57 protein-coding genes, 1 pseudogene and 1 riboswitch (1 of these 59 running past the window's edge) are annotated in these 49,059 nt (G+C 38.8%); of the genes and pseudogenes, 40 read left to right on the plus strand and 18 right to left on the minus strand.

Annotated features, from left to right (window positions below; genetic code table 11):
- Positions 1-656: the start of a Trk system potassium transporter TrkA gene (trkA, locus tag IYQ91_RS06190; protein ID WP_195673368.1), read on the minus strand. It extends 694 nt beyond the left edge of the window; only the first 656 of its 1,350 coding nucleotides appear in the window; it begins with the start codon at positions 654-656; its stop codon lies off the left edge, out of view.
- A 362-nt stretch (positions 657-1,018) separates the two neighbouring features.
- Between trkA and IYQ91_RS06195 the strand changes: the two genes are divergently transcribed.
- The 8 genes from IYQ91_RS06195 to IYQ91_RS06230 all read left to right on the plus strand — a co-directional run bounded on the left by IYQ91_RS06195 (position 1,019) and on the right by IYQ91_RS06230 (position 7,386).
- On the plus strand, positions 1,019-1,531 hold the full coding sequence (locus IYQ91_RS06195) for a tRNA (cytidine(34)-2'-O)-methyltransferase (protein ID WP_195673369.1): 513 nt from the start codon (positions 1,019-1,021) through the stop codon (positions 1,529-1,531).
- Between the two features lie 68 nt (positions 1,532-1,599).
- Positions 1,600-1,824: riboswitch (FMN riboswitch) on the plus strand.
- Positions 1,825-1,972: 148 nt separating this feature from the next.
- The gene (locus IYQ91_RS06200; RefSeq protein WP_003023663.1) at positions 1,973-2,536 is read left to right on the plus strand and encodes an ECF transporter S component; all 564 of its coding nucleotides are present in this window, start codon (positions 1,973-1,975) and stop codon (positions 2,534-2,536) included.
- A complete protein-coding gene (locus IYQ91_RS06205) occupies positions 2,526-3,176 on the plus strand; it encodes a phosphatase PAP2 family protein (RefSeq protein ID WP_106101019.1) in 651 nt (216 codons plus the stop codon). The genes IYQ91_RS06200 and IYQ91_RS06205 overlap by 11 nt, the downstream gene beginning before the upstream one ends.
- Positions 3,177-3,198: 22 nt before the next feature.
- A complete protein-coding gene (locus IYQ91_RS06210) occupies positions 3,199-3,525 on the plus strand; it encodes an MGMT family protein (RefSeq protein ID WP_106101018.1) in 327 nt (108 codons plus the stop codon).
- 41 nt (positions 3,526-3,566) lie between these two features.
- Positions 3,567-4,511: a TIGR01212 family radical SAM protein gene (locus IYQ91_RS06215; protein ID WP_106101017.1), complete on the plus strand. Its 945-nt coding sequence runs from the start codon at positions 3,567-3,569 to the stop codon at positions 4,509-4,511.
- On the plus strand, positions 4,505-5,053 hold the full coding sequence (locus IYQ91_RS06220) for a tRNA (mnm(5)s(2)U34)-methyltransferase (protein ID WP_106101016.1): 549 nt from the start codon (positions 4,505-4,507) through the stop codon (positions 5,051-5,053). Before IYQ91_RS06215 ends, IYQ91_RS06220 begins: the two co-directional genes overlap by 7 nt.
- Before the next feature lie 12 nt (positions 5,054-5,065).
- Positions 5,066-5,320 carry a hypothetical protein gene (locus tag IYQ91_RS06225; protein WP_003023671.1) on the plus strand — a complete coding sequence of 85 codons (255 nt, stop codon included), beginning with the start codon at positions 5,066-5,068 and terminating at the stop codon, positions 5,318-5,320.
- A gap of 11 nt (positions 5,321-5,331) precedes the next feature.
- On the plus strand, positions 5,332-7,386 hold the full coding sequence (locus IYQ91_RS06230) for a cation:proton antiporter (protein WP_195673370.1): 2,055 nt from the start codon (positions 5,332-5,334) through the stop codon (positions 7,384-7,386).
- Positions 7,387-7,456: 70 nt separating this feature from the next.
- Here the strand turns inward: IYQ91_RS06230 and IYQ91_RS06235 are convergent, their stop codons facing one another.
- From IYQ91_RS06235 to IYQ91_RS06245, 3 genes are all read right to left on the minus strand, one after another.
- Positions 7,457-7,756, minus strand: coding sequence for a DUF1827 family protein (locus IYQ91_RS06235; protein ID WP_003023675.1), 300 nt, complete (start codon positions 7,754-7,756; stop codon positions 7,457-7,459).
- A gap of 63 nt (positions 7,757-7,819) precedes the next feature.
- Complete coding sequence (locus IYQ91_RS06240) at positions 7,820-8,269, minus strand: NUDIX hydrolase (protein WP_003030217.1); 450 nt, start codon at positions 8,267-8,269, stop codon at positions 7,820-7,822.
- A gap of 75 nt (positions 8,270-8,344) precedes the next feature.
- On the minus strand, positions 8,345-9,469 hold the full coding sequence (locus IYQ91_RS06245) for a PTS sugar transporter subunit IIC (RefSeq protein WP_195323173.1): 1,125 nt from the start codon (positions 9,467-9,469) through the stop codon (positions 8,345-8,347).
- Between the two features lie 390 nt (positions 9,470-9,859).
- Between IYQ91_RS06245 and IYQ91_RS06250 the strand changes: the two genes are divergently transcribed.
- Positions 9,860-10,465 (plus strand): GyrI-like domain-containing protein, encoded by a 606-nt coding sequence (locus tag IYQ91_RS06250; RefSeq protein WP_195673371.1) that lies wholly within the window; start codon positions 9,860-9,862, stop codon positions 10,463-10,465.
- 43 nt (positions 10,466-10,508) lie between these two features.
- On the opposite strand, the gene IYQ91_RS06255 is transcribed toward IYQ91_RS06250, so the two are convergent.
- Positions 10,509-12,788 (minus strand): ATP-dependent Clp protease ATP-binding subunit, encoded by a 2,280-nt coding sequence (locus tag IYQ91_RS06255; protein ID WP_195673372.1) that lies wholly within the window; start codon positions 12,786-12,788, stop codon positions 10,509-10,511.
- A gap of 238 nt (positions 12,789-13,026) precedes the next feature.
- On the opposite strand from IYQ91_RS06255, the gene IYQ91_RS06260 reads away from it, so the two are divergent.
- From IYQ91_RS06260 to IYQ91_RS06280, 5 genes and pseudogenes are all read left to right on the plus strand, one after another.
- On the plus strand, positions 13,027-13,257 hold the full coding sequence (locus IYQ91_RS06260; protein WP_003023686.1) for a DUF1797 family protein: 231 nt from the start codon (positions 13,027-13,029) through the stop codon (positions 13,255-13,257).
- Between the two features lie 165 nt (positions 13,258-13,422).
- Positions 13,423-13,899, plus strand: coding sequence for a FeoA family protein (locus IYQ91_RS06265; protein ID WP_195673373.1), 477 nt, complete (start codon positions 13,423-13,425; stop codon positions 13,897-13,899).
- Positions 13,896-16,040, plus strand: coding sequence for a ferrous iron transport protein B (feoB, locus tag IYQ91_RS06270; RefSeq protein WP_195673374.1), 2,145 nt, complete (start codon positions 13,896-13,898; stop codon positions 16,038-16,040). The genes IYQ91_RS06265 and feoB overlap by 4 nt, the downstream gene beginning before the upstream one ends.
- 8 nt (positions 16,041-16,048) lie before the next feature.
- Positions 16,049-16,183 carry a FeoB-associated Cys-rich membrane protein gene (locus tag IYQ91_RS06275; RefSeq protein WP_003031275.1) on the plus strand — a complete coding sequence of 45 codons (135 nt, stop codon included), beginning with the start codon at positions 16,049-16,051 and terminating at the stop codon, positions 16,181-16,183.
- 75 nt (positions 16,184-16,258) lie between these two features.
- Positions 16,259-16,800, plus strand: a pseudogene (locus IYQ91_RS06280) (ClbS/DfsB family four-helix bundle protein).
- 524 nt (positions 16,801-17,324) lie between these two features.
- On the opposite strand, the gene IYQ91_RS06285 reads toward IYQ91_RS06280, so the two are convergent.
- From IYQ91_RS06285 to IYQ91_RS06295, 3 genes are read right to left on the minus strand one after another with little or no spacing between them, the layout of a single operon-like run.
- Complete coding sequence (locus IYQ91_RS06285; protein WP_003023697.1) at positions 17,325-18,713, minus strand: ABC transporter permease; 1,389 nt, start codon at positions 18,711-18,713, stop codon at positions 17,325-17,327.
- Positions 18,714-18,735: 22 nt separating this feature from the next.
- Complete coding sequence (locus tag IYQ91_RS06290) at positions 18,736-19,383, minus strand: ABC transporter ATP-binding protein (protein ID WP_126467450.1); 648 nt, start codon at positions 19,381-19,383, stop codon at positions 18,736-18,738.
- 11 nt (positions 19,384-19,394) lie between these two features.
- Positions 19,395-20,687 carry an ABC transporter permease gene (locus tag IYQ91_RS06295; protein WP_195673375.1) on the minus strand — a complete coding sequence of 431 codons (1,293 nt, stop codon included), beginning with the start codon at positions 20,685-20,687 and terminating at the stop codon, positions 19,395-19,397.
- Between the two features lie 267 nt (positions 20,688-20,954).
- Here IYQ91_RS06295 and IYQ91_RS06300 point away from each other — a divergent pair, with 267 nt between their 5' ends.
- The 10 genes from IYQ91_RS06300 to IYQ91_RS06345 all read left to right on the plus strand — a co-directional run bounded on the left by IYQ91_RS06300 (position 20,955) and on the right by IYQ91_RS06345 (position 30,289).
- Complete coding sequence (locus IYQ91_RS06300) at positions 20,955-21,809, plus strand: bifunctional methylenetetrahydrofolate dehydrogenase/methenyltetrahydrofolate cyclohydrolase (RefSeq protein WP_106384272.1); 855 nt, start codon at positions 20,955-20,957, stop codon at positions 21,807-21,809.
- 309 nt (positions 21,810-22,118) lie between these two features.
- Entirely contained in the window at positions 22,119-23,000 is an 882-nt protein-coding gene (locus tag IYQ91_RS06305; RefSeq protein WP_195673376.1) for an NAD(P)H-hydrate dehydratase, read from the plus strand.
- 276 nt (positions 23,001-23,276) lie between these two features.
- Positions 23,277-24,083, plus strand: coding sequence for a TraX family protein (locus IYQ91_RS06310; protein WP_195673377.1), 807 nt, complete (start codon positions 23,277-23,279; stop codon positions 24,081-24,083).
- Positions 24,084-24,210: 127 nt separating this feature from the next.
- Complete coding sequence (gene xseA / locus IYQ91_RS06315) at positions 24,211-25,551, plus strand: exodeoxyribonuclease VII large subunit (protein ID WP_195673378.1); 1,341 nt, start codon at positions 24,211-24,213, stop codon at positions 25,549-25,551.
- Positions 25,529-25,741 (plus strand): exodeoxyribonuclease VII small subunit, encoded by a 213-nt coding sequence (locus tag IYQ91_RS06320; RefSeq protein WP_003023708.1) that lies wholly within the window; start codon positions 25,529-25,531, stop codon positions 25,739-25,741. Before xseA ends, IYQ91_RS06320 begins: the two co-directional genes overlap by 23 nt.
- A complete protein-coding gene (locus IYQ91_RS06325) occupies positions 25,738-26,640 on the plus strand; it encodes a polyprenyl synthetase family protein (protein WP_195673379.1) in 903 nt (300 codons plus the stop codon). Before IYQ91_RS06320 ends, IYQ91_RS06325 begins: the two co-directional genes overlap by 4 nt.
- Entirely contained in the window at positions 26,606-27,421 is an 816-nt protein-coding gene (locus tag IYQ91_RS06330; RefSeq protein ID WP_195673380.1) for a TlyA family RNA methyltransferase, read from the plus strand. The genes IYQ91_RS06325 and IYQ91_RS06330 overlap by 35 nt, the downstream gene beginning before the upstream one ends.
- On the plus strand, positions 27,414-27,845 hold the full coding sequence (locus IYQ91_RS06335; RefSeq protein ID WP_195673381.1) for an arginine repressor: 432 nt from the start codon (positions 27,414-27,416) through the stop codon (positions 27,843-27,845). The genes IYQ91_RS06330 and IYQ91_RS06335 overlap by 8 nt, the downstream gene beginning before the upstream one ends.
- Positions 27,846-27,852: 7 nt before the next feature.
- On the plus strand, positions 27,853-29,511 hold the full coding sequence (gene recN, locus IYQ91_RS06340) for a DNA repair protein RecN (protein ID WP_195673382.1): 1,659 nt from the start codon (positions 27,853-27,855) through the stop codon (positions 29,509-29,511).
- A 46-nt stretch (positions 29,512-29,557) separates the two neighbouring features.
- A complete protein-coding gene (locus tag IYQ91_RS06345) occupies positions 29,558-30,289 on the plus strand; it encodes a metallophosphoesterase (protein ID WP_195673383.1) in 732 nt (243 codons plus the stop codon).
- Between the two features lie 62 nt (positions 30,290-30,351).
- Here IYQ91_RS06345 and IYQ91_RS06350 read toward each other — a convergent pair whose 3' ends face one another.
- The 4 genes from IYQ91_RS06350 to IYQ91_RS06365 are packed head-to-tail and all read right to left on the minus strand — an operon-like array spanning position 30,352 to position 34,011.
- The gene (locus tag IYQ91_RS06350) at positions 30,352-31,326 is read right to left on the minus strand and encodes a siderophore ABC transporter substrate-binding protein (RefSeq protein ID WP_195673384.1); all 975 of its coding nucleotides are present in this window, start codon (positions 31,324-31,326) and stop codon (positions 30,352-30,354) included.
- A gap of 22 nt (positions 31,327-31,348) precedes the next feature.
- Entirely contained in the window at positions 31,349-32,101 is a 753-nt protein-coding gene (locus IYQ91_RS06355) for an ABC transporter ATP-binding protein (protein WP_003023720.1), read from the minus strand.
- A 1-nt stretch (position 32,102) separates the two neighbouring features.
- A complete protein-coding gene (locus IYQ91_RS06360) occupies positions 32,103-33,065 on the minus strand; it encodes an iron chelate uptake ABC transporter family permease subunit (RefSeq protein WP_117644255.1) in 963 nt (320 codons plus the stop codon).
- Entirely contained in the window at positions 33,058-34,011 is a 954-nt protein-coding gene (locus IYQ91_RS06365) for an ABC transporter permease (protein ID WP_195673385.1), read from the minus strand. Before IYQ91_RS06365 ends, IYQ91_RS06360 begins: the two co-directional genes overlap by 8 nt.
- Positions 34,012-34,240: 229 nt before the next feature.
- Between IYQ91_RS06365 and IYQ91_RS06370 the strand changes: the two genes are divergently transcribed.
- The gene (locus tag IYQ91_RS06370) at positions 34,241-35,074 is read left to right on the plus strand and encodes a DegV family protein (protein ID WP_003031393.1); all 834 of its coding nucleotides are present in this window, start codon (positions 34,241-34,243) and stop codon (positions 35,072-35,074) included.
- A gap of 128 nt (positions 35,075-35,202) precedes the next feature.
- The gene (locus tag IYQ91_RS06375; protein ID WP_003023726.1) at positions 35,203-35,478 is read left to right on the plus strand and encodes an HU family DNA-binding protein; all 276 of its coding nucleotides are present in this window, start codon (positions 35,203-35,205) and stop codon (positions 35,476-35,478) included.
- Between the two features lie 87 nt (positions 35,479-35,565).
- Here the strand turns inward: IYQ91_RS06375 and IYQ91_RS06380 are convergent, their stop codons facing one another.
- The 4 genes from IYQ91_RS06380 to IYQ91_RS06395 form a co-directional block, all read right to left on the minus strand.
- Positions 35,566-36,708 (minus strand): tyrosine-type recombinase/integrase, encoded by a 1,143-nt coding sequence (locus IYQ91_RS06380; RefSeq protein WP_195673386.1) that lies wholly within the window; start codon positions 36,706-36,708, stop codon positions 35,566-35,568.
- Positions 36,709-36,826: 118 nt separating this feature from the next.
- Positions 36,827-37,774 carry an Abi family protein gene (locus IYQ91_RS06385; protein ID WP_195673387.1) on the minus strand — a complete coding sequence of 316 codons (948 nt, stop codon included), beginning with the start codon at positions 37,772-37,774 and terminating at the stop codon, positions 36,827-36,829.
- Positions 37,775-37,933: 159 nt separating this feature from the next.
- Positions 37,934-38,695 carry an XRE family transcriptional regulator gene (locus IYQ91_RS06390; RefSeq protein WP_195673388.1) on the minus strand — a complete coding sequence of 254 codons (762 nt, stop codon included), beginning with the start codon at positions 38,693-38,695 and terminating at the stop codon, positions 37,934-37,936.
- A 561-nt stretch (positions 38,696-39,256) separates the two neighbouring features.
- Entirely contained in the window at positions 39,257-40,057 is an 801-nt protein-coding gene (locus tag IYQ91_RS06395; protein WP_195673389.1) for a DUF4393 domain-containing protein, read from the minus strand.
- Between the two features lie 174 nt (positions 40,058-40,231).
- Between IYQ91_RS06395 and IYQ91_RS06400 the strand changes: the two genes are divergently transcribed.
- Positions 40,232-40,417 carry a helix-turn-helix domain-containing protein gene (locus IYQ91_RS06400; RefSeq protein ID WP_195673390.1) on the plus strand — a complete coding sequence of 62 codons (186 nt, stop codon included), beginning with the start codon at positions 40,232-40,234 and terminating at the stop codon, positions 40,415-40,417.
- Positions 40,418-40,509: 92 nt separating this feature from the next.
- On the opposite strand, the gene IYQ91_RS06405 is transcribed toward IYQ91_RS06400, so the two are convergent.
- On the minus strand, positions 40,510-41,187 hold the full coding sequence (locus IYQ91_RS06405) for a DUF4145 domain-containing protein (protein WP_144210101.1): 678 nt from the start codon (positions 41,185-41,187) through the stop codon (positions 40,510-40,512).
- A 55-nt stretch (positions 41,188-41,242) separates the two neighbouring features.
- On the opposite strand from IYQ91_RS06405, the gene IYQ91_RS06410 reads away from it, so the two are divergent.
- Positions 41,243-41,434 (plus strand): helix-turn-helix domain-containing protein, encoded by a 192-nt coding sequence (locus IYQ91_RS06410; protein WP_235499510.1) that lies wholly within the window; start codon positions 41,243-41,245, stop codon positions 41,432-41,434.
- Between the two features lie 208 nt (positions 41,435-41,642).
- Here IYQ91_RS06410 and IYQ91_RS06415 read toward each other — a convergent pair whose 3' ends face one another.
- A complete protein-coding gene (locus IYQ91_RS06415; protein WP_195673391.1) occupies positions 41,643-41,807 on the minus strand; it encodes a YjzC family protein in 165 nt (54 codons plus the stop codon).
- Between the two features lie 113 nt (positions 41,808-41,920).
- Between IYQ91_RS06415 and IYQ91_RS06420 the strand changes: the two genes are divergently transcribed.
- The 12 genes from IYQ91_RS06420 to IYQ91_RS06475 all read left to right on the plus strand — a co-directional run bounded on the left by IYQ91_RS06420 (position 41,921) and on the right by IYQ91_RS06475 (position 48,864).
- Positions 41,921-42,232, plus strand: a complete 312-nt coding sequence (locus IYQ91_RS06420) for an excisionase (protein ID WP_106382452.1) — start codon at positions 41,921-41,923, stop codon at positions 42,230-42,232.
- 2 nt (positions 42,233-42,234) lie between these two features.
- Complete coding sequence (locus IYQ91_RS06425; protein ID WP_195673392.1) at positions 42,235-42,375, plus strand: hypothetical protein; 141 nt, start codon at positions 42,235-42,237, stop codon at positions 42,373-42,375.
- Between the two features lie 16 nt (positions 42,376-42,391).
- On the plus strand, positions 42,392-42,874 hold the full coding sequence (locus IYQ91_RS06430) for a siphovirus Gp157 family protein (protein WP_195673393.1): 483 nt from the start codon (positions 42,392-42,394) through the stop codon (positions 42,872-42,874).
- Positions 42,874-43,053, plus strand: a complete 180-nt coding sequence (locus IYQ91_RS06435) for a hypothetical protein (RefSeq protein WP_195673394.1) — start codon at positions 42,874-42,876, stop codon at positions 43,051-43,053. The genes IYQ91_RS06430 and IYQ91_RS06435 overlap by 1 nt, the downstream gene beginning before the upstream one ends.
- Positions 43,050-43,514: a hypothetical protein gene (locus IYQ91_RS06440; RefSeq protein ID WP_195673395.1), complete on the plus strand. Its 465-nt coding sequence runs from the start codon at positions 43,050-43,052 to the stop codon at positions 43,512-43,514. The genes IYQ91_RS06435 and IYQ91_RS06440 overlap by 4 nt, the downstream gene beginning before the upstream one ends.
- Positions 43,483-44,658, plus strand: coding sequence for a DEAD/DEAH box helicase family protein (locus IYQ91_RS06445; protein ID WP_195673396.1), 1,176 nt, complete (start codon positions 43,483-43,485; stop codon positions 44,656-44,658). The genes IYQ91_RS06440 and IYQ91_RS06445 overlap by 32 nt, the downstream gene beginning before the upstream one ends.
- Positions 44,659-44,668: 10 nt before the next feature.
- Positions 44,669-44,884 carry a hypothetical protein gene (locus IYQ91_RS06450; protein ID WP_106079282.1) on the plus strand — a complete coding sequence of 72 codons (216 nt, stop codon included), beginning with the start codon at positions 44,669-44,671 and terminating at the stop codon, positions 44,882-44,884.
- A gap of 11 nt (positions 44,885-44,895) precedes the next feature.
- Complete coding sequence (locus IYQ91_RS06455) at positions 44,896-45,210, plus strand: hypothetical protein (RefSeq protein WP_195673397.1); 315 nt, start codon at positions 44,896-44,898, stop codon at positions 45,208-45,210.
- A gap of 11 nt (positions 45,211-45,221) precedes the next feature.
- Positions 45,222-45,914 carry an ERF family protein gene (locus IYQ91_RS06460; protein ID WP_195673398.1) on the plus strand — a complete coding sequence of 231 codons (693 nt, stop codon included), beginning with the start codon at positions 45,222-45,224 and terminating at the stop codon, positions 45,912-45,914.
- 343 nt (positions 45,915-46,257) lie between these two features.
- Positions 46,258-46,650, plus strand: a complete 393-nt coding sequence (gene ssb / locus IYQ91_RS06465; protein WP_195673399.1) for a single-stranded DNA-binding protein — start codon at positions 46,258-46,260, stop codon at positions 46,648-46,650.
- Positions 46,651-46,664: 14 nt separating this feature from the next.
- Positions 46,665-47,492 carry a bifunctional DNA primase/polymerase gene (locus IYQ91_RS06470; protein WP_195673400.1) on the plus strand — a complete coding sequence of 276 codons (828 nt, stop codon included), beginning with the start codon at positions 46,665-46,667 and terminating at the stop codon, positions 47,490-47,492.
- Positions 47,476-48,864, plus strand: coding sequence for a VapE domain-containing protein (locus IYQ91_RS06475; RefSeq protein WP_195673401.1), 1,389 nt, complete (start codon positions 47,476-47,478; stop codon positions 48,862-48,864). The genes IYQ91_RS06470 and IYQ91_RS06475 overlap by 17 nt, the downstream gene beginning before the upstream one ends.
- The last annotated feature ends 195 nt before the right edge of the window (positions 48,865-49,059 follow it).

The raw sequence follows: 49,059 nt of genomic DNA on the forward strand, positions 1-49,059 counted from the left end.
AAATTATGGAAAAGAATAACCTCAACTCGGTTTCCAGTGACATAGATAGTATCATTCTGCAAAATGGTGATTTCACCGTCTGGAATGAACAATTGGTTATCGCGTTCGATGGCACAAATCAGAACATTTCCAAATTTTTTTCGGAATTGAGATAAAGTCATCTGGCAGAGGTTGCTATTTTGTTTGACTTTGAAGGCCATTAAACTGACACGTCCATTTGAAAAATGCTCCACAGAAAGCGCGTTAGGAAATTCGATGATATTTGCAATGTACCGGGCTGCTAGTAGTTCAGGATTAACAATGAGCGAAAAACCAAGAATATTTTTTTCTTTAAAATAAGAATTTGAATACTCTGGGTTGCGAACGCGAACAATCGTTTCTTTTGCTCCCATTCTTTTAGCCAACACAGCTGATACCATATTGACTTCGTCATGCTCTGTCATGGCAATAAAAATATCGCAATGCGCTACATCAGCTTGCTCTAAAATTTTAAAATTGGCACCGTTACCAACAATGCCCATAATATCATAACGCTTGGTGATGCGATTCAGTACGGCTTCGTTTTGCTCAATGAGAATCACATCGTGTTTTTCAGCCACAAGTGAACGACAAAGTGCAGAGCCTACTTTACCGCCACCAACGACAATAATTTTCATGTTATACCTCCCAAGTATATCCCTCTATCATACCCTTTTTTTACAAAAATTTCATCGTTTTGAAGAAAGAAAAAGAGATATTTTATTCAAAAGAGTACAGTAATTGAAAATAAAAAGATAAAACTTGAAAATTCATCATAAAAATCTAGAAAATATGAAAAAATAAAGCTTTTTTTGTTGACATGTGCTAAGAAAGTGATATACTAAGAAAGTACCCTCATTGATTTACCTCAAACCTGTTGTGATGTAAGTTAATGAGCCTTAAACCACGCTGTCTGCTGAGCTTGACTCCGGGCAGTGTGGCTATTTTTTTGCTTGATAGCAATCACAGCTCACTAAGATAGATGAGAAGGCTATAACATATGACAACATTTCAAAATCACATTGTTCTTTTTGAACCACAAATTCCTCAAAATACAGGAAATATCGCACGGACTTGTGCGGCGACTAATTCGCCTCTTCATATCATTTTACCAATGGGATTTCCGATTGATGACCGTAAGATGAAACGAGCTGGCTTGGATTATTGGGATAAGCTGGACATTACTTATTATGACAATTTAGAAGAATTCATGAGTAAAATGGACGGACAATTGTATTTGATTTCTAAGTTTGCGGAGAAGGTTTATGCGGAAGAAAATTTTGCAACTGCTGGAAATCACTATTTCATGTTTGGGCGTGAGGATAAGGGCTTGCCAGAAGATTTTATGCGTGATCATTCTGAAAAAGCCCTGCGGATTCCTATGAATGATGAACATGTCAGAAGTCTGAATTTGTCAAATACAGTCTGTATGCTGGTGTATGAAGCCCTGCGGCAACAAAATTTTGCAGGTTTGGAGCTAGTACATCACTATGCACATGACAAATTAAAATAGGATTTCTTAAAAGAATGGACGACATCGGATAAAATGCTTGCTCTAGCAGGCTTTTTTTGTTATGATTAAAGGGTCTTCAGGGCAGGGTGAAATTCCCGACCGGCGGTAATTTGCAGCCGTTGACAATCTTTTGTTTTTATATAGCGTTGTAGTTTCTTTGTGTACCTTTGAAACGCCACTTCATTTAAAAACAAAATCTTTGCCAACTGGATAGCTGTTTTAAGTCCGCGAGCGTAAGCTGATGTGGTGCAATTCCACAACCGACAGTACAGTCTGGATGGGAGAAGACGAAAGGCAATGAAGAAGGTCTAAAAGTACAGCTTTTAAATTTTATTTAAGGAGATTTTCTTATACTATTTCAAAGGTTCCGTTGATTTAGAGAAATCGTTCTTCAGCAAGCCTTCCAGCTTCTCTAATTTTTATAAATTGGAGGAACCTGTTATGACACATACACGCAAAATGGCTGTTGTTGCCATTCTTTCAGCAATTTCATTTTTGCTGATGTTCTTTGATTTCCCGATTTTACCGGGGGCTAGCTTTTTAAAGCTAGATTTCAGTATTTTACCAATCTTACTGGGATTAGTGGTGCTGGATTTAGGTGGTGCTTTGAGCATTTTATTGGTTCGTTCGGTGCTCAAACTGCTGCTGAACAATCAAGGCGTCAATACTTATATTGGCTTGCCGATGAATATCATTGCGGTTGCTGTTTTCGTAATTGCTTTTGCTTTGATTTGGAAAAAAGAGCAGACAACCGTTCGTTTTCTAATCGCTTCTGTGGTGGGGACGCTCGGATTGACCTTGGCAATGCTGATTCTCAACTATGCCTATGCTATTCCACTCTATGCAACATTTGCTAATTTTGATATTTCAAAGATTCTGGGCGTGGCAAACTATCTATTTGCAATGGTCATTCCATTTAATCTATTAGAAGGTGTGGTTTTTGCAGTTGCCTTCTGGCTGATTTATCTGCTTTTGAAACCAATTTTAATCAAGTATGAAAAATAAACAAACGTTTTTAACCAAGGGCTCTTTTGCCCTTTTACTTTTTGTGATTTTAGGATATGTTGTCAAGTTTCATCCTAATTATTTAAAAGGCTTTGATTGGCCAATTCAGACAATTTTGCGTGGAGATTTGCCACATACTTTGACATTTTTCTTTTCTAGCGTAACGAGTCTGATTAATACGCCCGTTATTATGACCTGGGTCGCAGTTTTGGCTGGTTTTTTCCTTTATAAGAAATGGTGGAGTGAGGCTATTCTTTTAATTGGGAATCTTGCCTTGACGGGGCTTTTAGTTGCTTTTTTGAAAAATATCTATCAACATTCGCGTCCTGCTATTCAACATTTAGTAGAAGAAGGTGGATTTTCTTTTCCGAGTGGACATGCCTTGGCTTCTACACTAATCTTTGGTACGCTGTTGATTATCGTTAGTCAACGAATAAAATCAGTGCAGACGAAGCGTATCTTGCAAAGTTTGATGATTGTGATGATTTTTATCATTATGACGTCACGTGTGTATCTGGGAGTACATTATCCGACAGATGTGTTGGGAAGCTTTCTCTTAGGTCTAGGAATTTTGCATGTTGAATTTCCTTATTATGATAAGTTGCGTTTTCAATGGCGTTTCAAAGGAAAACAAAAATAGCATTGCTACAAGGAAAAAGATGATGCAAAAAGTGTTAAATGACAAGTTAGTACATCAAATTTTATCAGTTGTGTCCTGTATTCCCTTAGGGAGCGTAGCGACATATGGGCAAATTGCGCAGTTAATTGGGCGAGAAAGAAATGCTCGTTTGGTAGGTCGCGTCCTGTCTCAGGCTGGACTTTATGGGAAGTATCCTTGCCATCGTGTGGTTAATTCCGCAGGACGCTTAGCGCCAGCGTGGGAGGAGCAGAGACATCTCCTTTGGGCCGAAGGAGTGACTTTTAAAACGAATGGCTGTGTGGATTTAAAAAAACACCAATGGAGGCCAACGGATATTAGTAAAGTGTAAATGGAACTCCGAGCGCGAGTTCTGTTTTATTTTGTGGTACAATGAAAGTTATGAAACCTTATAATTCTTTGAATGCTTATTATCGAAAACTATTTGGAGAGAAGACCTTTAAAGTTCCGATTGATGCGGGCTTTGATTGCCCTAATCGAGACGGAACGGTAGCTCATGGTGGCTGTACTTTTTGTACAGTGTCAGGATCTGGTGATGCTATTGTAGCGCCAGAGGCTCCTATCCGTGAGCAATTTTATAAAGAAATTGCCTTCATGCATCGAAAGTGGCCTGAAGTCAAAAAATATCTAGTTTATTTTCAAAATTTCACTAATACCCACGATAAGGTGGAAGTCATTCGCGAACGCTATGAACAGGCCATCAATGAGCCAGGAGTTGTCGGTATCAATATCGGAACTAGGCCAGACTGTCTACCTGATGAAACGATTGACTATTTAGCAGAATTGTCTGAACGCATGCATGTGACGGTGGAACTAGGCTTGCAGACGACTTATGAAGCTACTTCGCAATTGATTAACCGCGCACATTCCTATGAATTATATGTTAAAACGGTTCAACGCTTGCGGAAATTTCCAAAAATCGAGATAGTTTCCCACTTAATCAATGGTTTGCCTGGTGAAAGCCATGAGATGATGATAGAAAATGTTCGCCGCTGTGTGACAGACAATGATATTCAAGGGATTAAATTACATCTTTTGCATTTAATGACCAACACACGGATGCAACGAGATTATCATGAAGGACGCTTGCAGCTACTTAGCCAAGATGAGTATGTTTCTATTGTCTGTGATCAATTAGAAATAATCCCTAAGCATATCGTCATTCATCGGATTACAGGTGATGCACCACGGGACATGTTAATTGGTCCTATGTGGAGTCTCAATAAATGGGAAGTGCTAAATGCGATTGAGCAAGAAATGAACCGTCGTGGTAGCGTGCAAGGTTGTAGGGCAAAGGAGCAGCGATTTATATGTTAAGACCATTGCAAATGGCACATGCCTTTTTAGAGGAAGTAGTGACTGATGAAGACATCGTTGTTGATGCCACTATGGGCAATGGGCACGACACGCTTTTCTTGGCACGATTGGCTAAAAAAGTGTATGCTTTTGATATTCAAGAGCAAGCCGTTGAGCAAACTACCAAGCGCTTGGCAGAAGCTAAATTGGACAATGTTGAATTGCTTCTAACAGGTCACGAAAATGTGGATCAATATGTTGTAAGTATTAAAGCAGCTATTTTTAATCTAGGCTATCTTCCGTCGGCAGATAAAACAGTGATTACGCAGCCACATACAACTATTCAGGCTTTGGAAAAATTATGTCAGCGCTTAGTAACTGGCGGTCGGATTGCAATCATGATTTATTATGGACATACAGGTGGCGATGTGGAGCGAGATGCAGTTTTAGATTTTGTCAGTCAATTGCCGCAGCAGGAATTTACTGTCGCCCTTTATAAAACAATCAACCAAATCAACCAGCCCCCCTTTTTAGTGATGATTGAGAAATTGAAAATGACCTAAGTGGAGAGAAAAATGGATAAGCAATATCTACATGAAAAATTGAACTGCTTGCGCAGTCAATATCTAGATTCAACCAATGGAGAAATCTTAGCAAAGCAAGTAAATGATGCGCAGATGAGCAAAAAAATGCTTCGGATTAAGAAAAAATTAGTCAATCTTGAAATGGAGCGCTGTCAAAAAATGATTGAGCATCGTGATTTATCGAAAATAGAGCAAAAAATCTCCGAGCAGAAGATGCTTTTTGAAAAATGCTGTAAACAAAAATAAAGGAGGAAAATGTGGACTTACTCCTTTATATTATTATCTTTTTATCTGTTCTGATTGTTTCAAATGCCACCAACAAGCTATTTCCAAGCTTGCCAACGCCACTCATACAAATTCTATTAGGGATTGGCTTGGGATTTTTCATTCCAGTTGGAACGTTTCATTTAGAGACGGAGCTGTTTCTAGCTTTAATCATTGGACCGCTACTGTTTCGAGAAGCAGAAGAAAGCGATATCACCAGTATTCTTAAGCACTGGAAGATTGTTGTTTATCTGATTTTTCCAGTTATTTTTCTATCAACTTTGAGTCTTGGTTTTTTATCGCATTGGCTATGGGTGTACCTTCCTCTTGCAGCTTGTATCGCGGTTGGAGCCGCCTTGGGTCCGACTGATTTGGTGGCTTTTGCGTCCTTATCTGAGCGCTTTACCTTTCCAAAACGTGTAGAAAATATTTTGAAAGGGGAGGGCTTGCTAAATGATGCGAGTGGTTTAGTTGCCTTTCAATTTGCCCTGACGGCTTGGACAACAGGGAAATTTTCAGCTCAAGAAGCCAGCATCTCACTTATCCTTTCAATCATTGGCGGTTTTATCGTGGGTGGTTTGACTGCTTTTTTAAATCGTCAGTTGCAAAAGCTACTGTATACGGTGCGAGCCTCAAACACAGCAGGAGAACTGTTGTTAGAATTAAGTTTACCGTTGTTGACATTCTTTTTGGCCGAAGAACTCCATGTATCAGGAATTATTGCAGTTGTCGTGGCAGGGATTTTTAAGGCTAGTCGTTTTAAAAGGATTACTTTATTAGAAGCTCAAGTTGATACCGTGACAGATACGATTTGGCAAACTGTCACATTTATGCTGAATGGATCGGTCTTTGTCATTTTAGGAATTGAGTTAGAAACGATAGCTGAACCCATTTTGAAAAGTCCTGTTTATGATAATCTCCGACTCCTTCTAACGATTCTTTTGCTGACGATTGTGCTATTTGCCATTCGTTTTGTCATGATTTATGGCTTTTATTTCTGGAGAAGTCTGCGTTTGAAAAAGAGAATGTCGAAATATTGGAGAGACATTGCTCTGTTAACTTTTTCAGGCGTAAAAGGAACAGTATCCATTGCAACTATTCTCTTGATTCCAACAGCTTTAGAGCAGGAATATCCTCTTTTGCTTTTCTTGGTGGCTGGAGTTACATTGCTTAGTTTTTTGACAGGACTGGTAGTGTTGCCTCGTTTATCAGAAAATAAGGAAGAATTATCAGACTACCTCATGCATATTGCTATTTTAAATGACGTTGTCCAAGAATTAGAAGAAGATTTGAAACATACCAAAGTCAAAGCTCCGCTTTATGCGGCTATTGATAATTATCATGGACGAATCGAAAATCTTATCTTGGAGCAAGAAGGAAGATCTGTTCAAAAAGATTTGACAGATTTACAATTGCTGATGCTGAGTATCGAAAGTGACGGTTTGGAACAGGCTTACGAAGAAAGAAAAATAAGCAACCGTGCCTATTCCATTTACCAACGTTATTTATGGAATATGGAGCAAAGAATCAACCGCAACCTTGCTTCGCGCTTCACTTATTTTTTGATTAGCTTTTTCAGAATGACTCGCTTATTGCTGCATGAGATTGTTACATTTGGCTCTACTTTCCGTAATTGGCTCAATCAAGATAGAGCAAAGCCTAGTAAGGCTGAAAGAGAAGAGATTGCCGAACTGTATCTAGCCAATACAGAAGTAATTATCGGGAGTTTAGAAAATCTGAAGGGTGTTTATAATACTGCGCTTATCAATTTCTTGCAAGATTCGCGTATTCGTGAGACAGCAATTATTGAAAGCAGTGCTTTTATTGAACGGGTTATCACGCGTATCAAACCGAATAATATCAAGGAAATGCTACGAGGCTATTATTTGGAGCGGAAGATTATTTTTGAATATGAACACGAAAAGCTGATTTCAGCTAGTTATGCAAAATTTCTCCGTCAAAATGTCAATAATTTAGAAAATTATTCTCTCAAAGAAACCGCCAATACATTACCATACGACATGATGAACTATGTCAGACAGAAATAAAACGGGAGTGGATTGAGCACTTAGTTGCGAATTCACTCTTTTTTAAACAAAAAAATAAGCCTTGACAGGCTTATTTAGTTGGGATGGATATTTCAATGAGGTTTGTTGAATAGAGTGTCTTAATTCGAGAAGCATCAATCGATTTTGTATCAATTTTTCGTTTCAAAAAAAATTCTCGAATTTTTTCAACTTCTTGTTCGCGAATGGCGCGGTGTTTATTTGAAATCAGAATTTCATAATGAAAAGGTGCTTGCGTAAAGACGACGTCTGTATTTCCAGCGGAAAAAGTCTCAACTAGTGTAGCATCTGTACTTTCTAATTGACTTTGTACAAGGCGTGCATGGCTGTTTGTCGTGTTAATAAGCTTCATCTGACTTCCTCCTATATTCTATTCCTATTATAGCACTTTTTCATAAGAAATGTGAACAATTTCTCATACTTTATGATTCTTTTTCCACATTTCAATTCCCCATTTATGACTGCCACGTTTTAATTTGGAAATAGCTTCTTCGATTGGAAACCAGACGAGCTGATTAAAATCTTCTAAAGGTGCCTGCGATTGCTCATACTGGCTTACTTCATAAATGTAAGCAGGGTTATAAAAATAGGTATCGCGGTGGCGAGAATAAAAATATTCATCTGCTTGTCCGTAATATTGACCGATTTGAGCAGTAAAACCAAGCTCTTCAATCAGTTCACGTTTTAAGGCAGTCAAGCGATCCTCATCTTGCTCAATCTCGCCTCCGGGCAAGAACCAAGCGCCGTTGGGGGCTTGCACTAAAATTATCTTTTCTTGCTTTTCATCTGGAATAACTGCATAAACGCCATAGCGATTCACATATTGAACGTCTTCTTGCTTTTCTCCAAAAGTTGCGACTGTCATATCGTTTCCACTCTTTCTTATATGCTACTAATATCATAATGCAGAAATCAAGTGCTGTCAAGGCTTTCAAGCATTTTAAGGTTCAAATTTGAAAATATCTGCTGTATATAAATTGAGTACTTTTTCAAAGAGAAGACGGAAAAGAATGGCAACGATTGTTGGGATGACAAGCCAAGCTAAGATTGCCAGTCCCATGGAAAGTCCGCCTGTAACAGAAGCGAAGAGTCCAGTCAGACCAACTAATCCAAAACCTGCTGATGCAGGCGTCCCGGTAATGGTGAAGAGGGGAACCAATAGTCCAGTTACAACAGAAGTTGCAATGATAGGAACATAAGAGATTGGATGTTCAAAGACATTGGTCATCATCATTTTCATTGAACCAAGGGCGACAGCAGCAGTTACACCAGGTTTATTGACGAAGAATGAATGAACAACAAGTACGATACAAGTTGTTCCGACCCCCATAGCAGAAGCACCGGCAGCGAGTCCATTTAGTCCAATGGCAAGACCGATTGCAACAGTTGAGATTGGAGCCACGATTAAGATAGCAAAAGTAACACAGATGAGAACACTCATTAAGTAAGGCTGAAGATCCGTAAAGTAGATGATTCCTTGCCCAATTAAGCTAGAAATCATTTTGACATAAGGAAGTGTAAATAGCCCCACAGTCGCAAGAAGCGATCCAACGATTGGCAGAAGAACGAAATTAAAGGATTCAAATTTTCCTTCTAGCCAGAGCAATACGAGAACGCTAAGGGCACAAATTAGCATGACATTGATAATGTCCCCTGTACCGGTCGTGTAGAATCCAGTAACCATTTTGTTTGCAGTTGCGGTAATTTCAGCAGGGGCTTTTTGCTTTTGAACATATCCTAATAACTCCGTTGCTCCAGCTAGTTTGCTAGAAGCACCAGAACTAACAAAAGCAATGGCTGTCAGAAGCGCAGCTTTCATTCCTTTGAAATTAAATTCCAAGGCAACCAGCGTTCCAATTACGGCAGATAAAGTGGCTTGGAAAAGAACGTTAGCCACATTCCAAGTTGCAAAGAAAGTATTATTTTTGAAAAAGTCTAAAGAGAAAATAATGGCAAAGATACAGTTAGGCAGCAAAGCTACAATAACACCGATTGCGGTTCCGTTTAGAACTTTATGCAAAAATGATTTAGGGATAAGTGATGCGGTTGTGTTTTCTTTTGTCATAAAAAACTCCTTTATTTTTGAAAAATAAAATCCGCCTTATCCCAAATGAGAATAAGGCGGAGTCATGTAAAAATGGAGATGATTATCCCATTTTAAAACGGTAGCTACGCCTTGATAAGATACTATAAATAATGATAATAATATCTATAATCAACATAACGTAACTCCTTTTTTATTTTTCTTGTTGTCTATTATAACATCTTATTCCAAAAAAACAATAGAAAAATTGAAATTTTCTGATTATTTTGAAAAAACAGAATATCTATTATAAAAAATATGGGAAAACAGAAGAAAAATCTTCAAACAAATTTTACTTTTATATAAAAGTTGACATAGGGTGACAAGTTTCTTCTGTTATACTCATGATAGAAAAATGAGAGGAGCAAACAAATGAAATATGAATGGAGAAAATTAGATAAAAAACTTTATCAAGGTCCAAAAACTCCTGTGGTCATTGAACACCCTGTGCAGTCATTTATCATGTTAAATGGTCAAGGAAATCCAAATAAAGCTGACTTTTCAGAAAGGGTTTCTGCTCTTTATTCCCTCGCTTATGCGATTAAAATGGAGTATAAAAAAACTGCTCATCATCAGGAATTTACTGATTTTACCGTTTACCCTTTGGAAGGGATTTGGCAGCAAACAGAAGCAGAGACTTTGGTAAAAGACGACTTGGTTTATACGATTATGATTGCTCAGCCAGAGTTTATTACAAATGAAATAGTTGAAACAGCTCTCGAAAAAGTAAAAGTGAAAAAGCCAAATCCGTTTTATAATGAGATTCGCTTTGAACGAATAAGCGAAGGAAGCAGCGTTGCCATGCTTCATGTAGGACCATTTGACGATGAACCACAAACCTTCGCGAAAATGGATGCTTTCTGTCAAGAAAATGGGTTAAAACGCTGCACAGCATATCATCGTGAAATTTATTTGAACAATAAAAATCGCACCGCTCCAGAGAAACTAAAGATAATTTTGAGATATAGTGTTCAGTAACTAAAAAGTCACTCCCTAGACTTCTAAGGAGTGACTTTCATGTTTAATTAGCATTGTTATCTGCTGGTTTTTGGATTTCTTTGTCGGCTTCATTTTCAGCTTTTTTAGCCGATTTGATGACAATTTTACCGTTGCTTGTCATGACAGCCTTGAGTTCTTTTTCACTTGGGTGTTCAAGGTAGTAGTCAGTAATGGCGTCTTCGATGTGATCTTGGATTGTCCGACGCAGAGGACGAGCTCCCATTTTCGGATCGTAACCCAAGTCAACTAATTTCTCCTTGACTTTATCTGTCACATCTAGGTGAATACCATTTACAGCTAAGCGATTATTCACATCTTCGAGCATCAAATCTACGATTTTTAGGAGATTTTCTTTGCTTAGAGATTGGAATTCGATGATACCGTCAAAGCGGTTCATAAATTCTGGACTGAAGAAGTTGCCCAATTCACCAAGAACAGAGTTAGTCCGTCCTTCACGCGCTGCACCAAATCCAACATTTGCTTCAACTTTTCCAGTACCGGCGTTTGAAGTCATGATGATAATTGTATCTTTAAAGCTAACTGTGCGCCCTTGTCCGTCTGTCAGACGTCCGTCATCCAGTACTTGCAGGAACATGTGCATGACATCTGGGTGCGCTTTTTCTACTTCGTCAAGCAGAATGAGAGAATAAGGATTACGACGTACACGTTCTGTTAATTGCCCAGCTTCTTCGTAGCCAACATAGCCTGGAGGTGCTCCAACGAGTTTGGCTACGCTGTGTTTTTCCATATATTCACTCATATCAAAGCGAATCATGCTGTCAGCTGAGCCAAAGAGTTCAATGGCTAATTGTTTAGAAAGTTCTGTTTTACCGACACCGGTTGGTCCGACAAAGAGGAAGGATCCAATTGGTCGATTAGGAGAGCCAAGTCCGACACGATTACGGCGAATGGCTTTGGCAATTTTATCAACGGCATCATCTTGACCGATGACATGAGCTTTCAAATCATCAGCCAGACTAATTAATTGCGATTGTTCCTTTTCTTTTAAGTCACCAACTGGAATATTTGTTTTTTGCTCAATGATATGCTCAATCGTTTTTTCACTGATGATAGGTGTATCTTGGTCTGCCATTTTATTTTGCTGCATTTCTTTGTATTTGGCAATTTGGTCACGGAAATAAGCAGCTTTTTCAAAATCTTCATCACGAGTAGCTTGTGCCTTGAGGTTTTCAGCTTCTACCAATCGTTGATCAATGACTTTTGGATCGACAAAGTTAAGTGTCAGATTCATCTTAGAGCCTGCTTCGTCTAGCAAGTCAATGGCCTTATCGGGCAAGAAGCGATCTTGGATATAACGATTGGACAAGACAGCCGCCGCTTCAATAGCATCATCTGTGTATTTAACGTGATGATAGTCTTCGTATTTTTTTTGAATGCCTTTTAGAATAGTAATGGTTTCTTCAACCGTTGGTTCATCCACTTTTACTGGCTGCATCCGGCGTTCCAGTGCTGCATCTTTTTCGATAATGCGATACTCATTGAGAGTTGTGGCACCAACTAATTGAAGCTCGCCGCGAGCAAGAGCAGGTTTTAAGATGTTACCAGCATCCATATTCCCATCTCCAGCTGCACCAGCTCCAACGATTTCATGGATTTCATCAATGAATAGAATCACATCCTGACGAGAACGGATTTCCTCCATGAGTTTTTGCATTCGTTCTTCAAATTGACCGCGGATACCAGTTCCTTGCACTAGGCTGACTACATCTAAACGGATGACTTCTTTTCCTTGAAGTTTATGTGGAACATCACCGTCCACAATCTTCTGTGCCAAGCCTTCTACAACAGCTGTTTTACCGACACCGGGCTCTCCGATGAGGACTGGATTGTTCTTTGTTCGACGGTTGAGAATTTCAATGACGCGGACGATTTCCTCATCACGACCGATGACAGGGTCAATTTCACCGCGCCGAGCAAATTCGGTTACATTGATACCAAATTCTTCTAGGAGGCCTTTGGGTTGTTGTGGTACTTGTTGGCGCGTGCTGCCACCTTGATTGGAACCATAGCCTCCGTTACCGTATCCGCCACCTGATTGAGTAGGAGGGGTCTGCGGTTCTTGATGATTTTGAAAATTCCCTAGATTGTTAAAGAAATCATCAAAAGGGTCTAAGTTGTTTTGATTATTCATATTGGTCATTCCACGAAACAAGGCATTGTTTGGGTCTGTTTTCATGATTTGATAACAATTTTGACAGAGGTCAACTTGGTGTTGTTTTCCATTCACATTCGTGTAAAGATGAATGGTAGATTCATTTATTTTACAATTTTGACAAAGCATGTGCTACCTCTTTCTTTTAAAATTTGTTTGACTAATACCAATTGGTCAATAATAGTCAAATTTCTTAGTTTTATTATAGCAGTATTCTAAAACATTGCAAGAATAAAGTGTTAAAAGACAGATTTTTGTACTGAAGCGTTTTATTTTGTGTTAAATTTATCAAAAACAGGGCTTTTACTGGTATTTCATCTTTCATTTGTGGTAAAATAGTAACGTATAAATGAATAGGAGAAGGAAAATGGAATCACATTTAGTAAGAATTATCAATCGTTTAGATGCTATGACAAAAGATGGCGGCAATTTGAAACGCAATTTTGAGCGTGACGGAGTTGTTGTAGCAGAAGTAGCTTATAGCTATGACGAAGAAAATGGCTCAGTATTCACTCTTCGTGATGTAGCAGCGCGTGAAACTTACACATTTGACAGCATTGATTTGATTGCTATGGAAATTTATGAATTGTTGTATTAATTTGCTAGTCTCTAATAAGATATCCTCTAGGCACCTGCTTAGGGGGTATTTAATTTGCAATAATTTTTGCCTATCTACCTTAGAATTGTCAGAAATTCTTAGAAAAAAGTGGTATACTAATAATGATAGTAAGCATATTTCTTGACAAACAGAAAAGGAGAGAGTATGGATTTATCTCAAATGAAATTAGTAACAGAATATGAAATTGTCGGAATTGATTTAGAGGAAGCGAGCGTCCGTCATTTAGCAGATTTAGGGATTAAGATAGGAAGTTTTATTCAAATCATTTCAAAAACAAATGATACAGCCATTCTCTTAGTTCGAGCTGCGAGGATTGCCTTGGATAATTCTATTTTGAAAAAGCTGGATGTTGTTCTGAAAGATAGCAACTGCTCAGCTCTTCCTTTATCTGAGTTAACTGTTGGAGATGTGGCATACATTGAAGCAATTCATGCGGATGGTGCTTTAAAACGGAGGCTGATGGATATGGGTTTGACGAAAAACACAAAAGTTCAGTTGCAGAAAGTCGCACCATTAGGTGATCCATTAGAAATTAAGTTGAGAGGTTACGATTTGACGTTGAGAAAGTCAGAAGCGAGTCTGGTTAGTGTTGTGAAAAGCGAAAAGGGAGCAAAAGGATGAAAGAATTAGCGCTTGCGGGAAATCCGAATAGTGGAAAGACCAGTTTATTTAACATTCTAACCGGTAGTAGCCAGCATGTGGGAAATTGGCCTGGTGTCACTGTCGAGAAGAAAAGTGGTCTGTTTCGTAAAAATAAAGATATTATTATTCAAGATCTACCGGGAATTTACTCGTTGTCGCCTTATACTTCTGAAGAAGTGATTAGTAGAAATTATCTTTTAAGCGGTAATGCAGACGGGATTTTGGATGTAGTTGACGCAACCAATTTGGAACGAAATCTATACTTGAGCTTGCAATTGATTGAGACGGGGATTCCGGTTGTGCTGGCTTTAAATATGAGCGATGTCGTTGAAAAACAAGGAAAATGGATTGATACGACTAAATTAAGTTATCAACTAGGTGTGCCAGTCGTTGCGACCAGTGCTTTGAAAAAGACTGGGATTGACCAAGTCATGCAGAAGGTCTTACGAGAAATGGAGCGCACGGATGAAACGCTCTATCCTGTTTACGACAGTCATTTTGAAGCGGCCTTGTCAGAAATTATCCGCATTTTAGGAAATGCAGTGCCTCAAAAACAGGCTCGGTTTTATGCCATTAAGCTTTTTGAACGCGATAAAGAATTATCTGAACAGCTGGTATTGTCTGATTTTCAAAAAACAGAGATTGAAGATGCGATTAGGATTACGGAGGAAATCTACACTGAAGACGCAGAGACCATTGTTGTTAATGCGCGCTATGAGTTTATTGAGTCAGCAGTCAAAATGGCGCTGCAAGCCGATGTTACTAAATTAAGTTTGTCAGATAAGATTGACCGTATTGTGACCAATCGTTATTTAGCTTTACCAATCTTTGCGCTTGTTATGTGGTTGGTGTATTTCCTCTCTATTCAAACGATTGGAACGATGGGAACGGATTGGACAAACGATGTTCTCTTTGGAGAATGGATTCCAAATGGTGTTAAATCATTGCTAGAGCAATTAGCTGTAGCTGACTGGCTTCAATCTTTAATCATTGATGGGATTATCGCAGGCTGCGGAGCTGTGCTAGGCTTTGTGCCTCAGATTTTTGTCTTGTTTATCTGCTTGGGCTTCTTGGAAGACATCGGCTATATGAGCCGGATTGCCTTTGTTATGGATCGGTTGTTTAGACGCTTTGGTTTATCTGGAAAATCCTTTATCCCCATGTTGATTTCGACGGGGTGTGGCGTTCCTGGTGTCATGGCGAGTAGAACCATTGAAAATGAACGTGACCGTAGAATTACCATTATGACAACAACCTTTATGCCTTGTTCTGCCAAGTTGCCGATTATTTCCTTGATTGCGGGAGCTTTCTTCCCCGGCAATCCTTGGATTGCACCAAGTGCTTATTTTGTCGGAATGGGAGCGATTGTCTTATCAGGGATTGCTTTGAAAAAGACAGCGAGTCTCGGTGGAGCAGTAGCGCCCTTTATCATGGAGCTGCCGAGTTACCACCTGCCACAAGTCAAAACGGTTTTGCGCTATGCTGGTCAAAAGGCTTTGAGCTTCATTAAGCGTGCTGGAACGATTATCTTTGTGACTAATATATTCATTTGGTTTGCTAGTTCCTATAACTTTGGCTTGCAGGCGGTTGAGACGGAAGATAGTATCTTAGCGGCATTAGGAAAGGGACTAGCTTGGATCTTTAGCCCTCTTGGCTTTGGCAATTGGCGAGCAACGGTTGCGGCTATTACGGGATTGTTGGCTAAGGAAACGGTGATTTCGACTTTTGGAATCTTGTATAAAGTGACAGACGCGACAGAGACCACCAAAGAGTTGTGGACCAATCTCCAACAGCATTATACGGCACTTTCCGCCTACTCATTCCTTGTCTTTAATCTGCTCTGCGCTCCTTGTTTTGCAGCGATTGGTGCGATTCATCGGGAAATGGGCAGTGCCAAGTGGACGTGGATTGCTATTTCATTCCAAACTCTACTGGCTTATAATGTCAGCCTTGTGATTTACCAGTTTGGTCAAGTTTTGCTGTACGGAAAAGGAATATCTCCAGTGACTGTCTTTGCTTTGTTCGTTGTAGCAGTTGGTCTCTATTTCATCTTTAGAAAACCACGGAAAGAAAAAATAGAAGTTATCACTTTAGATAGTCTGACACATCAAATAGTATAGGAGAAATTATGTCCACGATTATTGTATTTATCATTATTTTAGTTTTAGCTGGCGCAGCGCTGCACCACATCATTAAGGGAAAGGGGAACTGTGGTGATTGTGACTGTCAATGTGAAATCAAAGAAAAAATGAGACAAAAATAAAGAGAAAACTAAAAACATGACAGAGGTTGTCAGGTCATTTGTTGTATGATTTATTAAAAAGAAGGAGAACATAACATGGTAAGACCTACTAGCAAGACTGAGTTGATCAGTGCAGCGACGCAGCAATATGCAAAGCTGCAGTCATTGATTTCCCAATTAACAGAAGAAGAGTTAAAGACTCCATTTGATTTTTCAAAGATGAAAAAAAGAAAGAGGCGCATTGGAAGAGGGATAAAAACCTCAGAGATGTTCTCATTCATCTTTATGAGTGGCAGCAATTGCTTTTGGATTGGGTGCATTCCAATCAAAATGGTGTCGAAAAATCGTTTTTGCCAGCACCTTATAATTGGAGAAGCTATGGTGAGATGAATGTGGCATTTTGGCAAAAACATCAACAGACACCGCTAGAAAAAGCAATCAAGTTGCTTCATCAATCACAGGAAAAAGTGCTAACCCTGGCTGAAACCTTTACAAATGAAGAGCTGTTTTCAAAGAGCGTTTATAAATGGGTTGGTGGGAGTACCCTTGGCTCCTACTTTGTCAGCTGCACATCGAGTCACTACGACTGGGCCATGAAGAAGCTGAAAGCACATCAAAAGAACTGTAAAAATCAGTAAACAATCAGTAGGACTGGCAGCAAAAAAGAGGGCAACAATAGGCAAGTGAGCCACATCCAATGTGCTTCATTTCGTCCGTCGGGCTGACAGAGTAAATCAAAAGAGTTTCACCTCGTCCGCCGGGCTGACAGAGCAAACCAAAATAGTTTCATTTCGTCCGCCGGGCTGACAGAGTAAATCAAAAGAGTTTCACCTCGTCCGCCGGGCTGACGGAGCAAACCAAAAGAGCTTCACCTCGTCCGCCGGGCTGACAGAGTAAATCAAAAGAGTTTCACCTCGTCCGCCGGGCTGATGGAGCAAACCAAAAGTAGTTTATCTCGTCCACCGGGTCGACGTGGTAAACTAAAAGTCATTTATCTCTTCGACTGGGTCGACAGATCCAATCCAAAGCGGTTCATTTTATCGACCAAGTCGACAAAGCGAACCTCACGTCATTTCATCCGAGAGTCAGTCTAGCTGTCTATAAAATAAATCGGTCCGTCAACTTAGCTGACGGACCGATTTTGTCTGAACTCATTGATATCTTATTTGCTGTTATCTCCCATTAGTAAGTCTTTTGGTTGCTTACTAAGGAGCGTGATTGAAGCAATGAGGACGGAAACGATGATAATCGCAAGTCCAAAGATGACCACCTTGGTCATATCATCAGGAGATACATGTACATTGAGGCTAGTGAGGGTCTTGTTAAAGCCATCCACTTCAGCCCCGCCTCCAAGATTGGCGCTCTTACCTTCTCGAGCTAGTTTTTCAGCAATACCACTGGTAACTTGTTTTAAAATGCTATTTCCCATCACCTTGCTGACAGCACTACCTGCAAAGTAAGCACCAATGAAGCTAAATATACTTACAAAGAGAACTTCTGTGATAAATTGGAAGAAAATCTTTGTTTTGCTAATTCCCATTGAAAGCATGATTCCCATTTCTTTTCTACGACCATTGATCCATAAGAACAAGACTAGCGTAAGAACAATCGCTCCAAAGATTAGAGTTCCGATTAAGAGGTTTCCAGTAACGCCGTAAATACCGTTAATAGAAGATTGAAGTGCTGGGAAGTTGCTTGTACTCTTAACAAGGGTGTAGGCTTCCCAATCAATAGATGATATTTCTTTTACTTTCGCCATCACTTTATCAATATCTTGGCTACCGTTTACAAAGAAAGTAGCATCTTGATAAATAGCGTTTTTATCTGTTGAACCTTGTAAAGTTTTAGTCGTTTCTAAATCTGTGATAAAGGTATTTTCATACAATTCTTGAGGACTAGAAACGCCTCCTTTATTTTTTCCGTCAAAAATTCCGATAACTGTCACTTTAGTCGTTTTATTAGCTTTGCGAACGTTATCATAGTCATAAGTATTCGATTTTATATTAATCGTATCGCCGACTTTAAGTTTGTTCTTTTCTGCAAAATCTTTATGAATTAAAGCAACATTTTTGTCATTTTTGTTGATATGTCTACCTTCAACTAGTTTGAAGGTTTCTGCGGTAAATTTATCATCTTTAGATGAATCGTTGATCCCTGTTGCCATAATGGCACGGCCGAATTTTTGTTTTCTATCTTCGCTTTCAAAGTCGGTTTCTCCAGATTCAACCAATTGGTGATCAATTAAGTCAGCGACAACATTCATTCGTTTGATGTAGCCAGAGATACCGGCAACTTTGCTAATCGTATCAATGTCTTCGCCTTTGAGATTTCCAGCACCGCGTGGTGTTCCTGGATTGACCTCACGGTTGATCTGCATGGAAAAGCTGCTAGTAATATTTTTAAATGTTTCTTTTGAAGCAGCGTCAGTCGCATTTTTAACAGCAATGCTGCCTAAGGTTAAGGTAGAGATGGCTAGCAGGATGAAAAAGATAATCAAGCTTTTGATTTTCTTGCGCCAGACATAAGCCAAAGCGTTTTTTATTGGTAACATATCATTTCTTCTCCTTGGGGTATCATTTCGCTTTCTTAGTGATTTCCACTAAGTTTTTATTTTTTAATTCGAGGACAACATCTGCTTGATCAGCCAGCTCTTTGCTGTGTGTCACCACAATGACACATTTCTTCTTCTCTTTGGCAGAGGTGATAAGAATGTCAATAATGTCCATGGCAGTAGCAGCGTCTAGATTCCCTGTTGGTTCATCGGCTAAGATAATCGGGGCTTCTGATGCCAAAGCACGTGCAATAGCCACCCGTTGCTGTTGACCGCCAGAGAGGCGCATGACATTGCGGTGAATCTCTTTCTCGCTCAAGCCTAACCGTAACAAGATTTCTTTATCTGCATGTGGATTGACCAAACGGACATTTTCAAGAGGGGTGAGGTAGTCAATTAAATTATAATTTTGAAAGACCAAAGAGATTTGTTTGCTTCTGTGGTGATTGTAGCCTTTCTCAGCAATGTCTTGATTTTCAAAGAGGATTTTTCCTTTTGTGGGAGTGTCAAGTCCTGCTAAAAGGGAAAGTAAGGTGGATTTTCCAGCACCAGATTTCCCGATGATGGCGTAAAATTTCCCTTTTTCAAATGAAGTCGTGATTTGTTGCAATACATTTTCTTGTAAAGTGTTGTACTGATAACTAACAGTATCTATTTTTAAAATCGTCATTTTTTGTCTCCTTAACTAATATCGGTTAAAATTTCCTTCGGTTTTTTATGTAAAATAATAGAGGACGAGCCCACTACGGCAAATAGGATAATGATGAGTAAAATGCCATAGGTCAACATCATCGTGGTCAGGTCTAACTGCGGTACCACATTTTCAAAGAGTGCCGCTGAATCAGCTCCGTCTTGTCCTTTCTTGATAAAGCCTTTAAAGACCATGGTAGCCAGATAAGAACCGCTAATCGTGGATAGAACCATGCTAAACACAGAGATGATGACAAGCTCTAGCACAAATTGAGACATAATCATTGTCTTTGAAATACCAAGCGACAGAAGCACTCCGATTTCATAAACTCTCTCTCGCAACCAAAACATAAGAATCAGGGCTAGAATGATGATACTGCCGATAATGATACTGAATGTTAGGACACGAACAATCTGTTTAAAACTCGTGATAGAAGAAGAGATAGTCTCAAATGCTTTCGTATTTTTAACAAGGTCTAACTTGCTCCAGTCAATAGGCGCTTTCTTAACGGCGGTCACCACTTGGTCAATGTTCTTTGGATTGGCAACATAGTAAACTGCTGATGTGACTTGATAGTCAGTTGCTTTGTAGCCTGCTAAGCGTTGACTGGTTTCATAATCCAAATAAAGGGTATTTTCCGTTGCATCAGAACTCAATCCAGTTTGTTTTTCTTCTTTTTTACCAGAGAAAATCCCAGCAACTTCAACTTCTATTTCATCGCCTTTTTTTGCATCACCGTCTCGCAATGATACGCCTTGCAGTTTGAATTTATCACCTACTTTGAGATGATTTTGCGTAGCTAATTTTTCATGAATCAACACCTTGGAGCGGTCACTTTTTTGAAGATGTTTTCCTTTTTCTAACTTAAAAACACCACTGACAAAGGTCGTTTCCAACTGAGAATTATTTGTGCCCAATGCTGCAACGAGATTGTTGAGAATAGGATTTTGATTATCTCGCGTCACTCCTTGTCTCTTCTTGACAACCGTTTTATTTGTCAAGGTTGCCAGTGCATCGTATTTTAAGTTATGTTTTGAGATTTCTTTGTTCTCTAACAATTTCTCTGCTGTTCTTAATGAAATGGGATTTTCAATATTCTTACTGGTGATAGCAAAGCCAGTATTTGAAGCATCATAAATCCTTTTTTCGATATTATCTGTCGTTTTCATAATCGAAAAACTACTGGATAAAGCAGTGGAAATAAATGTTAGTATCAGAAAAATCAGAACCGTTTTAACTTTTTTTCTACTGATGTAATTCAAAGCCTGTTTGGCTATTTGCATAATTTTCTTCCCTTCTATATATTTTTAAACTAAATCGGTACCGTGTTCTATGTTAAAGCAGTTACCTTAAAATAGTTTTAAGGTTTAAGATAATTTTAAGTTTTTTAGCTCCTTTTTTTCTGTTTTTTGTGTAAATTTTCATAAAATAGTAGAAAAAGGTGGAAAGACAAGGTTGGTTTCGCTCTATAACTTTCTATAAAAAGTCTATAGGGCAAATGAATGAATTTTTGCTATAATAGTAATGAAGAAAATAGAAATGAGGGTTATATGGCAAAGATAATCGACGGAAAAGCTTTGGCAGAAAAATTACAAGCACAACTAGCAGAGAAAGTTCGTAAACTAAAAGACCAAACAGGCTTAGTTCCTGGACTTGTAGTCATCTTGGTCGGCAATAACCCAGCTAGTCAAATCTATGTGAGAAATAAAGAACGGTTAGCTTTGGCTGCAGGACTTCGAAGCGAAGTGGTGCGTCTGCCAGAAACAACTAGTCAAGAAGAATTGCTTGCTCTGATAGACCAATACAATCAAGATTCAGCTTGGCACGGGATTTTAGTTCAGTTGCCACTGCCAAAGCATATTGATGAAGAGGCAGTGTTGTTAGCAATTGACCCTGATAAAGATGTGGACGGCTTTCATCCAATGAATATGGGGCGACTCTGGAGTGGCCATCCTGTTATGATTCCCTCCACACCTGCTGGAATTATGGAAATGTTTCATGAATACGGCGTTGAATTAGAAGGTAAACGCGCCGTTGTTATTGGACGAAGTAACATTGTCGGAAAGCCCATGGCACAGCTTCTTTTAGCTAAAAATGCAACAGTGACTCTGACACATTCACGGACACATCACTTGTCAGAGATTACAAAAGAAGCTGATATTTTAGTCGTAGCTATTGGTCGCGGACATTTTGTGACTAAAGATTTTGTCAAAGAAGGTGCAGTCGTGATTGATGTGGGGATGAACCGCGATCAGAATGGTAAATTGATTGGCGATGTGAAATTTGATGAAGTATCTGAAATCGCAAGTCTCATTACTCCTGTACCAAGAGGGGTTGGTCCGATGACCATTACCATGCTCATGGAGCAAACCTATCGAGCGTGTAAACGGAGTTTGAAAAAATAAGAATGTCACGGGAGTGGGACAGACAGCCATGATTACTACGAACTCCCCCACAGAAAGAGTGTAATCGTGAAAATTACGTATAAAAATGGTATTTCGTAAGAGATCAAATTTGTTTCCCCCCCTGCAAGGTTGAGTAAGTTTGTAAAAGCTGATAGCATCAGCATAATAAAGGTCACTCAACTACTGCGTATTGAGTTTTATTCTAGAAAGTAAACGAGTCTGAGACAAAAATGTCCTAGACATGTCTTTTTACCTTTATATAGAATAGAGGTAGACAAAGAGAATCGCAGTATGCAAAAGGAGAAAATAATGGAAGTGGTCAATTGTACATTATTGGAAAAGGTCGTTCAGCCACGTGCACTCCATAGTCACAAGGGAGATTACGGTCGCTTGTTGTTAATTGGCGGGACATATCCTTTTGGTGGAGCGATTATCATGGCAGCCTTAGCTGCAGTTCATAGCGGAGCTGGTCTAGTGACGGTGGCGACGGATAGGGAAAATATCGCAGCTCTCCACGCTCATTTACCAGAAGCAATGGCTTTTGATGTACAAGATAAAAAGCTATTGACCGAGCAAGTCCAAAAAGCAGATGTAGTATTGATTGGATCAGGTTTAGCTGAAAGTAAACTTGAAAAAGCCGTTTTGCAGCTGGTAGTGGAACTTGTCAGTGAACATCAAGTCTTCATCATGGACGGTGGAGCTATTTCCCTCTTTAGCAAAGAAGCTCTGCCAATTCCAAAAGCACAGACGATTTTTACTCCACATCAAAAAGAGTGGGAGCGGTTGAGCGGATTAAAGATAGCTGAGCAAACGGTTGAAAAAAGCCAAGAAGCTGTTAATTCCTTCCCTGCTGGAACTATCGTTGTTCAAAAGAAGCACGGAACGACTATTTTTCAAAGTGGAAATGGAAACCATTTTCAACTGACTATTGGTGGTCCTTATCAAGCAACGGGTGGCATGGGAGATACTCTGGCAGGCATGATTGCGGGTTTTGCAGGGCAGTTCAAGACTAGTTCTTTACTGGAACGTGTAGCAGCAGCAGCCTATCTGCATTCAGCCATTGCAGAGGAGTTAAGCAAAGAAAACTATGTAGTCTTGCCAACGGAAATCAGCAAAGAAATCCCTAAGTGGATGAAGAAGTTAACTAAAAATGAAATATATTATAATGAAAAAGCCTGCAAAAATATTTAAAAACTTAGAAAGTTTAGATTTTCTTAGCTATTTATAAAAGTAATATTTAGCTCATGAGGTTTAGCTACAAGTTGAAATGGAGAATAAACTTTTTCAATATCCACTATCTTATGAAAATTCATTGCATCTAATGAGGTTGAGATTTTTATCTTGACCTTATTTTTTTGTCTTACAAAAATGTCACTTTTCTTTCTGAAAATGTAAGTTTATGTAATGGAAAAAATGGGAAATTTTCGATAAGATAATGCTTGTTGAAAAAAATGAAATGAAGAATTTATGATGTTACAATCTTTAAAGAAAGTATCAAATGCAACGAACTTGAAATTTTTAGCCATTTTTCTTATGTTTTTAGATCATATTCACGAAATGTTTGGTGCTTTTGGCGCCCCGATGTGGCTAACAATGCTCGGGCGCATCGTTTTTCCTCTTTTTATGTTTCTGGTAGCTGATAGTTTTTATTATACGCATAATCGAAAAGCTTATTTGAAACGGTTGCTCTTTATGACATGGTTTATGATTATTGGGGACATGATTGTCAGTTACTTTTTCACTAATGGTCAAGTTGGGCTGGCGAATAATGCTTTTGGCGCCTTTTTCTTAGCGGGCGTATCTATCTGTGCTTGGGATTTGATGGTTGAAGGGGTGAAGGAAAAGAAACTTTATTCATTTTGGAAAGGGCTAGGGCTTTTTCTTTTGCCGATTCTTATGACTCTGCCGACTTTGTTTCTATCAGGTTATCTAGCTAGTGAAAATATATCGCCTCTTATGGTTCAAATTATTGCCCTTTTTATCATGGCTATTCCGAACATTCTCGTGGTTGAAGGAGGGGATGTCATGGTTTACCTTGGTCTTCTCTTTTATATTTTCCGCAGACACCGCATAGCACAAATGGTGACATTAACACTAGTCTCTTTATTTGTGTATCTAACAGATCCAACGTCTGTGCAATGGATGATGGTTTTTGCGGTTATTCCAATGTATTTTTACAACGGTGAAAAAGGTCGTGGTATGAAGTTATTTTTCTACATTTTCTATCCTGCGCATATCTATCTTTTGTATATTTTGGCAAGTTTGTTGGGCTAGGCTCTGCTTGAGATATGGGAAACTAGTCTTTCCTTTTTCGTTGAGGGCTGGAAATGATTTTTTATAGATTGTTTGGTATAATAAAAATTATGAATAAAGAAGCATTACAGGAAATGAAAGGAGAGGAATGTCTGAGTATTTATCCGTGTCAACCTTGACCAAATACTTAAAATTAAAGTTTGATAAAGATCCTTATTTAGAACGAGTTTATCTGACGGGGCAAGTTTCTAATTTTCGTAGGCGACCTAATCACCAATATTTCTCTCTCAAAGATGAAAAAGCAGTCATTCAGGCAACAATTTGGGGTGGTGTTTATAAGAAGTTAGGTTTTGACTTGGAAGAGGGCATGAAAATCAATGTCGTCGGTCGTATTCAGCTTTATGAGCCAAGTGGATCTTACTCTATTATCATTGAAAAAGCGGAACCAGATGGTGTCGGGGCTTTGGCGATTCAGTTTGAACAGCTCAAAAAAAAGTTAGGCGAGGAAGGGCTTTTTGAGGAGCGTTTTAAGCAGGCCTTGCCACAATTCCCCAAGAAAATTGGGGTAGTAACCAGTCCAAGTGGTGCAGTGATTCGCGATATTATCACAACTGTCAGTCGTCGTTTTCCGGGAGTGGAAATTGTTCTTTATCCGACGAAGGTGCAGGGAGAAGGTTCCGCTGCTGAGGTGGCAGATAATATCCACCGCGCAAATACAAGGGGAGATTTAGATGTGCTCATTATCGGTCGAGGTGGTGGCTCAATTGAAGATCTCTGGGCGTTTAATGAGGAAGTGGTTGTCCGTGCAATTTTTGAATCGCACATTCCGATCATTTCGAGTGTAGGGCATGAAACGGATACGACCTTGGCAGATTTTGTTGCAGATAGACGCGCTGCAACGCCGACAGCGGCTGCTGAATTAGCAACACCTGTAACAAAGCTGGATCTCCTAGCACACTTGCAGCAGCAACAAAATCGGTTAGCAGCTGCCACATCGAATCGTCTTACTTACAATCGTGAGCGATTAGCTAAGCTGAGTCAGTCTGTCATTTTTCGACAACCAGAACGACTATATGATAGCTACCTGCAAAAATTAGATCAACTTAATTTACGGCTCAAGCAAAAAATTCGCGAATATTATAACGAGGAAGTGCAGCGAGCAAGGCTTTTACAACATCGTTTGGAGGCTCTGGCTCCCTTAAGGCAGGTTCAGATTTATCAAGAGCGTGTAGCTCAGTTGGAACGGCTTCTGCGTAGCAATATGGCAGTTGTTTATGACCATAAAGTGGCTGAAGTCAAGCGTCTGTCTGACGCTTTGCTCATGCTGGATACTAGCCGAATTGTGGCTCGGGGTTATGCTATTGTCAAAAAAGATGAACAGGTGTTAGAATCTATTGAGAAAGTCAATAAAAAAGATCAATTAACCATTTTGATGCGAGATGGTCAGATAGAAGTTGAGGTAAAAGATGTCGAAAGAAAAGAAATTTGAAGAAAATTTAGCAGACTTAGAAGTTATCGTACAGAAGTTAGAAAACGGAGATGTGGCTTTGGAAGAAGCGATTTCTGAGTTCCAAAAGGGGATGCAGCTTTCAAAAGAACTTCAAACAACCTTGGACAAAGCAGAAAAAACGCTGGTAAAGGTTATGCAGGCTGATGGCACAGAAACGGAAATGGAATGAAACAAGACGAAAAATTAGCTAGAATTGGGCAAGCTATTGAGACTTTTTATGCTAAAAAAGCAGTATCTGCTGATTTGATAGAAGCGATTCTTTACTCAGTTAATGCAGGCGGTAAGCGAATTCGTCCTCTTTTGCTTTTAGAATTGTTAGAAGGTTTAGGACTTGGACTGACAGAAGCACATTTCCAAGTGGCAGCAGCGCTTGAAATGATTCATACAGGTAGCTTGATTCATGATGATTTGCCGGCTATGGACGATGATGATTATCGTCGTGGTCGCTTGACCAGCCACAAGAAATTTGGTGAAGCAATGGCTATTTTAGCAGGAGATTCTCTCTTTTTGGATTCTTATGCCTTGATAGCAGAAGCGGCACTACCTAGTCAAATCAAGGTAAACTTAATCGCAGAATTGTCGTTAGCGGCTGGAACTTTTGGTATGGTCGGAGGTCAAGTCCTTGATATGCAGGGTGAAGGAAAGGACATCAGTTTAGTAGAGCTACAGAATATTCATGCCAATAAGACTGGCAAACTCCTGACCTATCCTTTTATTGCTGCGGGTTTGATTGCTGAAGTAGGAGAATCACAGCAGGAAAAATTGAAAGCAATAGGTCAGCTGCTGGGACTAGCTTTTCAGGTGCGAGATGATATTTTAGATATCACAGCAAACTTTGAAGACTTGGGCAAGACACCACAGAAAGATGTGGCAGCAGAGAAAGCCACCTATCCAGTTATTTTGGGCTTGGATGGAGCAAAGCGGTTCTTTGAAGAACAGCTAGAGGAAACAGAGCATTTATTGGCAGAAGTAGAAGCAGAGCTTGCTTTTTCAGGCGCGGCTATCAGAAAGATAATAGAAAGTTTAAAACTCAATGACGAAAGAAAGAGTAGATGTTCTTGCTTATAAGCAAGGGCTTTTTGAAACAAGAGAACAGGCTAAGCGCGGTGTGATGGCGGGCTTAGTTGTTGCTGTTGCGAATGGTGAGCGTTTTGATAAACCTGGCGAAAAAATTGATGAAGGCATTGAGTTAAAACTCAAAGGTGAAAAGCTCAAATATGTTAGTCGTGGTGGTTTAAAATTAGAAAAGGCTTTGCAGATTTTTGAAATTTCAGTTGAAAATCAGGTCACGTTGGACATTGGGGCATCAACGGGCGGTTTTACGGACGTCATGCTACAAAACGGGGCACTACAGGTCTATGCGGTAGATGTCGGCACCAATCAATTGGCATGGAAACTTCGGCAAGATGAACGCGTCATCAGCATGGAGCAGTTTAATTTTCGTTATGCCAAGGCAACTGATTTTGAGGAGACACCTAGCTTTGCCTCCATTGATGTCAGTTTTATCTCGCTTGGTCTCATTTTGCCAGCTCTGCATAAGATTTTGGCTGAAAATGGAAAAGTCGTTGCACTTATCAAACCTCAGTTTGAAGCAGGAAGAGAGCAGATTGGCAAAAATGGGATTGTGAAAGATAAAAAAGTGCATCAAGCAGTTTTAGAAAAAGTAACGGACTTTATGGTTGAAGCAGGATTTTCCGTCAAGGATTTATATTTCTCCCCTATTCAAGGTGGGCATGGGAATGTGGAATTTTTAGCCTATTTGGAAAAAAATCCTCATCCTGAAAACCTAGTAAAAGCAATGATTATAACGGTCGTAGAGACAGCACATAAGGAATTTAAAGATGAATAAAAAGGAAAGATTAGAAAAAATTAGACATTTTGTGTCGGACTATGAAGTTGGAACACAAGAAGCAATTGTAGAATATCTGAAGAAATCAGGAATTACAGCAACACAGGCAACTGTTTCACGTGATATTAAAGAATTGGGCATTGTTAAAATCCCACTGAAAAATAACACTTATATTTATGAACTGCCGAAATCAGCTAGCACGAGTTTGAAGTTAGCAGACAATAATATCTTAAAGTTTGAGCTATTTGGAAATATGATCAATCTCAATCTTGTCCCTGGAAGCACAGCTTTTGTGAAGCGACACATTGTAGAAGACTTCTCTGATGACATTTTTAGTATTTTAGCCGATGATGACACGATTCTCCTTATTTTCCGTAGCGAAGAAATGGCTCATCAGGTATTGGAAGAGATAAAAAATTGGTAGGTAGCCTATGTTACTTGAAATTTCCATTAAAAATTTTGCGATTATTGAAGAGATTTCCCTCAATTTTGAGCAAGGCATGACTGTTTTGACAGGTGAAACAGGAGCCGGAAAGTCTATTATCATTGATGCTATGAACATGATGCTAGGAAGCCGCGCGACAACAGATGTGATTCGTCACGGTGCATCAAAAGCAGAGATTGAAGGGCTTTTTGCAATTGAGCAGAGTAAGGCTTTGGTTGAAATTTTTGAGCAGCAAGGACTTGATATGACAGAGGAGCTGATTATTCGGCGGGAAATTTTTCAAAATGGACGTAGTGTCAGTCGTATTAATGGTCAAATGGTTAATTTGTCTGTCTTGCGAGCTGTTGGACAGCATTTGGTGGATATTCACGGTCAACACGACCAAGAAGAACTCATGCGACCGCAGCTGCATATTGCCATGTTGGACGAGTTTGGAGATGACGCATTTTTCAAGCTCAAAGCTGATTATCAACAGACTTTTGACCAGTATCGTCAGTTGCGTAAGCAGGTCTTAACAATTCAAAAGAATCAAGAAGAAAATAAAGCGCGGATTGACATGCTGGAATATCAAATTGCAGAGATTGAAGCAGCTAATTTAAAAGCAGGTGAAGATTTAGCTTTAAATCAAGAACGTGATAAGTTGCTCAATCATAAGCAGATTGCGGACACTTTGACCAATGCTTATGCCATGCTGGATGATGAAGAATTTTCTAGTTTAGCAAATGTTCGTTCTGCCATGAATGACATGGAAGCTATTGAAGACTATGACGCTACTTACAAAGAAATTGCGACCAACCTTTCTGAAACTTACTATGTGTTGGAAGATGTGACAAAGCGTTTGGAGGATATTCTAGAAGACTTGGATTTTGATGGTGGCCGTCTCTTAGAAGTAGAAAGTCGCCTAGATTTAATCTATAGTATTACTCGCAAATACGGCGGTCAAGTAGATGATGTCCTAGCTTATTTTGAGCAGATTTTTAAAGAATATGCTCTACTTACTGGGAAAAATCTTTCATCAGAGGATTTGGACAAAGAGCTGAAAAAGCTGGGAAAAGACTTGGTTTCTCTAGCAGGCCATCTCAGTCAAGCTAGACATGAATTAGCCCAGCAGTTAGAAGCAGAGATTCAGCAAGAATTAAAAGATCTCTATATGGAAAAGGCGAATTTTCGAGTTCAATTTACCAAGGGAAAATTTAGCCGCGATGGGAATGAGCATGTTGAATTTTACATTTCGACCAATCCGGGTGAAGATTACAAACCGCTCGTTAAGGTTGCTTCAGGTGGTGAATTGTCTCGTTTAATGTTGGCAATCAAGTCTGCTTTTTCTCGCAAGGAAGGCAAAACCAGCATTGTCTTTGATGAAGTAGATACAGGTGTATCGGGACGTGTTGCACAAGCTATTGCTCAAAAGATTCATAAAATTGGCTCCAATGGACAAGTTCTTGCCATCTCGCACCTACCACAAGTGATTGCTATTGCAGATTATCAATTTTTCATTGAGAAAATATCTGATGAACATTCGACCGTTTCAACTGTTCGCTTGTTATCAGATGAGGAGCGTGTCGAAGAAATTGCCAAAATGTTGGCGGGTGAAAATGTGACCCAAGCAGCCCTCACGCAGGCTAGAGAGCTCTTGAAAAAATGAAATACTCTTTGGCTTGTGCTAAATGAGTTGTTATCAGGAGGTAATCATGACAAATTATTTTGTAATTGGTGATGTACATGGAAAAGCAAAAATGCTAAAAGAATTACTCAAAAAATGGGATGGAGAAAGTCAGCTCATCTTTTTGGGAGATTTGATTGACCGTGGCGAGGACAGCCGAGCGGTTTTAGAGTGTGTGAAAAGTCTTGTCGATAAGCAAGGAGCGATTTGTATTTCTGGGAATCACGAATACATGTTTTTAACTTGGCTGGACAATCCTGAGAGCGGCTATGCTCATTATCGTCGCAATGGCGGTGACACAACAATCAATTCCATTTTGGGGCGACCTTTAGATACTCCTGTTGATGGAGTTGAAGACGCGAAGCGCGTGTCGGAAGAGGCGCCAGACCTCGTGTCTTTTATTCGTCAGATGCCTTTCTTTGTTGAAACAGATAACTATATTTTTGTACATGCTGGAGTTGATTTAACTTTAAAAGATTGGCATGAAACAAGCGATTATCAAAAGGTTTGGATACGTGAGCCCTTTCATCAAAGTCTCAATCAAACAGGGAAAATAATTGTATTTGGGCATACTCCGACTTTTTATCTTTTTTCTGAGATGCCTGGGACAAGTCACCTTTGGCAAACGCAGGATCAAAAAATTGGCATGGATGGCGGTGCTGTCTATGGCGGTGTTCTCCACGGAGTTTTATTTGGAAATGAGGGAATTTTAGAACATCATTTCATCACAAATGATGGTTTCGCGGTAGAGGATAATTAGAAGTTGAGGATGATAAAAGAGCTGGAGAAAATTCATTTAAGGTTTTCTCCAGCTCTTTTATATTATTTCCCAGCTACATTTTTTACATCTTCAATCATCAATTTTGTGGATTCGAGTCCGCCTCCGCTTAGGTACCAGAGGTCGGATGTCAAGTTTACAATAGTTTTGTTTTTAGCAGCATTTGTTTCTTGGATCAGTGAGTTATTCAGTAAGTCTTTATTGGCCGAATTGTCCCCACCGATAGCAAGAGTGCGGTTCAGAACAAAGATAATGTCTGGATTGATTTGTTTGATACTTTCAAAGCTGACTTCTTGTCCATGTCTTGATTCTTTGATTTTAGCATCTGTTGGTTTGAATTTCAAAGTACTGTAAAGGAAAGCAAAACGTGATTTAGCTCCGAAAGCAGATATTGCACCTTCATTTAACATCATCGCAAGAGCATTTTTATTTGATTTTTCATTGGCAGCAACAACGGTTTGAATTTCTTTGTCTAATGTAGCTAATTCACTTTTAGCTTTTTTGGTTCCGTCTTCTCCAAAGATACTTGCTAAAGAAAGGATGTTTTTCTTGGTAGAACCCCAGTAGTCTTTGTTGTCTGTTTGGAATAATACAGTAGGGGCAATTTCCTTGAGTTTCTTGACATATTGAGCTGTACGACCAGAAGCAATAATCAAGTCTGGTTTTAAAGCTGCGATAGCTTCCATATTCGGTTCTTTCATGCTACCTACATTTTTAATGCTACCTGGTAAATTTTTTAAGTAAGCAGGCAGAGTCTTCTTTGGCATACCGACAATGTTGCTTTCTTTGCCCAAAGCACGAATGGTATCGGCTGCACCTAAATCGAGTGTTACAATTTTTTTAGGGTTGGTTGGAACTTTAACTTCACCATTTGCTGTTTGAACAGTGACTTCACTAGAAGCAGATGAAGAATTTGTCGTTTTTGAATTGGACTGTTTATTGGCTCCGCAAGCAGCGAGTAGCACAACTGCAATAGCTGTGAAGAGAGATAGAAGTAGTGTTTTTGTATTCTGTTTCATTAGAATTCCTCCAAAATCAATATTATAGATAAATACAAACTTTTTTACCATTGATTTCCCCAAGGGTAATGTCCATTTCATACAATGGATCTAAAATTTCTTTTCTCATGACCTGATTGGTTGTGCCTTGATAAAAGACTTTTCCGTCTTTAAAGGCGACAATTTCATCAACATATTGACTGGCAATATTGATGTCATGAATGACAATGATAATCGTTTTTCCTAAGTCGTCAACAAGAGATCGCAAGATTTTCATCATAGAAATACTTTGCTTAATATCTAGATTGTTTAGTGGCTCGTCCAAAAGGATAAAATCAGTGTCTTGAGTGAGCACCATAGCGATAAAAACGCGCTGCAATTGACCTCCGGAGAGTGTATCAATAAAACGGTTTCTTAAATCAAGAATGTCCAGATATTCAAGTGCTTGCTCTACTTTTTTGAAATCTTCTTTTGTCAAACGATCCTGACTATAAGGAAAGCGACCGAAGGAAACCAATTCTTCAACCGTTAATTTAGATTGATAATTGATTTTCTGTTTTAAAATGGTTAATTCTTTGGCGAGCTCTTTTGAGTTCCACGCTTCAATTTCTTTTCCCTTGATACTGAGAAAACCGTGATCTTTCTTGAGCAAACGGCTCATAATGGAAAGCAGCGTTGATTTTCCAGCACCATTTGGTCCAATAAAGGCGGTGAATTTGCTCGGTGAAATATTCAGTTGAATATCTTCTAAAATTGCTTGATTTCCAAATGATTTGCCAACATTTTTTAATTGCATTCTAGCGTTTTGCCTCCTTAGCTAAAAGATAAAAGAAGAATAACCCTCCGACAAGCTCAATGACCATGTTGACATTGATTTGGAGCTGAAAGACGCGCTCTACCAGCATTTGCCCAGTAGTTAGAGAAAGAAAACCGAGTAAAATTGCTACTGAGAATAACCATTTGTGTTGGTATTCTTTGATTAACAGATAGGCTAAATTGGACATCATAAAGCCGAAGAACATCATAGGTCCAACGAGAGCAGTTGTCGTTGAAGTCAGCAAAACAATTGCCCATAGTATCTTTTTTTGCTCTTTTTCAACTTCTACACCTAAAATAGTAGCTGTCTTTTTATCCAAATGAAAGATATTCAAAATAGCGTTCTTCTTTAACAAATACAAACCTGCTAGTCCAATGATAATTGCAGCGACAGATAGAATATCCATATTCATTCGTTGAAAGGAAGGAAATAGTTTTGTCTGCAGTTTATCATATTCGTTAGGATCCATTAGCACCTGCAAGAATATGCTGGCGCTTCTAAAGAGCGTCCCTAGTGCCATGCAAATCAATAAAATAAATACAAATCCTTGCTGGAGTAGCTTTTTTAATGCAGGTTGCAGGCAGAAAAAGAAGCCACACTGTATGAGTAAGACTAAGATAAACTCAAGCAAAGGATGACCAGTATTGCCGATGAATTTGCTAGCAAAGAAAAGATAAATCGTCTGCATAAAGACATAGAGAGATTCCATTCCAAGAATGCTTGGTGTTAAAAAACGATTCTCTGTGATTGTTTGAAAGCTGATTGTAGCAAGACCTCCAGTTATGGCGACTAAGAGATAGGCTAGTAACTTTTGCGAGCGCAATTTCATAATAAAACCTGTTAAAGGATAGTCCATTGGCATGAGATATAACAAGCCACTCAAGCTAGCTACCAAAAGCAATAAAAGTAAGCGATTTCTTGTTTGACTCTTCATTTTATTCATGAGCAGCACCTCGCCATAAAAGATATACGAAAGCCAAACTACCTAAAATTCCTAAAATCAAGCTGACGGAAACTTCGTAAGGGCGAATGACTAGACGAGCTACAATATCACAGACCAAGATGAGACAGGAACCAGTTAATGCGGTCAGCCCCTTAATGCGCGTGATATGGTCACCATAAAATTTCCGAATGATGTTTGGAACAATGATTCCGATAAATGGAAGAGAGCCGACTGTAATCATCGTCACACTTGTCGTCAATGCAATGAGAAACAACGTCATTCCCTCCATTTGGTAAAAGGAAATGCCTAGATTATGACTGGCGTCTTCCCCTAGATTCATAATGGTAAACGTGGCTGATAGCTTCCATACTGCAATCAAGATAATCAAACTTAAAAATAACCATTCATATTGATGTTTCTGAATCATGGAAAAAGAGCCTTGTGTCCATGAAGTCATGCTTTGGACAAGATCAAAACGATAAGCAATGATTTCTCCGGCTGCACTAATTACTCCACTGTAAACAATCCCGACAAGCGGTAACAACCATTTTTCTTTAAATGAGAATTTTCTGATAAATCTAATAAAAATAATCGTAAAAAAAATAGCAGATACAAAAGCAAATAGCATTTTTTTCGCTAATGTGGCTGACGGAAAGAAAAATAAACTAAGCAACATACCAAATTTCGCAGCCTCGACCGTTCCAACTGTACTAGGAGCAGCAAAATGATTTTGTGTAACAGTCTGCATAAGAAGCCCGGCAATGCTCATGCTAGAGCCTGCTAGGAGAATGCTGACTGTCCTTGGCAAGCGAGACTCCCAAAATAGTAGCCCGGTCTGCTTATCTCCATGTAGCAGCTGCCACCACGAAAAGTGACTAGAACCAACTGTAATTGAAATCATAACCAGAGCAAGACAAAGAATTCCTAAAAATTTTGTCTGTTTCATTTATCAACCCTTTCTTCAAAGCAACAGCTTCAATAAGATACATCACTAGGCTAACAAAAAAATAAAACAGTGTCAATTATTTTCTGAAAATTTAATAATTCTGTTTATTTAGAAAAATAGAAAGCTCTACACACCTTTTACACATTTTATCCAGAAAAATTATTCCACAAAAAGTTATTTTTTTGATATAATAAATTAAATAGATAAAATTTATAAAAGTAGGAAAACCATGACAAAAATCAAAATTGTAACGGATTCATCTATTACGATTGAACCGCAAGTTGTAGAGGATTTAGAGATTACAATCGTCCCTTTGTCTGTAATGGTAGACGGTGTTGTTTATTCAGATTCTGACTTAAAAGAAGGAGAATTTCTTCATTTGATGCAGTCAAGCAAAAATCTACCGAAAACTAGTCAACCACCAGTTGGTGTTTTTGCAGAAATCTTTGAAACACTCGGAGAAACTGCCGATAAAATCATTTCTATCCATATGTCGCATGCTTTGTCTGGAACGGTCGAAGCTGCACGACAAGGGGCAACCTTGGCAAATGTAGATGTAACAGTGATTGATAGCTCTTTTACGGATCAAGCTTTGAAGTTTCAAGTGGTTGAAGCTGCAAAACTAGCAAAAGAAGGTGCAGACTTTGATGTTATTTTAGCAAGAATCGAAGAAGTACGTGAAAAAACAGAATTGTATATCGGTGTGTCAACGCTTGAAAATCTTGTAAAAGGTGGTCGTATTGGTCGTGTGACTGGGCTTCTCAGTTCGTTGCTTAATATTCGAGTAGTTATGCAAATGAAAAACCATGAATTACAACCGATTGTTAAGGGGCGTGGTGTAAAAACCTTCAAAAAATGGGTTAATGATTTAGTTGAAAGCTTAAAAGATAAAAAAGTAGCAGAGATTGGAATTTCGTATGCAGGAACTGCCGAATTGGCGAACGAAATGAAACAGATTTTGCAACCGTGTGTGGAAAAAACGATTTCTGTTTTGGAGACTGGTTCTATTATTCAAACACATACAGGTGAAAATGCGTGGGCAATCCTCGTTCGCTATGAATAAGTTTGATATTTTTGGAAAAATTGAAAAAAGTTCGTTTTGTGCTTGACCTAATAACATTTTTTAGATATGATAATACTTGTTAGAGTTAGTGACTACTAATTCATAAAATATTTTGGAGGATTTGTTAAATGGCTAACAAACAAGATTTGATTGCAAAAGTAGCAGAAGCTACAGAATTGACTAAGAAAGATTCAGCAGCAGCAGTTGATGCGGTATTTGCAGCAGTAACTGAATACCTTGCAGCTGGTGAAAAAGTTCAATTGATTGGTTTTGGTAACTTTGAAGTTCGTGAACGTGCAGCTCGTAAAGGTCGCAACCCACAAACTGGTGCAGAAATCACAATTGCAGCTTCTAAAGTACCAGCATTTAAAGCAGGTAAAGCTCTTAAAGACGCTGTTAAATAATTCAACGACAAAAAGCCTATTGTATCAACGTTTCGGCGTTGTTCAATAGGCTTTTCTTGTGTTTTGGGGCATTTTTGGGGCATAAAATCAATAGTTTTCCATGATATCAGCCACATTTGACTTCATTTTCTTGGTGATGTGGGTGTAAATTTGAACAGTTGTCTTTGAATCAGCGTGACCGACACGATCCATAATAGCTTTAAGTGGGACATTGTTTTCAGCCAGACGGCTGACTAGAGTATGACGGAAGATGTGGCTGGTAAGATTTTTCTGAATCGGTTTTTCCAATCGCTTGTTGGCAGCTTTAAGAGCTAGGTTGAAAGAGTTAGTTTGAATGGGGACTCCGTTTTTAGTTGTGAAAAGGTAGCCCATGTCTCTATATCGTAGATTGGTATTTTTTTCCAGTTCATTCATGAACTCTATTTCTTTGAGGATTTCCATTTCCCGGTTGGTCATGATTGTTTCCCGGTAGGAGGCAAGAGTTTTGGGAGTTGTTTTTTCGCCGTTACGGTAGCCCTCTGTGTGGTCATAGGTCCCGTGCAACTGTAGAGCCCTGGTTTCAAAATCATAATTTGTTGGTTCGATACTGACCGCCTCACCAATGCGGCAGCCATTTAGGCTCATGAACTCAGACAGTAACCCTAAACGGTAAGTGTTGGGGCGTCGATATAACTCTTTAAGAAGCGGTTGGATTTCATCCTCTTCAAGATATTTTTCTTCAATTTTCTTCCAATCTTCCAAAGTTTTCTTTATTCGCGGGAGCTTGGCCCGCCGAGACGGATTATCTTTAATAATATTCAGATCAACAGCGTAATCAAAAGCAAGGTTGAGCATAGATTTGTGACGTTCTTTCTTGTTTCTGGAGCAGTCGAGATTGTCTAGGTAAGTTTGGACATATTTGGGATCAATATTGACCACTTTTACATTCAGTCCAAAAGACTCTCTTATTTCTTTGATATTGCCCATTAACGAAGCGATAGACGACCGTTTTATCTCTTGCTGATAAAATCCCCACCACTGGTCTAAAAGAGCTGTAAAGAGCATTTCTGACGTTTTTAGGTTATTCAAAAGGTTAGTTATCTTAGTATCAAGTATCTTTTGAGCTTCTTTTCGTATTCTGGGGGTGTCCTTCTCCATGAGTATAGACGTTCTTTTCCATTTGTTGGTATAAGGGTCACGGTATCTTTCAACAAAATTCACTTTTCCGCTTTTGTGTTGTTCTACCCACATTGTGTTTTCTCCTATATTTTGGTAAAATGGGTACAAAGAAAAGGGTTTTTTAATACCTATTCTTTATACGAGATGCCTCACACTCAAAATTTGGCGATGGCGAGTGTGGGGCTTTTTGTTATTTCAATGGCTCTTCTAAGTGCCAATCCCAGGGGAAACCTAAAGATTCGTTGATGATATTAACATCAATAGAACTTAATTTAATACTAAGTTTTTTGGTTCGTTTTCTAATAGAATTCCACAATATAACAAATTCTGCATGACTAATAAAACATTGCAAACTAACTATCGTTGAGTAAACGGATTTTCTAGAGTTATCATCTTGCAAGCCAGTGCCGTCGTGGATTGGTGAGAAATAAACACTATTAGCGTAACAGTTGTAATTTAAAAGGCGATTGTTGTGAGCACAAATATTTCTAGTTTGATTGATATTTTTTAGGAAAGAAATCATCGTTTCAGGAGGAAATACACCATTAAAACTAGGATTCCCTGTTTTTAGGAAACTAACCAAATCTTTTGCGATATTATTTTGGATTGATGTTGGTAAGTTTTCAATAATCATTCTCAAATCACCAAATTCAAGAAAATCTGTCAAAACCCATATCGGTACATCATTATGTTGGTTAACATAATGATTGATAGGGTTATCTCGAAATTTTTTATTAAAATTAATAATTCTGGCAAGTTTTGAAATAACAGTCCCCACTTCCAATATTTTGTCCTCTGCATATGAACTACTATTGAGATAAGCATATCGAGCATCAGAATTCTCTTCTGAAAAGCGATGGGCGGTTATAGATTTGATATGGTGCTCAGCTGTTAGGATAGCTTGTAAAATTGAGCGTTTGATATCTTTGTCAAAAGTGTATAGTGTGGATAATTCATCAAATGTAGCACCATCAACAAATTTATCTTGGTCGGTTTGAAAAAATTTTCCATACCCATTTACAATATTGTAATAGTTGTTACTAAGAAGATACTTTTTAGATTTTGGAATGTCCTTAATGTACAAACCTCTATCCGCTAGTATCTCTAATTGTTGATCAACTGTTTTAAATGGTTTCAAAAAAAGCCCTCCTCCAAAATGGAGAAGGACTTTTCCCGCACCAGTCCCCGTAGAGATTCTGGCACTAACTTTCAAGTGTCTTCATTTTATCCTTTTCCATTATTTTTGTCAATATTTTTCTATCGTTTTTTTATAATTTTTTAAATTATACTTGAAATTTTATCTCTCCACCGGCATAAAATTGCCAACCACCTTACCGATGATACGGGGTTCTTCTTCCCATTTTGCGAATTTATCATCGTATTTGTCATTGATAGAGACGAGCCTTAGGCCATCTTTTTCTTTATAGACTTTCTTGATATAGCTTTGACCGTCCCAATCCACGGCATAAATGGCGCCATCATAGTCCCAACCAGTATCTTTAATAAGGGCGACAGATCCGTCAAGGAATTTAGGTTCCATGGAATCACCATAGACCCAAGAAGCAAAGTCGTGATCTATATCTTTGTTGTAAAATACGACATCATAGTTGCGGTCTTCCATGTAGTCGTAACCATTTCCGGCAGATAATTTCTCGAATACGTGGTATTCAGTAAGTAGCTCTGCTATACTTGAGTTTTCACTTTTCTGCTCTTTGAGCTGCTTGTCAGCAAATGTCAATACTTTTTCTTGACGTGGCTGGTGAAGCTGGTCGTAGATTTGTTGGATTTCAGATTTTGAAAGAACAGGGGGAGTAGCATTGATTTGAATTTCTTGATCGTCATCAAGCATATCAATCAAATCTTCTGCAGAAATTTGCATGCCTTTAGCAATTTTTTCTATCGTTTCATAAGATGGAACAATAGGTTTTTTTGACTTCGGATGCTCATTTTTTTCAAGCATAGAAATATACCCTTTTGTTAAATCAGATAATTCGCAAAAAGCATCCATAGATAACTTATGTTCTGATCTGTATGATTTTAGTAATTCTCCTAATTTCATTAAAAAACTCCTTTCTATATGTTGTTTAATCTATTATACACTTAAAAATAAAAAAAGTAAATATTTTTTGTTTAACACACTTGACAAATTATGTTTAACATGTTAAACTATAATCAAGCTTAGAGATAAGCAAATAAAACGAAAGGAAAAAACATTATGCTAAAACGCCGGCGTAAACAAAAAGGCCCTTGGCTGACACAGCCAAGAGCCACAGTAATAGCAGCGATAATCGCACTTATCGCAGTGTTGTTACAAATCCTCTTCAAATAGAGGACGTGGATTGTAGGAGTGGGGCGCAAGCCCCAACTCTTACAATGTCATTCTAGCATAATGTGAGGTGAAAAGCAATGAAAAAAGAGCAACTTTGGACAATCGGTGGACTGGTCGCAATAGGTGTGATACTTGCGATTGTGATTTGGAATTTTATTTTTTAAGGAGGAAGGGAAAGATGTTTTTTGTTCTGATAATAATTATGAACATACTAATAACTTTCATTATCTTGAGAATTTATAGTTACTATTTGGCTAAAGAGTTAGCAGTTATGGAGAAGAGAATACTAAGTTACATTGATTTGAAAACAATTTTACAGAAAGATTCACCTAATTCTGTTAGTGAGTAATACGAATGTTCGAAAACCAACTCTTCTTCATCGGAAATATCTGGTAGAAATGTATTTAAGTCTTCTGGGAAGAAACTTCTGAACTCTGTGAATATATCGGCAAAGTGAGAATGTATCAGTCTAGTATCTTCATGGAATGTGATAAGGTTGGCGCTTTCGAGCAAGGATAGTTCTAATGACATTGAATTCTCAGAATGGTCATCTAATAGTAAAAATCCATTTCCTAGTTTTTTAGAAGAGTAAGTTGATTTGTTTTCTGCTTTCAATCTTACAAAAGGAACCAACGAAGCTGTGTTGTAATAAATCATTTCCAATAAGCGAGCCTCTCTAGGCGACATTTCAGAAATAATGGCACTAAACTTAGGACTAATGGAAGAATTCGCTCTCGAATCAAGTGTTACTGTGATTAATCTTGTAAACATTGCTCGTAGTTCATCACTGTTTAATTGATATTTAGAATCCTCTATACTCTTTAAAACTAGTCCTATTTTCGAATCATCTTGATACTTTTCTGGAATGGTTTGAACAGAGGTCTGTACTTCTATTTTAAAACGTTCTAAGTAAGCTTCACGTTGTATATTGAATTTTCTAATAGGATCAAAGGCTAGATGGAAAACACCATCTAATAAAGTTTTAGAAGCTTCTCCGATAGAAGTTGCAGCAGGCTTGAATAAGGCGTCTCCAGTATTTTTTGAAATAGGTAAAGGATTAAGTAAATCATTTTTTGAGCTATCTTTAGTCATCGTCGCTGCACTTTCTTAATTATTTGATTAACAATAAGAGTTTAATTGCTAGTTAAAGTTGGCTTAATTGTTAATCATGGATATATTATAAAATAAATATAGCAAATTGTCAATATATGGTATATTATTGCAATGTTTTTAAACAAAAATACAATATATGGTAGGAGGAGTAACATGTGGGAAAAAATAAAGGCTGTCATGGATCGCAAAGGAATGACGATGTATGCTGTCAGTAAAAAAGCTGGAATTGACCAGAATGTACTCATCAATTTAAAGGTTGGTCGTACAAAACGCATTTACTTTGACAACATGCAAAAAATAGCTGACGCATTGGATGTCAGTCTAGATGAATTTAGATAAGGAGAAGAAAATGAATGAATTAGAAAGAACGGCCCTCAATGAAATACTGAGGACTGTAACGTATATTGCTGGGAAAGTAGAAGAAATTGATTCTAAGATTTCTTTGAGCGATTCACAAGCTCTTGAGCATCAAGAAAAGTAAGTTTCTTACCAAGGTAGAAAATGAAGCCATGTAAATAGTTTTTTAAGTCATAAATATCCTTATCTGGATTTTTTCGGAAGTAGTGACCTTCGTCGTTGCCAATGTATGTTGAAGCTAGAGCAACTGTCTTCAACTCTTCATCATCAATATATGTATCTATGACTTGCTTGAGTTGCATTCTTTCAATCTTGGCTTTATCATCCATGTTTGTCAAAATAACAAAATCTTTAACAAAAAATTCTAAAGCTTTACGATAGCCAATGCCTGCAATATGGTCAAGCTTCTCGTTTTCAGCTTTTAGGGCTTGTAGGTAAATATCTTTTCCGATAGGCGAAATGATGTCAATATCTTCTGGCATTGGGATATCACTAGGCAATTCAGGTTTAACTTCAACATGTGTTAGATTGTAATGGTTTGTGCCGTCAAGAGTGGCAGAAAACTCTTCTACCCAGAAATGTTCGCAACCTGGACACTGCAATGTTATGAAAATATTACTTTTTCCTACAGATTTTTCACTGCTCCCTTTGCTTACAACATCTGGGATGATTGGTTTTCGGCAATTAGGGCAGGAATTCTCTATTACAACATCTTGTCTGGCATAGTTACTTATTTGAATTTCTACAAACATAGATTTTCTCCAATCGTTTTTATTCTATTATACCAAATTTGAAAGGAGGTGAGGAGTGGTGCAAGGAGAACGTTTAAAAAAATGGCGTGAGGCAGAAAAAATGTCTCAAGAGGAACTCGCAGAGAAGTCAAATGTTTCTCGAACAACAATACATTTGATAGAATCAGGTCAGTTTTCAACTGTTAAACTTCGAACACTTCAAAAGTTAGCCGGAGTTTTTAACAAACATGTAAAAGATTTTTTTTGAAATAAATGTTTAACAAATTAAACTCAAAATAAGTCAATTATAGCAATTTTAAAAAAGGAGAAGAAAAAATGATTCATCATTACATCACGCATTATGCTAGAGATGGGAAAGATTATGCCGAGGCATGGATCCAAATTGATATTTTTGGTAAATGCTTTTGTTTATCACAAAAACGTACAATCATTGAACGACTGTACGCAGATAAGGGCTAGACTTTCTTCCAACCATTGCCTTTAGCTGAAGTTGGAGGTAAACGATCACCTTTTCCAATAGTAGCAGTATGACCGTTGGCAACGTGTCCTCCGCGAGGACCAACTTCAACATAGTGACCAGCTGGTTGGTTATCGGTGCCAGGTTTAATTGGAGTTACCATAAGCAATCCTCCTTCCTAGGTTGATAAGTCGATTATAACAAAAAAGCAACTGAAAAATCAGTCGCTTACCAAAATAACTAATTTAATTATAGCACAGAAGGGAACAATTTACTATGCCAAAAGCAGAAATAGTTTACAGACCTGCCAATCAGTCTGAAAAAGCAACATATGGTGACTATGCACACCTTTGCCAAATATGGGAAGGGTTGACAGTCGGAACTGCTAAAGGTTGGGCGGCAGAAATGAGAGAACATCCAGACTTTCGACAATTCATTGACAACCCAACTCACAGAATCGTCTTTGTCAATTACGAAGGATTTCGCCTGTTCGTCAAATGGAAATCCCGTAACCGATACAGACCCAAAAAAGAAACACTGGCAGAGATGCTGGAAAACATTAAACGTGAAAAACAATTAGGAGTGTAAGAATGCTAGACAAAGAAAAAAGAATAGAAAAAGCCTTTAAGCTTATCGCAAAATTTATTGATAAGTGCAACTTATCAGAGACTGAGAAATGCAATTTGAAAGGTCTCTTGATGAATATTAAGAGTCGGATGGAAGCAGCTTAATGAAAGAGGTAACAAAATGAGTACACTATATGAATTAACAGGTCAATATCTGACTATTTATGAAATGGATATTGACGAACAAACAAAGCAAGATACTCTGGAAGGTATGGACTGGGAAGAGGACTTCGTCAACAAAGCAGAAGGCTATGTCAAGGTTATCAAAAATTTAGAAGCAGACATTCCGGGAATTGATGAAGAAATCAAACGACTACAAGATCGGAAGAAGAGTTTGCAGAATAAAATCGGCGTACTCAAAGACAATCTGCAGACGGCCATGGAAGTGACAGGCAATGAGAGAATCAAGTCATCATTGTTTACTATTGCAATTCAAAATTCTAAGGCTAGCGTCAAGGTTGATGAAAGTCTCTTGCCTAAGAAATATTGGAATAAGAAAATAACAGTAACGCCTGACAAAAAAGGCCTCTATGAATTATTAAAAGAAGGCAAGAAAATCAAGGGCGCAGAGCTGCAGGAAAATAGAAGTTTGAGGATTCGCTGATGGGATTGATTAACAAAAATTGTGAGAAGCCTGAATTTACAAATGAAGAAGAGCTAAAAATAAAAGACAAGCAGCATAAAGAATTGAAAACATTGTTTGCTTTTGCAAAAGCAAATAAACAGAATTGGTTTGAAACGGCTCTATTTGATGGTGTGCTTTCTGAGAAGGTGAATGTATGAGGATTTTATCAATTGACCCCTCAAGCAATCGAATTGAAAGCAGTACAACTGGAATTGTGCTCCTGGATAATGCAAGATTGGTCGACTATTGGGTAGTGCTGTTCGGTGCTCAAAATTTTAAGACCTGGTTCAAAGAAATTGGCCGTACTCTCGAAGTGGATACAGTAGTGGTTGAGAAATTCGAGGTAAGAGATAATGATTATTCCAGAGACAACTCGGTAGTTGAGACCATTGAAGCTATTGAGTTGTGCTATCCTGATCTGATTTTACAGAGGAATGCAGGTTATCAAGCGGATATACCAGATGACTTACTAAAAGCTTTGGGGCTTTGGACATTTGATAAGAGTCATCACAACGATGTGAGGGCAGCTGCAAGGCTTGGGCTATTTTATGCCCAACGGAATGACATCGAGGAGGTGATTGTGGACATTGGCAATCGAATTACGCAAATGGCAGGCTGAAGCGGTCAAACGTAGTGACCGTGACTGCCCTGGTATCTTCCTTGAGGCATACGGCGGCCGTGGTAAAACCATCTGTGCTTTTGAAATCGCAAAGCACAAGGGAGCAAAAAAAGTCCTGGTTATCAATAATCGACTAGCTATCCTGAACGGATGGAACAGCACTTATCAAAAATTAGGCTACAACACTGATTTTGAATTAGAGACTATGACAGACCGCAGATTGCAGAACAGACTTGCAAGTGGTGAGTCTATTGAGTGCGATGTGTTCATTGTTGACGAGTGGCAGAATATGTCTAGCGATGCCAATGTGAAGGCTTATCAGAAGGTCAAACGCAGCTATACTGTAGGTTTGTCAGCAACGCCCATCAGGAAGAAGGGGCAAAACTTCTATCCGCTCGAAAAGACATTTTTTGGAGCGGCCGAACCAAACCAAAAGGAAAACTGGCAACTAGCCCACGGGAAGATGAAATATTCCAAATTCAGCTATTCTAAGCAAGAATGGGATGACTTCCGAGACTATGAAAGCTATGTAGCTAATCTGCCAAACTTTTTCCGCTGGGAAGATGTTGAGGAGATTGAAGAAGCAGAAAAAAACAATGGCTTTGAGGTCATCTTTGAGCCTGTCTGGTGCTTGACTGCTAATCCGGAAGAATTGGAACAGTTTAGAAAGCTGAACATTGTCGGAAAAGATGGCAAGTACGCCATGGCAAAACAGACATTTGGCCGAAAGACTTTTGAAAGGTACCTCACACAGACAGGCTTTGAAGTGGATTTCCCAAAGCTTAAAGCGGTCAATCAAGACACGCCTATGCTGCTCCAGTTGGATCTCCTGTTAGCTAGCAAGACAGAAATGTTGATAGTTAGCAAGTCTAAACAGATTGTGGAGGTTATCCGAGAACGTCACCCAGAAATTGGCATTTGGACGGGGGACAAGAAAGACTCCCTAGAACAGACCAACGTTGTGGCTACTAGTCAAGTGTTAGGTGTCGGAGTTGATGGTCTGCAGTATAAATTTAAAACAATCGTAGTGCTGGATCCGGTCAATAAATCAGATGGCAGCTATGATGATTATAGACAGCTGCTTTGGCGGGTAACAGGCAGCCGCCAACAACATGACGTGAGAGTCATAGAGTTTTATTTTTAAGGAGAAACGAATGCGAATTAAAAAAATTATCAGTCAATACCGAAGAGATTTCACAGCAGAATATGAGTGTGAACATTGTGGCTTTACGAAAATAGATGGCGGATATGATGACGCAAACTATCATAATAATGTGGTCCCAAATATGGAATGCGAGAAATGTGGAAAGAAAGCAGAATCTAACTACAGACCGCTTGCTACAAAATACCCAGAAGGTTATCAAATTTAAGGAGAATCAAAATGAAAATGAATCAAGAACTTATTGTATTGCGTAGAAAAGAAACAGGGTCTTTCTTAAAATCGTTTGAGGATCGCGGAACATTAGCCTACCAAGCAGATTACACGGATAATCTTGCCAACGCTTTGTTCATGTCTCTCGAAAAATACGAAGAAGACAAAATGCAATTCAAAAACATGGCTAAAATATTTGGTTGTGAAGTTGTCAAGGTTAAAGCTACATATGAATTAACTTATCCAAACGGTAGCGAGGTTCGAGAGATTGAAAAGCAGCCTGATAAGCTTACTCGTGATTTTTTGAGAGGGTTGTTTGACTAAAAGGAGTTAACATGGGAAAAATATTTGGAGTATTGCAAGCCATTCAGAGCGAACTAATCGTCCCGAAAGGGCAATATAACTCATTTGGTAAATATAACTATCGCAGTGCGGAAGATATTCTAGAAGCACTGAAACCAATTTTAAAAAAACATAAAGCAGCTATCACGCTCAGTGATGATATTACCTACATTGAGGGGCGCCATTATGTTGAATCTTCTGTTACACTCTACGCTGAAGGTGAAGCTATTGGGGTTAAAGGTTTGGCGCGTGAAGAAGAAAGTAAAAAGGGCATGGATGGTAGTCAAATCACAGGTACTGCCTCCAGCTATGCTCGTAAATACGCTCTGAATGGTCTCTTTGCTATCGACGATAACAAAGACGCGGATTCTGATGAATATCAGAACCAAAACAAGAGTACGACAAAATCAGAACCAGCAGCTAAGCCAGATCAGAAAACATCTAATAGTCAACAGACCAAGCTGGCGCCGTCAGCTAAGACTAAAAAGATTACTGGCGCTCAAGCTAAGAAACTGCGTGAAGACATCAAGAATATTGCAGAAGCGACTGGTGGCCCAGTTAATACTGTGGGGGTATGGTTCATCGGCCAGCTAGGGGTAGATAAAATCGAAAACATTCCAGCTGAGCGTCTGAAAGAAGCGCAGGAATTGATTACAAAAACAAAGAAAGTGAAAGGAATTGAATAATGATTGAACTAACTCAGATGCAACACTATCCACAAATAAGACTAAAAAGATTACTGGCGCTCAAGCTAAGAAACTGCGTGAAGACATCAAGAATATTGCAGAAGCGACTGGTGGCCCAGTTAATACTGTGGGGGTATGGTTCATCGGCCAGCTAGGGGTAGATAAAATCGAAAACATTAGAATATTTGGAAAGAGAAACCAATCTCTGTCAATGCCTACAGAGTGGAATCTGTGGCAATTGATTTTAGGGAAGGAAATACAGTTATCACTTTTGGAAAAGATGATTTTATCGTTGTCAAAGAAAGCTACGGCTATGTCTTAGGGAAAATGAAGGAGATTTTGAATGATTAACAATGTAGTGCTTGTAGGTCGAATGACCCGAGATGCCGAACTGCGAATGACTCAAAGTAACACAGCAGTTGCTAGCTTCACTCTTGCAGTCAACCGACCATTTAAAAATCAAAATGGGGAGCGTGAAGCAGATTTTATTAACTGTGTAATTTGGCGACAAGCTGCTGAAAACCTTGCAAATTGGTGTAAAAAAGGTGCACTCGTTGGGATTACCGGAAATATTCAAACTCGTAATTATGAAAACCAACAAGGTCAACGTGTCTATGTGACAGAAGTCGTAGCGGATAATTTCCAATTATTGGAAAGTCGTAGTCAGCAACAATCTTCAAACAATAATCTAGCTAATAATCCAATGGACATCTCAGACGAGGATTTACCATTTTAGAAAGTAGGTAGGACATGGGAATGAAAGAGTACGCTTTGGCTTATCAAAAGAAAGGTTTTTCTGTAATTCCCATAGTTCCAAATGGGAAGCAGCCGGCTATTAAATTTGCAGATAAACCAGCTATGACAGCGGAAGAAATCGAGAACTACTGGAATCAGCATCCGAACAGTAATATTGCTGTTCGGACTGATAAATTCTTTGTCATCGATATTGACCTACATGGTAAGCACAATGGTTATGAGAGTTTGGCCAATTGGGATAAGATTGACTTGTTAATTCCTACACTGCAGGCTAAGACTGCTAGTGGTGGTAAGCACATCTTCTATTTCAAACATCCGGATGTGTCCATGACGCAAATGATTGGGTTCTTGCCAGGAGTTGACATTAAAGCTCATCCAAACAATTATGTGCTAGTGGCTCCATCCAAAACGGCAAAAGGTGAGTATACATGGGATATGGACAAGTCAAAAGAAGGCGGCACGATGGTCACAGCCAGCAGAGATTTAGTCTTGGCTATTAAGCAAGAATACCTTAAAAAGAACAATCGCAGTGATTTGGATGACATCTATTATCAAATGGCGAGTGGGAATGGCAAGAGGAATCGGACTACAGAAGTTTTAGAAATGATAGTTTGCGGTTTTGGCGACGAGGGTAGCCGCAATGACACAGCTGCCAAATTCGCAGGCACCTTATTAGCAAGAGCAGTCGAACCGCAGTATGTGTTGCAGCTGGCACAAATTGCAAACAATCATTCAATGGAGCCATTGAGCGATAGGGAATTAAAAAGGACAGTTGATAGCATGATAAAAAAACATTTGAGAGGTGGTGAGCGTCATTGGTGAGATTGTAAATATTTCAATCAAGCAATTTTCAAGGCGAAAAAAGAAAATTCTTGACGAAAATGGAGAACAGATTGAAATTGAATCTATTGTGGCAGATAGTCCAAGAAATGTGCTACTGGCCATGAAGAGCGACAACAAGCTCAATGATTTTCTAAGACACAATGAGTTCACCGGCGAGCACGAAATCGTGGCAGATGTTAAGCTGGACGCAATCAACTTACGTAAGGGTCAGCTGCCTTCTGCCTTTGAATCTTACCTAAGTGTCTACCTAGAGAACCACTTCAAAACAGTGTTTAAGGCTAGCGCGTTAAGAGACGGCATTGAAGCTTTCTTTGCGGAAAAAACTTACAATCCTGTTCAGGAATATATGGAAACTGCCTACGATAGCTGGGACCACAAAGAGCGGATAAACCAGGTATTTCAAACTTGGTTAGGTGCAGAGGACTCTATTTATGTGCAAAAAATTGCTGAAATGTTCTTTGTTGGCGCAGTGGCCAAAGTCTTTAACCCCTGGGTCAAATTTGACTACGTGTTAGACTTGGTCGGTGGCCAGGGAGCTGGTAAGACCACCTTCTTGCAGAAGATTGCAGGGGATTGGTACACAGACAGTGCTAAGGACTTCATGGACAAGGACAATTACGAAATCATGCTCAAATCCTTGATCGTTAATGATGACGAGATGGTGGCATCCAGAAAAACGACTTTTGATGAACTCAAGGCATTTGTGACCAAAACAGAGTTATCTTTTAGACGGTCTTACGGTCGACGTGCTGAAAAATATCCTAAAAACTTTGTTATTGCTAGGACTAGCAATAAAATTGAATATCTCGGAGACAAAACTGGTGAGCGTCGTTTCATGCCAATCAAAGTTAATGCGGAAAATCAATTTGTGAAGCCGTTTGACATGACGGATAAAGATGTGGCGCAATTGTGGGGTGAGGCAGTTGCTATCTATAAGAAAGGCTTCGACCTAACCTTTGACGATGACTTCGAGGATGAATTAACTGTTTACAAAGAGCAGTTTACTTATCGAGATGAGGCAGAAAGTCAGATTTATGATTATCTGGACATGCTAGTTCCAGAAGACTGGGACGCTATGACAGTTGCCCAGCAACATCAGTATACGTGGTGTTATTTCAACAACGGTACTTATCAAGACGAGGCAGGAAATGCTTATGTCGGCACAGAATTACAGGGCAGCGTATCGGCTAAGCAGATTTTGAAAAATGTATTTGACATTGACAGCGCACGAGGTGAGAGAATCGCTCGGAAAATCAAACTGATTATGGATAATAATATTGATTGGGAATACAAGCAAAAGCGTGTAAATGGCAAGATGGTTCGTGGATATTTTCGCAAAAATAATGAATAATTCTTGATGGTACACATCCCAGTTTTGATGGTACAAAACAGGCAAACTGTACCATCATGTACCATCATGAGTCTGAGACAAAATAGTTCTCAGTCACAAAAAAGCTAGAGATTCCCAATTATGGAACTCTAGCTTTTTAAGTTTGAGTCGTTCTCTTATTGTATTTAAGGAGATTATTGGCCATGAGCACTAAAC

It is taken from the genome of Streptococcus sp. HF-2466, assembly GCF_015594645.1.
Taxonomy (GTDB): domain Bacteria; phylum Bacillota; class Bacilli; order Lactobacillales; family Streptococcaceae; genus Streptococcus; species Streptococcus anginosus.

What these genes read in the sequence shown, in the direction of transcription:
- IYQ91_RS06450 (WP_106079282.1), top strand. Translation starts at nt 44,669, where the DNA reads ATGCGAATTAAAAAAATTATCAGTCAATACCGAAGAGATTTCACAGCA.
- IYQ91_RS06285 (WP_003023697.1), bottom strand. Translation starts at nt 18,713, where the DNA reads ATGTTACCAATAAAAAACGCTTTGGCTTATGTCTGGCGCAAGAAAATC.
- IYQ91_RS06200 (WP_003023663.1), top strand. Translation starts at nt 1,973, where the DNA reads ATGACACATACACGCAAAATGGCTGTTGTTGCCATTCTTTCAGCAATT.
- IYQ91_RS06300 (WP_106384272.1), top strand. Translation starts at nt 20,955, where the DNA reads ATGGCAAAGATAATCGACGGAAAAGCTTTGGCAGAAAAATTACAAGCA.
- IYQ91_RS06365 (WP_195673385.1), bottom strand. Translation starts at nt 34,011, where the DNA reads ATGAAACAGACAAAATTTTTAGGAATTCTTTGTCTTGCTCTGGTTATG.
- IYQ91_RS06430 (WP_195673393.1), top strand. Translation starts at nt 42,392, where the DNA reads ATGAGTACACTATATGAATTAACAGGTCAATATCTGACTATTTATGAA.
- IYQ91_RS06290 (WP_126467450.1), bottom strand. Translation starts at nt 19,383, where the DNA reads ATGACGATTTTAAAAATAGATACTGTTAGTTATCAGTACAACACTTTA.
- IYQ91_RS06350 (WP_195673384.1), bottom strand. Translation starts at nt 31,326, where the DNA reads ATGAAACAGAATACAAAAACACTACTTCTATCTCTCTTCACAGCTATT.
- IYQ91_RS06420 (WP_106382452.1), top strand. Translation starts at nt 41,921, where the DNA reads ATGCCAAAAGCAGAAATAGTTTACAGACCTGCCAATCAGTCTGAAAAA.
- IYQ91_RS06320 (WP_003023708.1), top strand. Translation starts at nt 25,529, where the DNA reads ATGTCGAAAGAAAAGAAATTTGAAGAAAATTTAGCAGACTTAGAAGTT.
- ssb (WP_195673399.1), top strand. Translation starts at nt 46,258, where the DNA reads ATGATTAACAATGTAGTGCTTGTAGGTCGAATGACCCGAGATGCCGAA.
- IYQ91_RS06440 (WP_195673395.1), top strand. Translation starts at nt 43,050, where the DNA reads ATGAGGATTTTATCAATTGACCCCTCAAGCAATCGAATTGAAAGCAGT.
- IYQ91_RS06375 (WP_003023726.1), top strand. Translation starts at nt 35,203, where the DNA reads ATGGCTAACAAACAAGATTTGATTGCAAAAGTAGCAGAAGCTACAGAA.
- IYQ91_RS06250 (WP_195673371.1), top strand. Translation starts at nt 9,860, where the DNA reads ATGAAATATGAATGGAGAAAATTAGATAAAAAACTTTATCAAGGTCCA.
- recN (WP_195673382.1), top strand. Translation starts at nt 27,853, where the DNA reads ATGTTACTTGAAATTTCCATTAAAAATTTTGCGATTATTGAAGAGATT.
- IYQ91_RS06415 (WP_195673391.1), bottom strand. Translation starts at nt 41,807, where the DNA reads ATGGTAACTCCAATTAAACCTGGCACCGATAACCAACCAGCTGGTCAC.
- IYQ91_RS06265 (WP_195673373.1), top strand. Translation starts at nt 13,423, where the DNA reads ATGGATTTATCTCAAATGAAATTAGTAACAGAATATGAAATTGTCGGA.
- IYQ91_RS06335 (WP_195673381.1), top strand. Translation starts at nt 27,414, where the DNA reads ATGAATAAAAAGGAAAGATTAGAAAAAATTAGACATTTTGTGTCGGAC.
- IYQ91_RS06355 (WP_003023720.1), bottom strand. Translation starts at nt 32,101, where the DNA reads ATGCAATTAAAAAATGTTGGCAAATCATTTGGAAATCAAGCAATTTTA.
- IYQ91_RS06215 (WP_106101017.1), top strand. Translation starts at nt 3,567, where the DNA reads ATGAAAGTTATGAAACCTTATAATTCTTTGAATGCTTATTATCGAAAA.
- IYQ91_RS06455 (WP_195673397.1), top strand. Translation starts at nt 44,896, where the DNA reads ATGAAAATGAATCAAGAACTTATTGTATTGCGTAGAAAAGAAACAGGG.
- IYQ91_RS06425 (WP_195673392.1), top strand. Translation starts at nt 42,235, where the DNA reads ATGCTAGACAAAGAAAAAAGAATAGAAAAAGCCTTTAAGCTTATCGCA.
- IYQ91_RS06460 (WP_195673398.1), top strand. Translation starts at nt 45,222, where the DNA reads ATGGGAAAAATATTTGGAGTATTGCAAGCCATTCAGAGCGAACTAATC.
- IYQ91_RS06195 (WP_195673369.1), top strand. Translation starts at nt 1,019, where the DNA reads ATGACAACATTTCAAAATCACATTGTTCTTTTTGAACCACAAATTCCT.
- IYQ91_RS06310 (WP_195673377.1), top strand. Translation starts at nt 23,277, where the DNA reads ATGATGTTACAATCTTTAAAGAAAGTATCAAATGCAACGAACTTGAAA.
- IYQ91_RS06360 (WP_117644255.1), bottom strand. Translation starts at nt 33,065, where the DNA reads ATGAATAAAATGAAGAGTCAAACAAGAAATCGCTTACTTTTATTGCTT.
- IYQ91_RS06345 (WP_195673383.1), top strand. Translation starts at nt 29,558, where the DNA reads ATGACAAATTATTTTGTAATTGGTGATGTACATGGAAAAGCAAAAATG.
- IYQ91_RS06205 (WP_106101019.1), top strand. Translation starts at nt 2,526, where the DNA reads ATGAAAAATAAACAAACGTTTTTAACCAAGGGCTCTTTTGCCCTTTTA.
- IYQ91_RS06470 (WP_195673400.1), top strand. Translation starts at nt 46,665, where the DNA reads ATGGGAATGAAAGAGTACGCTTTGGCTTATCAAAAGAAAGGTTTTTCT.
- IYQ91_RS06295 (WP_195673375.1), bottom strand. Translation starts at nt 20,687, where the DNA reads ATGCAAATAGCCAAACAGGCTTTGAATTACATCAGTAGAAAAAAAGTT.
- IYQ91_RS06225 (WP_003023671.1), top strand. Translation starts at nt 5,066, where the DNA reads ATGGATAAGCAATATCTACATGAAAAATTGAACTGCTTGCGCAGTCAA.
- xseA (WP_195673378.1), top strand. Translation starts at nt 24,211, where the DNA reads ATGTCTGAGTATTTATCCGTGTCAACCTTGACCAAATACTTAAAATTA.
- IYQ91_RS06235 (WP_003023675.1), bottom strand. Translation starts at nt 7,756, where the DNA reads ATGAAGCTTATTAACACGACAAACAGCCATGCACGCCTTGTACAAAGT.
- IYQ91_RS06325 (WP_195673379.1), top strand. Translation starts at nt 25,738, where the DNA reads ATGAAACAAGACGAAAAATTAGCTAGAATTGGGCAAGCTATTGAGACT.
- IYQ91_RS06275 (WP_003031275.1), top strand. Translation starts at nt 16,049, where the DNA reads ATGTCCACGATTATTGTATTTATCATTATTTTAGTTTTAGCTGGCGCA.
- IYQ91_RS06435 (WP_195673394.1), top strand. Translation starts at nt 42,874, where the DNA reads ATGGGATTGATTAACAAAAATTGTGAGAAGCCTGAATTTACAAATGAA.
- IYQ91_RS06255 (WP_195673372.1), bottom strand. Translation starts at nt 12,788, where the DNA reads ATGCTTTGTCAAAATTGTAAAATAAATGAATCTACCATTCATCTTTAC.
- IYQ91_RS06390 (WP_195673388.1), bottom strand. Translation starts at nt 38,695, where the DNA reads ATGAAATTAGGAGAATTACTAAAATCATACAGATCAGAACATAAGTTA.
- IYQ91_RS06210 (WP_106101018.1), top strand. Translation starts at nt 3,199, where the DNA reads ATGCAAAAAGTGTTAAATGACAAGTTAGTACATCAAATTTTATCAGTT.
- IYQ91_RS06400 (WP_195673390.1), top strand. Translation starts at nt 40,232, where the DNA reads ATGTGGGAAAAAATAAAGGCTGTCATGGATCGCAAAGGAATGACGATG.
- IYQ91_RS06260 (WP_003023686.1), top strand. Translation starts at nt 13,027, where the DNA reads ATGGAATCACATTTAGTAAGAATTATCAATCGTTTAGATGCTATGACA.
- IYQ91_RS06240 (WP_003030217.1), bottom strand. Translation starts at nt 8,269, where the DNA reads ATGACAGTCGCAACTTTTGGAGAAAAGCAAGAAGACGTTCAATATGTG.
- IYQ91_RS06220 (WP_106101016.1), top strand. Translation starts at nt 4,505, where the DNA reads ATGTTAAGACCATTGCAAATGGCACATGCCTTTTTAGAGGAAGTAGTG.
- IYQ91_RS06330 (WP_195673380.1), top strand. Translation starts at nt 26,606, where the DNA reads ATGACGAAAGAAAGAGTAGATGTTCTTGCTTATAAGCAAGGGCTTTTT.
- IYQ91_RS06245 (WP_195323173.1), bottom strand. Translation starts at nt 9,469, where the DNA reads ATGACAAAAGAAAACACAACCGCATCACTTATCCCTAAATCATTTTTG.
- IYQ91_RS06380 (WP_195673386.1), bottom strand. Translation starts at nt 36,708, where the DNA reads ATGTGGGTAGAACAACACAAAAGCGGAAAAGTGAATTTTGTTGAAAGA.
- IYQ91_RS06395 (WP_195673389.1), bottom strand. Translation starts at nt 40,057, where the DNA reads ATGACTAAAGATAGCTCAAAAAATGATTTACTTAATCCTTTACCTATT.
- IYQ91_RS06405 (WP_144210101.1), bottom strand. Translation starts at nt 41,187, where the DNA reads ATGTTTGTAGAAATTCAAATAAGTAACTATGCCAGACAAGATGTTGTA.
- IYQ91_RS06370 (WP_003031393.1), top strand. Translation starts at nt 34,241, where the DNA reads ATGACAAAAATCAAAATTGTAACGGATTCATCTATTACGATTGAACCG.
- feoB (WP_195673374.1), top strand. Translation starts at nt 13,896, where the DNA reads ATGAAAGAATTAGCGCTTGCGGGAAATCCGAATAGTGGAAAGACCAGT.
- IYQ91_RS06305 (WP_195673376.1), top strand. Translation starts at nt 22,119, where the DNA reads ATGGAAGTGGTCAATTGTACATTATTGGAAAAGGTCGTTCAGCCACGT.